Origin of the sequence: Aminivibrio sp. (assembly GCF_016756745.1) — a bacterium.
Taxonomy (GTDB): domain Bacteria; phylum Synergistota; class Synergistia; order Synergistales; family Aminobacteriaceae; genus Aminivibrio.
Genome location: NZ_JAESIH010000051.1, coordinates 1 through 57,059, shown reverse-complemented (window position 1 = coordinate 57,059; position 57,059 = coordinate 1). Strand labels below are relative to the sequence as shown.

The 57,059-nt window shown below is 57.4% G+C and carries 51 protein-coding genes, 1 tRNA gene and 2 pseudogenes (1 of these 54 running past the window's edge); 14 read left to right on the top strand and 40 right to left on the bottom strand.

Going from position 1 to position 57,059, the window contains the following annotated elements; all coding sequences use genetic code 11:
- From JMJ95_RS08105 to JMJ95_RS08040, 14 genes are all read right to left on the bottom strand, one after another.
- Positions 1-1,520 carry the 5' portion of an ATP-dependent Clp protease ATP-binding subunit gene (locus tag JMJ95_RS08105; protein WP_290684365.1) on the bottom strand. 973 nt of this gene lie to the left of the window's left edge, so the window shows 1,520 of its 2,493 coding nt (coding positions 1-1,520); it begins with the start codon at positions 1,518-1,520; its stop codon lies off the left edge, out of view.
- Between the two features lie 48 nt (positions 1,521-1,568).
- Complete coding sequence (locus JMJ95_RS08100; RefSeq protein WP_290684363.1) at positions 1,569-2,048, bottom strand: CtsR family transcriptional regulator; 480 nt, start codon at positions 2,046-2,048, stop codon at positions 1,569-1,571.
- Between the two features lie 590 nt (positions 2,049-2,638).
- A complete protein-coding gene (plsY, locus tag JMJ95_RS08095) occupies positions 2,639-3,238 on the bottom strand; it encodes a glycerol-3-phosphate 1-O-acyltransferase PlsY (RefSeq protein WP_290684361.1) in 600 nt (199 codons plus the stop codon).
- The gene (locus JMJ95_RS08090) at positions 3,235-5,007 is read right to left on the bottom strand and encodes an acetate--CoA ligase family protein (RefSeq protein WP_290684359.1); all 1,773 of its coding nucleotides are present in this window, start codon (positions 5,005-5,007) and stop codon (positions 3,235-3,237) included. The genes plsY and JMJ95_RS08090 overlap by 4 nt, the downstream gene beginning before the upstream one ends.
- A gap of 91 nt (positions 5,008-5,098) precedes the next feature.
- The gene (locus JMJ95_RS08085) at positions 5,099-6,178 is read right to left on the bottom strand and encodes a RelA/SpoT domain-containing protein (protein ID WP_290684358.1); all 1,080 of its coding nucleotides are present in this window, start codon (positions 6,176-6,178) and stop codon (positions 5,099-5,101) included.
- Between the two features lie 468 nt (positions 6,179-6,646).
- Positions 6,647-8,884, bottom strand: coding sequence for a tetratricopeptide repeat protein (locus tag JMJ95_RS08080; protein WP_290684357.1), 2,238 nt, complete (start codon positions 8,882-8,884; stop codon positions 6,647-6,649).
- A 575-nt stretch (positions 8,885-9,459) separates the two neighbouring features.
- Positions 9,460-9,546: transfer RNA gene (locus tag JMJ95_RS08075), tRNA-Leu, on the bottom strand.
- Positions 9,547-9,606: 60 nt separating this feature from the next.
- Positions 9,607-9,954, bottom strand: a complete 348-nt coding sequence (gene rplS, locus JMJ95_RS08070) for a 50S ribosomal protein L19 (RefSeq protein WP_290684356.1) — start codon at positions 9,952-9,954, stop codon at positions 9,607-9,609.
- Between the two features lie 48 nt (positions 9,955-10,002).
- The gene (gene trmD, locus JMJ95_RS08065) at positions 10,003-11,262 is read right to left on the bottom strand and encodes a tRNA (guanosine(37)-N1)-methyltransferase TrmD (protein WP_290684355.1); all 1,260 of its coding nucleotides are present in this window, start codon (positions 11,260-11,262) and stop codon (positions 10,003-10,005) included.
- 2 nt (positions 11,263-11,264) lie between these two features.
- On the bottom strand, positions 11,265-11,801 hold the full coding sequence (gene rimM / locus JMJ95_RS08060) for a ribosome maturation factor RimM (RefSeq protein WP_290684353.1): 537 nt from the start codon (positions 11,799-11,801) through the stop codon (positions 11,265-11,267).
- On the bottom strand, positions 11,776-12,024 hold the full coding sequence (locus JMJ95_RS08055) for a KH domain-containing protein (RefSeq protein WP_290684351.1): 249 nt from the start codon (positions 12,022-12,024) through the stop codon (positions 11,776-11,778). Before JMJ95_RS08055 ends, rimM begins: the two co-directional genes overlap by 26 nt.
- Positions 12,025-12,026: 2 nt before the next feature.
- Positions 12,027-12,302, bottom strand: a complete 276-nt coding sequence (gene rpsP / locus JMJ95_RS08050) for a 30S ribosomal protein S16 (protein ID WP_290684349.1) — start codon at positions 12,300-12,302, stop codon at positions 12,027-12,029.
- An 81-nt stretch (positions 12,303-12,383) separates the two neighbouring features.
- Positions 12,384-13,733: a signal recognition particle protein gene (gene ffh, locus JMJ95_RS08045; RefSeq protein WP_290684347.1), complete on the bottom strand. Its 1,350-nt coding sequence runs from the start codon at positions 13,731-13,733 to the stop codon at positions 12,384-12,386.
- The gene (locus tag JMJ95_RS08040; RefSeq protein WP_290684345.1) at positions 13,714-14,070 is read right to left on the bottom strand and encodes a sigma factor-like helix-turn-helix DNA-binding protein; all 357 of its coding nucleotides are present in this window, start codon (positions 14,068-14,070) and stop codon (positions 13,714-13,716) included. The genes ffh and JMJ95_RS08040 overlap by 20 nt, the downstream gene beginning before the upstream one ends.
- Before the next feature lie 232 nt (positions 14,071-14,302).
- On the opposite strand from JMJ95_RS08040, the gene JMJ95_RS08035 reads away from it, so the two are divergent.
- The 3 genes from JMJ95_RS08035 to JMJ95_RS08025 all read left to right on the top strand — a co-directional run bounded on the left by JMJ95_RS08035 (position 14,303) and on the right by JMJ95_RS08025 (position 16,779).
- Complete coding sequence (locus tag JMJ95_RS08035) at positions 14,303-14,959, top strand: lactate utilization protein (RefSeq protein WP_290684343.1); 657 nt, start codon at positions 14,303-14,305, stop codon at positions 14,957-14,959.
- 191 nt (positions 14,960-15,150) lie between these two features.
- Positions 15,151-16,146: an asparaginase gene (locus JMJ95_RS08030; protein ID WP_290684342.1), complete on the top strand. Its 996-nt coding sequence runs from the start codon at positions 15,151-15,153 to the stop codon at positions 16,144-16,146.
- A gap of 207 nt (positions 16,147-16,353) precedes the next feature.
- Positions 16,354-16,779 (top strand): PPC domain-containing DNA-binding protein, encoded by a 426-nt coding sequence (locus tag JMJ95_RS08025; protein WP_290684340.1) that lies wholly within the window; start codon positions 16,354-16,356, stop codon positions 16,777-16,779.
- Positions 16,780-16,809: 30 nt separating this feature from the next.
- On the opposite strand, the gene JMJ95_RS08020 is transcribed toward JMJ95_RS08025, so the two are convergent.
- Both JMJ95_RS08020 and JMJ95_RS08015 read right to left on the bottom strand, forming a co-directional pair.
- Entirely contained in the window at positions 16,810-17,322 is a 513-nt protein-coding gene (locus JMJ95_RS08020; RefSeq protein ID WP_290684339.1) for a YbaK/EbsC family protein, read from the bottom strand.
- Complete coding sequence (locus JMJ95_RS08015) at positions 17,312-18,199, bottom strand: LysR family transcriptional regulator (protein WP_290684338.1); 888 nt, start codon at positions 18,197-18,199, stop codon at positions 17,312-17,314. Before JMJ95_RS08015 ends, JMJ95_RS08020 begins: the two co-directional genes overlap by 11 nt.
- A gap of 22 nt (positions 18,200-18,221) precedes the next feature.
- Between JMJ95_RS08015 and JMJ95_RS08010 the strand changes: the two genes are divergently transcribed.
- The 4 genes from JMJ95_RS08010 (at position 18,222) to JMJ95_RS07995 (ending at position 21,401) form a co-directional block, all read left to right on the top strand.
- Positions 18,222-18,761 carry a helix-turn-helix domain-containing protein gene (locus JMJ95_RS08010; protein WP_367153780.1) on the top strand — a complete coding sequence of 180 codons (540 nt, stop codon included), beginning with the start codon at positions 18,222-18,224 and terminating at the stop codon, positions 18,759-18,761.
- 7 nt (positions 18,762-18,768) lie between these two features.
- The gene (locus JMJ95_RS08005) at positions 18,769-19,185 is read left to right on the top strand and encodes an ImmA/IrrE family metallo-endopeptidase (RefSeq protein WP_290684335.1); all 417 of its coding nucleotides are present in this window, start codon (positions 18,769-18,771) and stop codon (positions 19,183-19,185) included.
- A gap of 10 nt (positions 19,186-19,195) precedes the next feature.
- Positions 19,196-20,362, top strand: coding sequence for a radical SAM protein (locus JMJ95_RS08000; protein WP_290684333.1), 1,167 nt, complete (start codon positions 19,196-19,198; stop codon positions 20,360-20,362).
- Between the two features lie 172 nt (positions 20,363-20,534).
- Positions 20,535-21,401, top strand: coding sequence for a MurR/RpiR family transcriptional regulator (locus JMJ95_RS07995; protein WP_290684332.1), 867 nt, complete (start codon positions 20,535-20,537; stop codon positions 21,399-21,401).
- 52 nt (positions 21,402-21,453) lie between these two features.
- On the opposite strand, the gene JMJ95_RS07990 is transcribed toward JMJ95_RS07995, so the two are convergent.
- The 6 genes from JMJ95_RS07990 to JMJ95_RS07965 form a co-directional block, all read right to left on the bottom strand.
- Positions 21,454-22,140 carry a metal-dependent hydrolase gene (locus JMJ95_RS07990; protein WP_290684331.1) on the bottom strand — a complete coding sequence of 229 codons (687 nt, stop codon included), beginning with the start codon at positions 22,138-22,140 and terminating at the stop codon, positions 21,454-21,456.
- 64 nt (positions 22,141-22,204) lie between these two features.
- A complete protein-coding gene (gene aspS, locus JMJ95_RS07985) occupies positions 22,205-24,016 on the bottom strand; it encodes an aspartate--tRNA ligase (protein WP_290684330.1) in 1,812 nt (603 codons plus the stop codon).
- A 33-nt stretch (positions 24,017-24,049) separates the two neighbouring features.
- The gene (gene hisS, locus JMJ95_RS07980) at positions 24,050-25,327 is read right to left on the bottom strand and encodes a histidine--tRNA ligase (RefSeq protein ID WP_290684329.1); all 1,278 of its coding nucleotides are present in this window, start codon (positions 25,325-25,327) and stop codon (positions 24,050-24,052) included.
- Between the two features lie 194 nt (positions 25,328-25,521).
- A complete protein-coding gene (locus JMJ95_RS07975) occupies positions 25,522-25,782 on the bottom strand; it encodes a stage V sporulation protein S (protein ID WP_290684327.1) in 261 nt (86 codons plus the stop codon).
- A 159-nt stretch (positions 25,783-25,941) separates the two neighbouring features.
- Positions 25,942-26,955: a hypothetical protein gene (locus JMJ95_RS07970; protein WP_290684325.1), complete on the bottom strand. Its 1,014-nt coding sequence runs from the start codon at positions 26,953-26,955 to the stop codon at positions 25,942-25,944.
- An 18-nt stretch (positions 26,956-26,973) separates the two neighbouring features.
- Positions 26,974-27,594: a metallophosphoesterase gene (locus JMJ95_RS07965; RefSeq protein WP_290684323.1), complete on the bottom strand. Its 621-nt coding sequence runs from the start codon at positions 27,592-27,594 to the stop codon at positions 26,974-26,976.
- Positions 27,595-27,686: 92 nt separating this feature from the next.
- Here JMJ95_RS07965 and JMJ95_RS07960 point away from each other — a divergent pair, with 92 nt between their 5' ends.
- Genes JMJ95_RS07960 through JMJ95_RS07950 form a run of 3 tightly spaced genes read left to right on the top strand, consistent with a single transcriptional unit; the run spans position 27,687 to position 33,699 of the window.
- Complete coding sequence (locus tag JMJ95_RS07960) at positions 27,687-29,822, top strand: Tex family protein (protein ID WP_290684322.1); 2,136 nt, start codon at positions 27,687-27,689, stop codon at positions 29,820-29,822.
- Positions 29,822-31,078, top strand: a complete 1,257-nt coding sequence (locus tag JMJ95_RS07955) for an aminoacetone oxidase family FAD-binding enzyme (protein ID WP_290684321.1) — start codon at positions 29,822-29,824, stop codon at positions 31,076-31,078. Before JMJ95_RS07960 ends, JMJ95_RS07955 begins: the two co-directional genes overlap by 1 nt.
- An 11-nt stretch (positions 31,079-31,089) precedes the next feature.
- Positions 31,090-33,699, top strand: a complete 2,610-nt coding sequence (locus JMJ95_RS07950) for an ABC transporter substrate binding protein (protein WP_290684320.1) — start codon at positions 31,090-31,092, stop codon at positions 33,697-33,699.
- 273 nt (positions 33,700-33,972) lie between these two features.
- Here JMJ95_RS07950 and gap read toward each other — a convergent pair whose 3' ends face one another.
- The 11 genes from gap to JMJ95_RS07895 form a co-directional block, all read right to left on the bottom strand.
- Positions 33,973-34,980, bottom strand: a complete 1,008-nt coding sequence (gene gap / locus JMJ95_RS07945; protein ID WP_290684319.1) for a type I glyceraldehyde-3-phosphate dehydrogenase — start codon at positions 34,978-34,980, stop codon at positions 33,973-33,975.
- 527 nt (positions 34,981-35,507) lie between these two features.
- Complete coding sequence (locus tag JMJ95_RS07940) at positions 35,508-36,656, bottom strand: YibE/F family protein (protein WP_290684318.1); 1,149 nt, start codon at positions 36,654-36,656, stop codon at positions 35,508-35,510.
- 198 nt (positions 36,657-36,854) lie between these two features.
- Positions 36,855-38,681, bottom strand: coding sequence for an aldehyde ferredoxin oxidoreductase family protein (locus tag JMJ95_RS07935; RefSeq protein ID WP_290684316.1), 1,827 nt, complete (start codon positions 38,679-38,681; stop codon positions 36,855-36,857).
- A 38-nt stretch (positions 38,682-38,719) separates the two neighbouring features.
- On the bottom strand, positions 38,720-39,253 hold the full coding sequence (locus tag JMJ95_RS07930) for a chromate transporter (RefSeq protein WP_290684314.1): 534 nt from the start codon (positions 39,251-39,253) through the stop codon (positions 38,720-38,722).
- Positions 39,250-39,783, bottom strand: a complete 534-nt coding sequence (locus JMJ95_RS07925) for a chromate transporter (protein ID WP_290684312.1) — start codon at positions 39,781-39,783, stop codon at positions 39,250-39,252. Before JMJ95_RS07925 ends, JMJ95_RS07930 begins: the two co-directional genes overlap by 4 nt.
- Before the next feature lie 64 nt (positions 39,784-39,847).
- Positions 39,848-40,348 carry a thioredoxin family protein gene (locus tag JMJ95_RS07920; RefSeq protein WP_290684311.1) on the bottom strand — a complete coding sequence of 167 codons (501 nt, stop codon included), beginning with the start codon at positions 40,346-40,348 and terminating at the stop codon, positions 39,848-39,850.
- A gap of 320 nt (positions 40,349-40,668) precedes the next feature.
- Entirely contained in the window at positions 40,669-42,126 is a 1,458-nt protein-coding gene (locus tag JMJ95_RS07915) for an MFS transporter (RefSeq protein ID WP_290684310.1), read from the bottom strand.
- Positions 42,127-42,587: 461 nt separating this feature from the next.
- The gene (locus tag JMJ95_RS07910; protein WP_290684309.1) at positions 42,588-43,175 is read right to left on the bottom strand and encodes an indolepyruvate oxidoreductase subunit beta; all 588 of its coding nucleotides are present in this window, start codon (positions 43,173-43,175) and stop codon (positions 42,588-42,590) included.
- Positions 43,172-44,938 carry an indolepyruvate ferredoxin oxidoreductase subunit alpha gene (iorA, locus tag JMJ95_RS07905; protein ID WP_290684308.1) on the bottom strand — a complete coding sequence of 589 codons (1,767 nt, stop codon included), beginning with the start codon at positions 44,936-44,938 and terminating at the stop codon, positions 43,172-43,174. Before iorA ends, JMJ95_RS07910 begins: the two co-directional genes overlap by 4 nt.
- Before the next feature lie 146 nt (positions 44,939-45,084).
- On the bottom strand, positions 45,085-45,792 hold the full coding sequence (locus JMJ95_RS07900) for a PAS domain-containing protein (RefSeq protein ID WP_290684307.1): 708 nt from the start codon (positions 45,790-45,792) through the stop codon (positions 45,085-45,087).
- Between the two features lie 371 nt (positions 45,793-46,163).
- A complete protein-coding gene (locus JMJ95_RS07895) occupies positions 46,164-47,306 on the bottom strand; it encodes a hypothetical protein (protein ID WP_290684305.1) in 1,143 nt (380 codons plus the stop codon).
- Positions 47,307-47,449: 143 nt separating this feature from the next.
- Between JMJ95_RS07895 and JMJ95_RS07890 the strand changes: the two genes are divergently transcribed.
- From JMJ95_RS07890 to JMJ95_RS07880, 3 genes are all read left to right on the top strand, one after another.
- A complete protein-coding gene (locus tag JMJ95_RS07890; protein WP_290684304.1) occupies positions 47,450-48,997 on the top strand; it encodes an L-serine ammonia-lyase, iron-sulfur-dependent, subunit alpha in 1,548 nt (515 codons plus the stop codon).
- 21 nt (positions 48,998-49,018) lie between these two features.
- The gene (locus JMJ95_RS07885) at positions 49,019-49,789 is read left to right on the top strand and encodes an enoyl-CoA hydratase/isomerase family protein (protein WP_290684303.1); all 771 of its coding nucleotides are present in this window, start codon (positions 49,019-49,021) and stop codon (positions 49,787-49,789) included.
- A 64-nt stretch (positions 49,790-49,853) separates the two neighbouring features.
- Positions 49,854-50,129, top strand: coding sequence for a heavy metal-binding domain-containing protein (locus tag JMJ95_RS07880; protein ID WP_290684470.1), 276 nt, complete (start codon positions 49,854-49,856; stop codon positions 50,127-50,129).
- Between the two features lie 35 nt (positions 50,130-50,164).
- Here JMJ95_RS07880 and JMJ95_RS07875 read toward each other — a convergent pair whose 3' ends face one another.
- A complete protein-coding gene (locus JMJ95_RS07875) occupies positions 50,165-51,427 on the bottom strand; it encodes an arginine deiminase family protein (protein WP_290684301.1) in 1,263 nt (420 codons plus the stop codon).
- A 162-nt stretch (positions 51,428-51,589) separates the two neighbouring features.
- Here JMJ95_RS07875 and JMJ95_RS13940 point away from each other — a divergent pair.
- Positions 51,590-51,847: pseudogene (locus JMJ95_RS13940) on the top strand (NADP-binding protein); the annotation flags it as partial.
- A gap of 155 nt (positions 51,848-52,002) precedes the next feature.
- Here JMJ95_RS13940 and JMJ95_RS07870 read toward each other — a convergent pair.
- From JMJ95_RS07870 to JMJ95_RS07845, 6 genes and pseudogenes are all read right to left on the bottom strand, one after another.
- Positions 52,003-53,256 (bottom strand): Zn-dependent hydrolase, encoded by a 1,254-nt coding sequence (locus tag JMJ95_RS07870; protein ID WP_290684299.1) that lies wholly within the window; start codon positions 53,254-53,256, stop codon positions 52,003-52,005.
- Positions 53,257-53,414: 158 nt separating this feature from the next.
- On the bottom strand, positions 53,415-54,251 hold the full coding sequence (locus JMJ95_RS07865) for a DNA methyltransferase (protein WP_290684298.1): 837 nt from the start codon (positions 54,249-54,251) through the stop codon (positions 53,415-53,417).
- A complete protein-coding gene (locus JMJ95_RS07860) occupies positions 54,248-54,637 on the bottom strand; it encodes a four helix bundle protein (RefSeq protein ID WP_290684296.1) in 390 nt (129 codons plus the stop codon). The genes JMJ95_RS07865 and JMJ95_RS07860 overlap by 4 nt, the downstream gene beginning before the upstream one ends.
- A 52-nt stretch (positions 54,638-54,689) precedes the next feature.
- Entirely contained in the window at positions 54,690-56,180 is a 1,491-nt protein-coding gene (locus tag JMJ95_RS07855) for a Fic family protein (protein WP_290684294.1), read from the bottom strand.
- Positions 56,181-56,189: 9 nt separating this feature from the next.
- Positions 56,190-56,471 (bottom strand): DUF6079 family protein, encoded by a 282-nt coding sequence (locus JMJ95_RS07850; RefSeq protein WP_290684469.1) that lies wholly within the window; start codon positions 56,469-56,471, stop codon positions 56,190-56,192.
- 115 nt (positions 56,472-56,586) lie between these two features.
- Positions 56,587-57,009, bottom strand: a pseudogene (locus JMJ95_RS07845) (DUF6079 family protein); the annotation flags it as partial.
- Positions 57,010-57,059 lie beyond the last annotated feature (50 nt).

The window sequence follows — 57,059 nt, the reverse complement described above, 5'->3', positions numbered from 1 at the left end:
CGCTCCGATTCCTCTCCGGTGAGCTGAAAGACGGGAATTCCCGTCCACTCGGCCACAACATCCGCAATGTCCTCGCCCGTAACAATAGGCTGGTAGGAGTTTCTGCGGGAACGCCACTTCCGCCGTTCTTCCTCCAGATCCTCCGAAAGCCTCCGCTCATCGTCCCTGAGCCGGGCAGCTTTTTCGAACTCCTGGGAATCGACGGCACCCTCCTTTTCCCTCCTGATTTCCTCAAGCTTCTTCTCCATCTCTTTCAAGGAGTCAGGAGTCTCCATGGCGTTGATCCTCGCCCTGGCGGCCGCCTCGTCAATGAGGTCGATCCCCTTGTCCGGGAGATGGCGGTCGGTGATATACCTGGCTGAAAGACGCGCCGCAGCCTCAAGGGCATCATCCCGGATCTTCGCCCTGTGGTGGGATTCGTACCGGTCACGGAGTCCTTCCAGGATGAGAATGGAGTCGTCCACGCTCGGTTCGTGGACATGAACGGGCTGAAACCTCCTCTCCAGGGCAGCGTCCTTTTCTATGTGCTTTCGGTATTCGTCCAGGGTGGTAGCGCCGATAACCTGGAATTCTCCCCGGGAAAGGCTCGGCTTGAGAATGTTGGCGGCATCAACGGCCCCTTCGGCCCCGCCCGCTCCGACAATGGTGTGGATCTCGTCGATGAAGAGGATGACGTCCCTGGCCTCGGAAAGTTCCTTCACCAGTTTTCTCATGCGTTCCTCGAACTCTCCCCGGTATTTGGTTCCCGCCACAAGGTTCCCCATATTGAGCTGCATGACCTTTTTGTCCCTGAGAATTTCCGGAATGTCCCCCTCGGCAATCTTCTGGGCAAGCCCTTCCACGATGGCCGTCTTCCCCACGCCCGGGTCGCCTATGAGAACAGGGTTGTTTTTCGTCCTCCTCGAGAGAATCTGGATGATTCTCCTGATCTCCTTGGTTCTCCCTATGACGGGATCCAGCTCGCCGTTCCTGCTTTTTTCGCTCAGGTCAAGGGCAAGCTGGTCAAGAGTCGGGGTCTTCGTCCGGCCCTTTTTCCGGCCCGTCTCGACCGAGGGTTCCGCTCCCCGGTCACCTTCGCTGTCGGTCCCTCCGAGGAACCGCTGGATTTCCCTGACCAGCTGGGCGTGATCAACACCTACAGACTGGAGCGTCTGGGCGGCCATGCCCTCGCCTTCGGCCAGAATACCCAGAAGGATATGCTCCGTCCCGACATAGTTGACGCCCATATTCCGGGCTTCCCTGATGGAAAGATCGAGCACCCTCTTTGCCCTCGGGCTGAGAGGAAGATCCACCGGTTTGAGGATGGGGTGAGACTTGCCCACCGAATCCTCAAGCCGGCGCTTCATCTCGTGAAGATTGATCCCGAGAGACTCCATGGCCTGCACAGCCACTCCTTCCCCTTCGGCAAGGATGCCGAGAAGGATATGTTCCGTCCCAATGACGTCATGCCCGAGGCGAAGAGCCTCTCTGTGGGCAAGCTGAACCACTTTTTTGCCTCTCTCAGTGAAAAACTGCCACATGAATGATCATCCCTTTTTCTTTTCCCGTCAGGGAGTTTCTCCTTCGGCTCATGCCAGAGCCAAGCTCCGGAGCATTCTCTTCAGAAGCTCCGCCTGTATGGCGTTCCGTTTGTAGGGCGACACATCGAATTCCGTGCTGCCGAGCTCTTCGACATAACGAAGGGCCACCTCGATCAGGATGCGTTCCCGGGAACCGATCAATCCCCGTTCCTGAAGTGAAGTGAGAAGCCGTTTTGCTTCCTGTCCTGTAATGGCATCCCCGATGATTTCTTCGATGTGGTTGATTTTTTCCTCCGGAATGTCGTATCGGAGGCGGAATATACGAATATAACCATGGCCGCCTCTCTGGCTTTCCACTATATACCCCCGCTCAGGGGTGAAGCGGCTTCTGAGGACGTAATTTATCTGACTTGGTACGCACCCGAAGATCTCCGCCAACTCTTTTCTCCGGAGCGACACCGCCTGTTCGTCCATCTCGGTAAAAAGATTGTTGATGTAGTTTTCAATAACTCTCGTCAGACTCGCCACGGCACTTCCCTCCAGATGCAACAATTTCCGATGATTATTCTACGCCATTGGTCAGTATTAGTCAACTTGATAAATTTTCCTCATTCCACAGGTTGTTTTCGATGAATTCCCGCGAGGGGGGTCAGCCCTTTTTCTCCGGACATTACCTCCGACGTCGAAAAAAACCATCTTCTCGTACCCGTTCTTATCCACAGGAATGATCGTGGCGTCCCTATCGACTGTAACCTCCCCCTCCGTACTTTCCGCGTCGGTCAAAAAAGGAGCGGAAGACCGAAGGGGCGGGAAAGGCCTTTCCGGTGCGTTTCTTTTCCCCCTGATACTCGTTCAGAAGATTCACGGCGGAGACAAGCACACCGTCAAGCGAACCGAAGAATCCATGAACATAATTTCAAGCCTCGGAAATTCGCAACATCATCATCTTTTCTCAATGATACACTACGATAAACAGACTGTCACACTTTTCCGATTTCAACCCACCCCGCTCTAAATCCGCAGGCAGCGGGTATCGGCGACACTCCCCCTGCCTGAAAACCGTGGACTTAGGCGAGGACTCCCGCCACGACACGCCCGGCACGCCCGGCACGAAATTCCTATTTTTTGAAGCTGTTCTCCTTTCCTTCAAAAAGACGGCGGATATTCTCCCTGTGCCGGACGGTTGAAAGGACCGCCAGGAGCGTGAGCAGGAAGATATAAGGGAAGGGGAAGGAAAGAACAGCTGCGATGAGGGGAAGGCACCAGAGAGAGATAAGGGAGGCAAGAGAAACATATCCTTTCAGTTTCAGCAGGGCGAACCAGATGACTCCCCCGGCGGGAGCGAGGAAAAAGGAGAGGGGGGGGTGGAGAAAAAAAACAACGCCGTAGGTGGAAGCGACACCCTTCCCTCCCCGGAAACCGAGCCAGAGCGGGAAGTTGTGACCGCAAACCCCTGCAAACCCTGTAAAGGCAATGGTCCAGGGATCAGCCACGCCGGCGGCCCGGGCACACAGAATGCCTACGGAGGCCTTGATCATGTCGACAACAGTCACCGCCACCGCCCATTTTTTCCCCATGAGCCGCCCCACGTTTGTGGCGCCCACGTTTCCCGAACCGAAGGTCCGTATGTCCACTCCCTTGACCGCCCGGGCCGCAAGATAGCCCGTGGGAAAGGAGCCTGCGAGATAGCCGAAGAGAATCCAGAGCAGGGAGTTCATCTTTTCCTTCCTTTCTTTTCTATGAAGGCATCCACCACAAGGACGCCTTTTCTGTTTACAAACAGAGGGTTGACGTCAAGCCGCGCCACTTCCCTCTCACAGAAGGCAAGTCTCGAAAAGGCCGAGAGAGCGGAGGCAAAGGCCTCGATATCAAGACGCTCCCTTCGCCACCCTTCGAGCAGCAGCGGGTACCCCTTTGATTCCCGGATCATTTTCAGGGCCTCCTCCTCGTCGAAAGGAGCCATCCGGATTACTCCGTCAGGGAGAATCTCCGTATATACGCCGCTGATTCCCGTTTCCACTACGGGACCGAACCGAGGATCCCTCCGGAATTCCAACCTCCATTCGGTTCCTCCCCTGATCATTTCCTGCACCAGAACTCCCCGGATTCTTGCCCGGGGATCGGCCACCCTTGCCTTTTCCAGGGTTCTGCCGTAGGCATTCCGCAGCTCTTCCCGGTCCTGAATATTGAGGGCGACGACCCGTGCTTCCGTTTTGTGAAGGATATTCGGCGACATGACCTTGAGGGCCACGGGGTACCCGATTGCTTCGGCCGCCTCTGCGGCTTCCCTGAAGGAACGGCAGAGCCGTTCCCGCGCCACGGGGATGCCGAAGGCGCCGAGAAGGACTTTCGCATCGTATTCAGTCGGCCAGGGATGGATTGGGCACCCGGACGGGGCCGCCTTTTCAGCATGGGCCGGAGGGCGGGTCCCTCCAGCGGAGATGGTGAAGGCTACGGCATCCAGACATCTCCCTATGCCCGGGATAAAGGGATTTCCCGCTTTCGCCGCACCGGCCAGGAACTCCGCAGAGGGAAAGGACAGGGAAGACGCCAGAAGACAGGGGCGCTCTCCATCCTGCACACTATTCGCCGATGTCCGGCCAGCGGACGAATGCTCGTCGTTCCTGACCACTTTCAGCACGATAGATGTTCCGTCGTCCGCATCGAGGAGGGGTATGCCCCTCCTGACAGCTTCATTTCGGACAAGCCGTGCCATTTCACCCTGCCCCGCTTCGATGAATATGCCCCTGAGCCCCTCGGCATCTGCCGTCAGAAAGGCGGCCGCGCCATCCACGATGTGGGAGGGTTCCTGCAAGGAAACAACTCCGAACTGGCGGAGCGCGGAGTCCTTCACCCTGTCGTCGCCGGGGACAGGATCGAATTCGAGCAGTCCGACACATTTTCCCTGCCTGGCAGCCTCTGCGGCGAACTCGAGAAGTTCCCGCCCTTTACGGAGCCGTTCCAGGATAAAAGCAAAAAAACGGACCTTTTCATCGAGTTCAAGGATACTCCATGCGGCCTCCACGGGAGAAAGATCGCTCCGCTCCCCGAAGGAGAAACCGTAGCGCAGGGGAATGGACCGGATTTCCGATTCCCTTGCAGTCCTCAGGAAAAGCCCCTTTCCCTCGGCGAGAAGGGCAGTTTTTCCCCGATCGTTTCCTGAAAGGAACGGAGTGATCAGCCCCCCGCTCCCCGGGCCGATGATCTTCGAGCCTGTCTTTTTTGCAAGGCTTCGCAGGGAAGCGGGCACATCCCGGGACCACCCTCTTCCAAGCACGATAAAGGGGATTTTTCTTGAAATGCAGTCTCCAAGGACTTCTCTGCCCCGGGATCGGTCTTTTTCCCCGATAAGAACTGTCTGGGGGGAATCTTCTTCCAGTATTGAGGAAACCGGTTCGACACCGGGCAGAGTCGGGGAAAAAATCTCCATGTCATCTCCGATCAGGAGTGTTTTCCCCATTCCGGGCAGCCTGTCATTTTTCAGCATCCTCCACTCCCCCTTTTTCCGCAGGGTATCAAAAAAGGGGAGAGCATATTCGGCCCTCCCCCAGTAACGCAGACACCGCCGCAGTGAAAAATCAGGATACTCCCTTGATCCTGTCTGAGCCCTTCTTTATGTTCAGCTCAACAAGGTCCTTCTGCTGCAGAATATCCCATTTCAGGTTCAGAACGAGAAGGAAAAGGGCGGAATACCCGTCCACTTTCCAGGCGGACGCCTCCTTTTCGAAGGCCTTGTAGATCGTGGAAATCTGCTCTTCTCCCCGGCCTTCCTCCTCTAGGGATCGGAGGAATTCGTCCAGATCTTCCAAGCTGTCTATTTCGGCGGCTCTCAGAATGTCCCAGAGGTAGGAAAGGCTTGTCTCCAGATACTCCTGGGAAGGCGCAAAGGGAGGAAAACCGGTTTCCACCGCTGCATCCGTCCATCTTCGCAGTACATCGGCCCGTTCCTCGAAGTACTGCTTCAGCATTGTCCTATCGAAAACCTTCCGCCGGTCAGGATCCGGTTCAGGGGAAGAGGAAGCGGTGACAGGCACTGCAGCTTCCCTTGCCGCTTCCCAGAGAGAGAGGAATCCTTCGTCGGCTTCTTCAAGCAGCGCGCTCAGGCGTAGAAGCTTCCTCTGCATCTTTTTCTTCGTTGCCGTATCGGTTGGCAGGGATACTTTCGGAGCGTTCGCGGCCCAGACTTCCTGGAGTACGGTTCGAATCTCGAGGGTGAAGGGCAGGTCCCTGTACTTCGCCCATTCCCTCAAGGCTCCCCGCTCCCTGCTCAGGGAAAGAACGTAGGATACCGCGGGGTAGCCGTACCGGTCGGGTGAATCCAGGCCGGCAAGGGGAACGGAACGGGACATGTCCGCCAGGAATTCCTTCCGGACAATGCCCTCCACTTTTTCCACATCGTCGGGGAAATTGACGAGAATTTTCACGGTGCATAAGTCCGCGATGTCGGCAAGAACCGACTGTTCCGCCGTCGGAAGCGTCCCGGCGGTCCTGAGAAACTCCTCCGGGGTCTTCGCCCTTCCGAAGACGCCGTACACTTCGATGTTCTCTCCCTCGACGAGGTTCTGAAGAAGGTTGCTGATCCTCCCGGCGAACTCTTCATAGAGAGAGTACTTTTCCATGTACTTCCTTCCCCATTCGTCAGTTCTCGATCCGTTCATCACTTCATCACCGCCCATAATTATAAAGTGCTGCCGGCCCGCAAAACCCGGCATTCAGCCGGTTAAAGCCCCTTGAACGAACGACAGGCCGCCTGCGGGAGATTCCCCTGAATACACAATCCATCGGCAAGTATATAGTAAGACAACTCCATTGAAAAGCCCTGTCGGGAAACCTAAATCCGCACCTCAGCGGGAGCGTCACCGGTGCTCGCTTGGGCGGGGGGTGCAGATTGTCGTCCTTGACAACTGCACCTGAAACCGACATCCGTGTCGGTTTCTCGGCCCGGGCACTGTGCCCGGCGACACTCCCTCTGCCTGAAAAACCTGCGGATTTAGGGGAAACCTACATTCGCAGGCAGCGAAGAGCGTGATTTCTTCACCCCAGGCCGGGCGAATTCACATCATCCCCGGCGACACCCCCTCCGCCTGGAAAAGCTGCGGATTTAGGGGAATCGGATCCCGTCAATGTCAGGTCCCCAGTTTTTCTTTACCGAGAAAAAACCGTTCCAGGGAAAGAACATGGGAAAGAAGTTCACCCCTCGCCCGCCTCTTAGCGGCGTTCAGAAAAAGGGCCGCCTTGTCCCTCTCTCCGTTACGGAGCCAGGCATGAGCAAGAAGTGAAAAGTAGACGGCCTGCTCTTCTTCGTCCCGATCCCGGAAAACAACCGCCCGCCCCTCCTCCTTTCTTCTGAGAATGTAACTCATGGCAAGGTTGAGGTAAACGCCCCCCTCTTCGGGGTTAAGAGCCACGGCTTCCATGAGGGGAGCCTTTGCGGCAGCCCATCCGGGCGACATCCCCCCCGTTCCGGGAAGAGGGATGGAATTGGGGATGTTCCCCGCCAGGGGGCCTTCCTCCACGGGAGTGATATCCCTCCAGCGGCGTTCGCTGAACGGCACGCCGCCGAAAATCCGGGAACTCTCAGCGGAAGCCCCGGAAACCAGGGAGGACGGGAGGAGCATTCTCTTCCAGAAAAGAGAAAAAGCGGATGAATAATTGCCCCGTCTGAGCTGTTCCATCCCCTTCCCCCAAAGAGCATCAGGAGATTCTCCTGCAGCGGGGCTCACCGAAGCAGGAGCCCAAAGGGACTTCTCCCTGCCGGTAAATTCTTTCCCGTAACTGCGGGGGGTCAACGGGGGGTAATCTGCGGCAACCCGACCGGTACCAGCCCCGGACCCCCGCCCCTCCGGCCTGACCCGTTCTGCCTGGGGCTGTCCCTTCCGGCTGGGGCGTAGTGTGGGGGCAGGCTTTTTTTGCTGCACCGCTGAAGGATGGGAAGTTTTTGGCGCTGTCGTTCCGCTCTTCGGCTCCTTCTTTGCTCGAGGAGGCTCTTTTCCTGCGGCGTGGGCCGCAGGAACATTATGCTTCGTTTCGGTGGATCCTCCTTTTACGTTCCCTTCATTCGGCTTCCCATCCGGCACAGCAGCCGAGAGGGCCTTTTCCGCTTCGGCCAGGGCTTCCGCAGCAATGGCCGAAGCGGGATGAAATTTGAGAACCATCCTGTAATAAGAGGCCGCTCCTTCCATGTCGCCGGCTGCTTTTTTTGCATCACCGAGCCCCATCAGGGCGTCATGGTCGTCGGGGACGAGGTCAAGAGCCTGAAGGAACCTGTTCCGGCTCTCTTCAAGATCTCCGAGTCCGAGGGCGGCCCGCCCGAGAAGAACCCTTTCCCTGGCAGCAATTTCCCGTTCCAGTTTTTCCGCTTCTTCGTTCTGAACTGACAGGGCCCTCTCCGCCCGTTCAAGATCGGAACGATATTCTTCCGAAGAGCTCTCCAGATCCAGAGCCTTTTTGAAGGCTGAAACGGCCTGGACAAAATCGCCCTTCGCCTCGTATGCTCTGCCCATGCCTGCAAATACCCGCGCATCGGAAGGGTCGAAGTTCACGCTTTCCTGGAAGGAGCGGATTGCATTGTCATAGGAGGACATGGCAAAAAAAAGGAAACCGAGCCTTGCGTGCACCAAGGGGTCCTCAGGAGCTACCTGAAGACAGCGGTAGTAGGCGTCTACAGCCTCGCCCTTCCGGTCAAGCCGCTCGAGGGCTTCGGCTATGCCGAGGAGAGCGTCGAACTCCAGGGGATTTTTTTTCGCCGCCCGTTTGTAGTAAGCGAGAGCCTGTACGTAGTCCCCCCCTTTGGAATGCTCCCGGCCTTTCAGGATCAGATCTCTCGTGCTTTCCCCGCCGAAAAGAAAATAAGCTCCAACGACCACAGCCGCAGCCGTGGCCGCCATGCCGACGGCGGCCCTTCTTTTTTTCCTGCCCGTTGTTCCCGGTGATTCCCTTTCAAGGGATGAAACAAGGGGAGCAGAAAACTCTTCCTTCCCGGGAAGCACAGATTCTTCCGGCAGAAAAGGCAAATCCTCTCCCTGGCTCCGAGATTCATCCTGCCCGTTTTCCCCGTAAACCCCTTCGGCCCTTTCCGCTTCGTCCGGCTCGAGGGAACGAACACCGTCTTCAGCTTCTTCCCGGGAGGAAGGGACACTTCCTGCTTCCGGAGGAGCCGCGGATTCAGTTTCGGAATACGGGCGTTCCGTCGGAGCTGCGTCAGGGGAAGATTCGTCTTTTCCCGAAGGTCCGGCACCGTACACCGCAACGGGAAGCCCCAGAAGGGCCGCCACATCGCGCTGCATTTTCCTTGAAGACGGATTCCCCGCATCTTCCGGCTGATCCGGCTTTCCCCTCAACCAGTTTTCCAGGTTCCTGTCCATTGCCCCACCCCTTGGTAAACCGGAATTTTTATAAGTGTACTAAAAAAACGATTTCCGGGCCAGTCCCGGAGAAGACATCATTCCACGGGTTGTTTTCGATGTAGCTCCCGCAAAGGGGGGCAGCCCTTTTATCCGGACATTACCCCCATGTCGAAAACCCACCTTCTCGTACCCGTTCTTACCCCAAGGAAGGCTGATTTGTCGTAATGAAAGGGAGGTCCATCCGCGCCGCGCTCAGCATGCGGCGCTTAACTCCAATATCCCCCCTCCTCCCTGTGAATGTCAAATATTCATACGATGCAATCAAAGCGGCTTCCAATGCGCGGTTTCGCTCAGCCTTCCTGTTGTTTACCCGATTGAAGCTCTTATTGCAAGCTGATTTTCCCGTCCCGGATTCATAAACGTCTCCCCAAAGGCAGGAGGGAGGTAAGAATCCCGCCGATCAACTCGTTGCATTGGGTCAGAAGGAGATTTTCTAGGCAACCTGTGGAAGGAGGGAGGAAAAACAACAGTGAAAAGAAATATATAAAAGAAGCCTTTCTCTTTTAAGAGAAAGGCTTCTTTTATAATTAAAATGGTGCGGAGGGGGAGACTCGAACTCCCACAGCCTTGCGGCCACAAGGTCCTTAGCCTTGCGCGTCTACCTGTTCCGCCACCCCCGCGCAACGACGGATATTATAATCGCCCTTTTCAAGAGAGTCAATAGACTCAATAGAAGAAAACTAAAATTCTCTTCTCTCCTTGATCCTGGCGGATTTTCCGCTTCTCTTCCTGAGGTAGTAGAGTTTGGCCCGGCGGACTTTGCCCAGCCGCTTCACTTCGATCCGGCTGATGGAAGGGCAGTGCAGGGGGAAAACCCTCTCCACGCCCACGCCGCTTGAAACCTTCCTCACGGTAAAGGTCTCGCTGAGCCCCCCGTGTTTCCTTGCGATGACCACGCCCTCGAACACCTGGATACGTTCCCTCGTACCTTCCTTAACCTTCACGTGAACCCGAACGGTGTCTCCCGAACGGAAATCGGGGACGTCGCTCCTCAGATACTTCTTTTCCACAAGACTGATTACGTCCATTGTATAAGCCCTCCTTGCGTCCGTTTCACTCTTCATTTTCCAACTTTTTCAACGCCATCCGAAAAAACGGTCCAGAACAACTCCCACGGCAGTCCTGACCGAAAGATGGTTGTAATCGCCGAATCCTCCTGAAAGAGGCTGCAGCACCATGTGACACCGGCCGAGCACCTCTTCGTGGAGTCCCGACCCCGTTCCGAAGACAAAAACCACCGGTTTTCTTTCCCGAAGAATTCTTCTTTTGGCTTCGAGCCAGTGAAAACCGCCTTCCCTCGTCCGGGCGGTGGTTCCTATGAAAAGGGGCGGCTCTTTTTCCCGCCTGGTTACCCATTCCGTCGCCCTGTCGAGAGAAGGGAAAATTTTGATTGTGCTGAAGGCCTCTTTTCTGTCGGGATTGACCTCTCCTCCGGCACCGCCGATCCAGTGCGCGGCCATGGTCTTCACAAGCTCCCTCTGGCTCTGCAGCGGTGTCGTCACAAGAAACCCGTCAAGCCCGTAGGTTCTGCACGACCGTCCAATGTCCGAAAGATCAAGTCCGGTGACCGCCGCCGTCGTTTTTTCGCCTTTTCTGTCAAGAACCGGAAAATGCACCAGGGCGGCATACATTCCTTTGGGCAGGTAGGGTCGTATATTGGCCCTCCCTATGAGGTCAGGCCTCCTCGACAGGGTTCTTCGTACAGCTTCACTCCTGCGCCAGTTCTCAATCTCTGCGGCATGTCCGGAAAGAAGCACATCCGGGACGGGTATTCCCTCCCATTCGGAGGGGCGGGTGTAGTGAGGATGATCGAGCATCCCCCTGAAAAAAGAGTCCTCCACCACCGCCGACTCTTTCCCGATTACTCCGGGTACAAGCCGCGCCATGGCATCGATGACGGCCATGGCAGGAATCTCTCCTCCGGTAAGGACAAAGTCCCCCATGGAAATTTCCCGGTCCACCCGTTTTTCCATAAACCGCTCATCGAGCCCCTCGTAATGACCGCAGATGATCACCACGTGATCCCTTGCAGCGAGAGTCTCGACGATCTCCTGGGACAGGAGGTCGCCCTGGGGCCCCGGACAGACCACGTAAGCAGGGCCTTTCGCTGTCTCGATCGAATCAAGGGCCTTTTCGAGGACCTCCGGCAGAAGGACCATTCCACCACCGCCTCCGAAGGCGTAGTCGTCCACCTGCCTGTAGTTTCCAGCGCCGAAATCCCGCAGGTCCACCACGTCAACTCGGATAAGGCCGTTCCGGATCGCCCTCCCGATCATGCTTTCGGAAAGAAAGTCACGAAAAAAACCGGGAAAAGCGGTGACAATGGTTACGTTCACGATTACCAGAGCCCCTCGATGAGTGAAATCCTCATTTCTCTTTTTTCAAGGTCCACTCCCGCGATGAATTCTTTTACCGCAGGTATGAAATGATCGGTTCCCGTTTCGTCCCGCACTGTGTACAGGTCGTTTTCTCCCGCCGGAACCACGTCGGAAACTGTCCCCAGAACGTCGCCGGTGGAATGGTTCACCACCGTCATCCCTAGTAGATCGTCTACCCAGAAAGCTCCTTCCTCGAGAGGATAGCGTTCCTCGGGCAAGATCTCCACGGTTGTCCCGACAAGAGCCTCCGCTCCGTTCCTGTCTTTTACTTCTTTTGTCCCGGCAACAACGATTCCCTTGCTGTCAAGAAACCGGACAGAAAGAAGGGTCAGTTCCGACCGGAGCGTTCCGTCGCTCCCATACAGCCTGAGCGTGTCCATATCGGCAAATCGCGCGGGGTTGTCGGTCAGTGCATGGATTTTGAGCTCGCCACGCAGACCCTGCGCTCCCACGACGCGTCCGATCAGAATCCTATTCGTCCTCAACGATGTCCACATCCACCCGGTCGTTAACCTTCACCGCGGCCGCCTTCGCAAGAAGGCGGACGGCGTTGATCGTCGCACCGCGTTTCCCGATCACACGGCCCACGTCATCTGGGGCGACGTGAATCGTAACCGCCGTTACTCCCCGGTCGTCAGTCTCGTCTTCAACCCGGACACTGTCCGGATCCGTCACGAGACGCCTGACGATGAATTCGACGAGCTCCCTGTAGTCGGGCATGACTATTCGGCCTGCTTCTTGCCCGCCTCGAATTTCTCCCAGACGCCCGACTTCTTGAGCAGACCTCTGGCCGTATCGGAAGCGGTCGCTCCGACTGTCAGCCAGTAAACGGCCCTTTCTTCATTGACGGTGATTTTCGCTGGTTCCACCATGGGGTCATAGGTGCCGAGAAGCTCAATGAACCTTCCATCCCTGGGAGAGCGGGAATCCGCAACAACCAAACGGTAAAACGGGGCCTTCTTCCGTCCATGACGGGCAAGGCGAATTCGTACTGCCATATACCATACACCTCCTAAAAGATTACCGGATCACACCTGGGAGCCGCTTTTCTCTCCCGGCGGTCCGTGACCGGACGCTCCCTACCTGAATCCTCCGCCTCCGAAAAGCCCCTTCGGGAGACGAAATCCTTTGCCGCCCTGCTTTCCGAACTGTTTCCAGAGTTTCCGCATCTGCTCGTACTGAGCAAGAAGCTGGTTCACCATCTGGACCGAAGTACCGGAACCCTGGGCTATACGCCGCCGCCTGCTACCCTTGATCACGGCCGGGTTCCGCCGCTCCTCCCGTGTCATGGACTGGATGACGGCCTTCGACTGCTTCAGCCTTTTCGTGTCGAGGTCGTCGCTCCCCATCCCCTTCATCTTGCTGAAACCGGGGATCATCTCCATTACCTTGTCGAGGGGGCCCATTTTTTCTATCTGCTCGAACTGGAGGAGAAGATCCTCCAGGGTGAACTTCTTTTGCTTCAGGCTTTCGGCGATCTTTTCCGCCCCTCCGGAATCGGCCATTTCCCTTATCTTCTCGGCGAGCCCCATAACATCGCCCATACCCATGATCCTCTGGGCCATGCGCCTGGCATCGAACACCTCCAGGGCATCAGTTCCTTCCCCAACGCCGGCGAGCTTGATCGGAACACCGGTGACCTGCCTGATGGCAAGGGCGGCACCTCCGCGGGCATCACCGTCAAGCTTGGAAAGGACCACTCCGGTGAGGCTGAGCTTTTCATGGAACGCCGAAGCTACCTTCACCGCTTCCTGGCCTGTCATGGCATCCACCACGAGAAGAACTTCCGTGGGAGGCAGCTGCCGTTTCATCGCCGCCAGCTCCTCCATGAGCTCTTCGTCGGCGTGAAGCCGCCCGGCAGTGTCAAGGAGAATTACGTCATACAGCCTTTCCGAGGCGAACGAGACCGCTTCCCGGACGACGGAAAGAACATCCGACTCTCCCGCCGCCGGGCCGAAAAAGCCTATCTTCGACTGCTCGGCAAGAATCCTGAGCTGTTCCACGGCGGCCGGCCTTCTGAGGTCGCATGCAACCACGAGGGGCTTATGCCCGGAAGAAAGTTTCTTTGCTATTTTCACCGTGGTGGTAGTTTTTCCTCCGCCCTGAAGTCCGACCATGAGGTAAACCGACGGCGGCCTTGGAGAAATGGCCAAAGGAACCGGTTCGGCGCCCATGAGCGCCGAAAGCTCCTCGTAGACTATGGCCGTAACCTGCTGGCCTGGGGTTATGGAATCAAGAACATCCTTGCCCAGTGCCCTGATTTTTATGGCTTCCACAAGGTTTTTTACGACTTTGTAATCCACGTCGGCCTCGAGAAGACCCCTGCGGACCTCCCTGAGAGCGCTGTCAACGTCGGATTCGGAAAGTTTGCCCCGGCTCTTCAGTTTGGCGAAAACGCCTTCCAGGCGTTCACGAAGTGCGTCGAACATCGCGGTCTTCCTCCGGTCGTGAATTTGTTCCGGTGCTTCCCCCGTTTTCTTCGAGGGCCCTGCGGAGCGAGCGGATTTCTTCCTCCAGCCCCTCTTCTCTCCGGTGAAACCCCAGGAGCGTTTCAAGTTCCTCCAGTTTTTCCCGGCTCCTGGAAATGAGATCATGAACGGCCTGCCTGCTGGCTCCGAGTTTTTCGGCAGTTTCTGAAAGGGAAAGGTCGGAGAACTCGTGAAGCTCCCAGGCTTCTCTCTGCTTTTCCGTCAGCAGGGGGCTGTAAAGGTCGTACAACTGGTTGACGAAAAGCCTTCTCGACAGGATCAGATCTTCCTTTGCCAAAACGGCACCTCCCCGAAACAGAGGAATTATAGACGGCTCTCCGCAGACTGTCAAGAAAATATTCTTTACACCACCTTTCAGTCAACCCTAAATCCGCACCCCCGGCCCAAGCGGTCCCCGTGACGCTCCCCGCCGGGGTGCGGATTTAGGGTCAAACAGGGGGATGGACAAAGGAACCGTTTCTTGTCATCATACGTAGAATACGATAAACGGCACCCAAGGAGGAAGAACGATGAACGAAAGTCCTTTTGACGCGGCCCGGAAAAAACACTGGAGAGCGCTGGGTCTCACTGTAGCCGCAAATCTTGCGGCTAAGGGGTTTGAAGCGGTCTACGTGGATTCGGCTGAAGAGGCCTTGGCCGAAGTACTGAAGTTGATCCCTGCAGGCGCCTCCGTTGGAGTTCCGGGGAGCGTCACCATAAGGGAAATAGGGGCCATGGAAGCCCTCACCCAAAGGGGATGCACCGTCATCCACCACTGGGATCCTTCCCTTTCCGGAGAAGAAAGGCTCCAAAAACTCCAGGACGAACTTCTTGCGGATTTCTTCCTGACAAGCTCCAACGCCGTTACGAAAGACGGCATGCTCGTAAACATCGACGGAAACGGGAACAGGGTAAGCGGCATGGCCTGGGGGAAAAACACCCTCATCTTTGTCATAGGTATGAACAAGGTAACCGCTGATCTGGACGGGGCCATTTCCCGTACAAGGAACGCCGCGACTCCCCCCAACGCTCTCCGGCTCGGTCTGGAACCCCCATGCACAAAAACAGGTCACTGTGTGAACTGCTCTTCGGAAGAAAGGGTATGTAAAGCTCTTCTCATTCTCGAACGGGCTACGGGCGGCAGAAAGACACATGTCATCCTCGTGGGTGAAGATCTCGGCTTCTGATTTCCCGGAGCCCCCGGCCTTCCCCTAAATCCGCAGCTTTTCCTGACAGAGGGAGTGTGTCCCCGGACACAAGGTAAATTCGCCCCTCCGGCTGCCTGCGGATTTAGTTTTTAGGTTCGGGCATATGTGCTTTTTGCAGCCGTGTAGTGTAAACTTGCCCCGACAGTAAAGTGCGGGGAGGAGGAAACAAAATGTCCAATCGGGAAAAGACTGCGCTTGTTCTCGCAGGCGGGCAGATCGGCATGAAATACAACCCCCGGACGAACTCATACCAGCCGACGGTCACCGCCGAAGAAATGCTTTCCTGGCTCCCCCAGGAACTGGCGGACAAGATTTTCGTGGTTGACTGGAGCCGGCAGCCGAGCAGCCATTATACAATCCGCATGACATCGGACCTGGTCCAGATCCTTTCGAAAACAGTAGTCGAGGGAGCCGACGGCATCGTGGTCACATGCGGCAGCGACACCCTGGAAGAAATGGCCTACCTGACCGATCTCTACTGGGCTTATCCTCAGCCGGTCGTCTTCACCGCCGCGACCCTTCCATCCGACAGCAGGGGATCCGACGCCTCAATCAACCTGTACCAGTCCGTCCTTGCCTCGTTTTCGAAGGAATGCTGGGGCGTGGGAGTTCTCGTCTGTCTTCAGGACCAGCTTTTCGCCGCATCGGAAATGACGGAGATCGCCAGCCAGCGGAGAAATTCCTTTTCCGCTCCTGACAGGGGGCCGGTGGCCCAATTTATCGGCGACAGGGTTGACATACTGAGACAGAAACGCCGCGCCAAGATCCTGGAAGGAAATGGAAGCCCCGCACGGGACGTGGAACTCCTTTTCGCTTCCCTCGGCTCAAATGACAAAATGCTTGAATTTCTCGCCTCAGACGAGAAAAGAGAGCTTGACGGACTGGTCATCGCCGGATTCGGAAGCGGAAATGTCCCTCCCTCCTGGATCCCCCACATCAAGAAACTTGTGAAAGATGATATCCCGGTGGTGATTACTTCCCGGTGCCCCCAGGGCCATACAAGGGGAATGCCCTATACCTTCGAGGGAAACATGGCCAGGCTCCTCGAGATCGGAGTGTTCGACGGAGGAGGACTGAGACCCCTGCAGGCACGGCTGAGACTCGCCGTCGCCCTTGGTGCGGGTCTTTCCCGCCAGGAACTCCAGGCCTATCTCCTGGAAGTGTAGACCCTGTCGTTTTGTTCCACTGGTCTGCTGGAGGGGACTTTTTCCGGGGCGCGTCCGGAACGTTTCCTCACTGCATTTCTCATCTTTTTTCTCGCAAAACCGGCTGGAAGCGTGTCATTTAAGTGGTAAAATATATTTGTAATATTCCGTGTTTCAAGGGTGCGAAGCAGCTTTTCGCCGTCAAGGGAAAGAAAGGGGGAATGGGCTGTGAAATATGCCGCCACTGACGAAATAATAGCGCTGCGCCTTTCTGAAGGGGACGATATCGGAGACTCCATCGTCCACGCATGCGGGGCGTGCGACGTGGATTCCGCGGTAATCCTCAGCGCCGCCGGGATGGTTTCCTTCGTTACCTTCGGGTGGTACAACGGGAGGGACTACAATACGGAGACCGTGAAGGACATCATGGAACTGGCAGCTCTCAGCGGCAACATCAGTTACCGTGGAGGGGGGCTCTACCCCCACCTGCACGGAGTCTTCAACAAACCGGACCACGGGGCGATTTCAGGGCATATCCTGCAAGCCATCGTCTTTAACAATGCTGAGGTCTTTCTCAAACCCCTCTCCACGGTAATGCTCGGGAGAGCCTTTGACGGAGCATTTGAAGCCCTGGCCCCGGAAAAGAGGCTGTAAAGAGGAAGGCCCGTTTCCGGGCCTTCCTCTTTATTTCCGAAGGGGGCATTTCCTGCCCCCTGTCAATTTCAGCAGATCTTCGGGTGAAACGGGGAAGAATGCGTGATCGCTTCCTGCTGCGGCCCATACTACCGAATAGAGGAAAAGGTCCTCGTCCAGAAGGGCGGGTATTTCCTCCGGGTAACCCACCGGCGGAACGCCTCCCACCTGGAACCCGGACCACCGGTAGACGTATTCGGGGTCGGCCATCCGGACTTTTTTCGCGCTGCACGCGGAGCGGACTTTTCTGGCATCAACCTTGTTGATTCCCGACATGAGCGCAAGAAGGGGCGCTTCGTCCACGAGGAGAACGAGACTTTTCAGAATATGGGCGGGCGGCGCGCCGACTGCCCGGGAGGCGTCGTCTACGGTAAAAATAGTTTCGTGAGAAAAGGTGATGGAATCAGGGTATCCTCTTTCCCTGAGAAAGGCCCGCACTTTTTCCACGGGATCGCCGGAAGGGTGATGTCTTTCCGGCGATCCCCCGGTGGCTTTATTCGTCATCGCCGATCATTTTCCTCCGCAGAAGAAAGTCGAGAAGCATTTCCATGGCCTTGGTGGTCATGGTCCCGTAGGTGATGGAGAAGGTTCTCATGAGGGACGGCTTGAAGGGTATCATCACAAGCCCCTGCATCTCACCGGAGCCGGCGAGGCGGGAGATGACCGCTCCCTCGGCGCCTTTCTTCACAGCCTCCACCACGGCGCTCACATGGCCGAACTTGAGGTACACATGTTTTCCTTTCCCCATATGAGCCTTGAAGGCATCTTCCCAGATACGGGAGGTGGATGATCCGGTCACCCTTCCCACAAGATCCATGTTCTCGAGATCTCTCAGGGTGACGCTCTCCCTGCCTGCAAAGGGGTGATCCTCACTGACAAGGAGGACCAGTTCGTCCCTGGCGAAGGGAACGGTGTTGAAACCGGACGCATGACGCCCGTGACCGGTAACGGAAATATCCGATTCCCTGGTCACCATTTTTTCGATTGCTTCCCTCGAATCGGATATACGGACTTCCACTTCTATATTCGGGTAGAGCTTCCGGAATTCCACGAGAAGGCCGGGAAGGATGAAGTCGCCCGGAATGGAGCTTGCGCTGATCCTCACGATGCCGGAGACATCGTCGGCAATGTCGGAGAAGTCCCTTTTTATGTCCGCGAGCTGGGAAATGGTCTTCCGGGCGAATTTGTAGAGCACTTCGCCCTCCACGGTGAGATTGGAGCATTTCTGCCCCCGGGCGAAAATTTTGACACCCATTTCCCGCTCGAGTTTTGCGATGTGCTTGCTCACGGCAGGCTGGGAAATTCCGAGAGAAGCCGCAGCAGCAGAGATGCTTCCCTTCTCCATTACTTCCACGAGACTCTGAAGTTCACGAAAATCCAACGCTGATTCCTCCCCACAAAATATGTTCATTTTTACCTTTGTTTCTTTCCCCCCCTTAATATATTCTGAACGGGAAAGGAGTTCAAGGGGGGTATATGATTTTTTACGGAATGTTTTTCTTGAGCAAATTGTAATCATTGGTATAATAATATATATCCTGAGAAAACACTCCATCGGAGGTGAAATCGCCATGAGCCTCGGAATGAGGATCAGAACGCTGCGTAAGGCCCTTGGCCTCACTCAGCAGGCCCTTGCGGACAGAACGCAAGTCAGCAGAATATACATCCAGGCCCTCGAAAGCAACAGGAGGATGCCCTCCATGAAACTTCTGAACCGCCTGGCGGAAGCCCTCAGCGTCGAGGTTCAGGACCTGGTGAAAACGGTGTCGTCAGCTCCTTCCGGACGGCTCCAGCTTGAGGAAGTGCTCCAGGTGAGCCCCGAAGTGGAGGTCTGGTACAGGAGCAAGAAACTCAAGCCCAGAGAGCTCAAGTTCGTCCAAAGCCTCATTGACGCGGCCATCTCGCGCTGGGAAGAAGAGGACCGGGCGGACGGCGACGTCTGATCATTACATGAATACAACGCCGGCCTTCCGTTTTCCCGAACCTCCCGAACACATTCCGGAGTGGGCCTCAAAGGCCGCCGCAGAATGGACGGGCCTCGACGAGTTCTCCCTTCTCGTCAGGGCCGAGGAACGGACGGGAAAACAAATCGACCTGGAATATCCGCTTCTTCCCGGTGAAACATGGGGGTTTCACATCGTGAAGGGGCGAAGAGCGGGAATATTCATCAACCGGAGACTTCCGGAACGGTGGAAGAGATTCGCCCTTTTCCACGAACTTTTCCACCTTCTTGAACACAGGAAGGGAGAGGCTTTCTGGGAAAGAACGGCTACTCCCCTGTCGAGCTTCGAACGGCAGGCCGATCTTTTCGCTTGGGCGGCTACGCTGAAGGAGTGGGAAACATGCTGGAAAGAATCCACGGTCTAGGGTCCCGCAGATGAAGCGCCTTCCCTTTTTCCTTTCCATGCAGAGCTGCCCCCGGCGATGCGTCTACTGCCACCAGGGGGAGATTACAGGGACCTTCAACATTCCATCCCCGGAACACGTGGAAGCGGCTGCGGCATCAGCGACGGAACCGGTGGAAATCTGCTTCTTCGGCGGCAGCTTTACCTGTATTCCTCACGACCGGCAGAAGGCATACCTCGAGGGGGCGTTGAAAGCTCCCCGGGGAAGCACCGTCAGGCTCTCCACCCACCCTGAATGCCTTTCTTCCGCAGTTCTTGCGCTGCTGGCCCGCTACCCCGTGTCCATGATCGAACTGGGGATTTCTTCCCTGGATGACCATGTGCTTACATTGTGCAACCGGGGCTATTCCGGAACGGAGGTCCTGTCCGCCGTTGAAAGGGTGCTGGATGCAGGGTTCCATGCGGGAGCCCAGATGATGATCGGCCTTCCGGGGCAGTCGGAACGGAGCTCCTTCGAAGACCTTCTCAGGCTGGATGCAGCCCGGAAGGGCAGGCCTTTGACCCTCCGGATTTATCCGTGTCTCGTTCTCCGGGACACCCCGCTGGAAGAGCTCTACCGCCGGGGAGACTATGTCCCCCTGCACCTTGATGCAGCAGCACTCTGGTCCGGCAGGCTCCTGGTTCTCGCCCGGGATCTGGGCATTCCTGTCCAGCGGGTGGGACTTCAGGAATCGGCAACCCTCAGCCGGTCCGTTGTAACCGGCCCCCACCATCCCGCCTTCGGAGAACTCGCCCGGGCCGCCGAACTGGCCCTGACCCTTGCCGCCGGGTCTTTACCGAAGCAGTGGCGCGTTCCCGGAAGGGCCAGGTCGCTTCTGACCGGTCACGGACAGTACGGACTGCGCCTCCTTGCCGGCATGACGGGCCTCTCGCAGGAAGAAACGGCCCGCAGGGTCGTCTTCTGTGCGGAGAGCGGTGAAAAACCGGAACACCCGGATACGAGAAGAATAACAGAGGAATACCTAAATCCGCAGGCAGCGGGGAGTGTCACCGGGGAACGCTTGGGCGGGGGGTGCAGATTGTCGTCCTTGACAACTGCCCAGGCGATCATCTCGGCTCCCTGCGTTCGCCGGTTGCCTGCCTGTGAAACCGACATCCGTGTCGGTTTCTCTCCCCCGGGCGCCCTCCCCAGGGGATAATCTCTTCGCCCCTGGGGAGGGCGAATTCACCTTATGCCCGGCGACACTCCCTCTGCCTGAAAAATCTGCGGATTTAGGGAATAAGAGAGGAATTGACGGAACCCTTTCTTGGGAATAAACTTAAATCTCCATATATTTCTTGAAATATTATCCGGTTTCGGAGGTGTCTTTCATGGATAGTGCAGAGCTTCAAGCCATGCTGCGTGAAAAGATGGAGCAAATGCCGAACAAGGCCCGGCGCGTTGTGGAATATCTTCTCTCCAACACCAGGGAAGCGGCATTTCTTTCCATTGGCGAGGTGGCTGAAAAGCTGGATGTTTCAAAGGCCCAGCTCGTTCGCGTCTCCAGGATGGTCGGCTTTAGCGGGTACGCCGATTTGAAGGACGCTCTGCAGAATTCAGTCCTTGAACACGTCAACCCCACCGCTCTTCTCAGCAAGATTATGAAAAACCGCCAGGATCTCCCCGAAGAAATCCTCCGCATGGAACACGCGAATCTCGACGACACCTGGAACCAGCTCAAGCCCCAGAACATCGTGAAGTTTTGTGAAATGGTCCGGCAGGCCAACATGGTCTACTGCATGGGCTGGGGAATTTCCTCCCTGGTTGCCGAAGCCCTGTATACCCGTCTCATGGAGATGGGCATCCGGAGTTCGCTGATGAAAAGGGGGTCAGTGGCCCTGATCGAGCAGGCGAGGACGGTGACGAAGGGTGATATCGTGGTGGTATGCGAACTGCCGAGCTACGTCATCGAGGTGACGGAATCCATAGAGAGGATCTCCTCCAACGGCGCGAAGGTCATCACCATCACGGACAGCCCGGCAGCTCCGGTCTGCCAGCTTTCCGACCTCTCCTTTTTCGCCAGCGAGACAAGCCCCACCTTCGGCAGCAGCATCGTGGGCCCCGTTTTCCTTATCCACATTCTCACGTCGGTCCTCTGCGTGAATCTCGGCGAGAAGGTGCGCGCCGCACTGCATGACCAGGAAATGGGACTTCACGACGAAAGAATCTATTACCCGGCATACGGTCTGCGATACTGAGCGTACGGCGGAGAGGGGATGGACGTCCCTCTCCGCCGTTTACCGCTTTGCCTCACGCCAGTTCCAGGCACTCTCCCGCTTTCATGACAACCACCTTTGCCGCGCTCCCCACCAGGCGGGCGAATTCTCCGGGATCAGCCTGTATCACGGGGAACGTGTCATAGTGGATGGGAACGGCTATTTCGGGATGGATGAACCCAACGGCCCGGACCGCATCCTTCACGTCCATGACGAAGTTTCCCCCTATGGGCAGCAGGGCCGCCTTCACCCCTTCCATGGCGAGAAGCTGCATGTCCATGGTCAGTCCCGTATCTCCGGCGTGGTAGATCTTCACTCCCCCAATGTCGAAAAGAAACCCGCAGGGATTGCCTCCAGGTATGAGATGGTCCCCTTCCGTTATGTCCGAACCGTGAAGGGCCGGCGTCATCTTCACCCTGCCGAAAGGAAAGGTAAAAGCTCCTCCGATGTGCATGGGATGGCATTTCAGCCCCTTTCCGCCCAGGTAGTGGCAGATCTCGAAGTTGGCTGCAACGGTGGCTCCCGTGCGGGAGGCTATCTCAACGGTATCGCCCAGATGGTCGTCGTGACCGTGGGTAACGAAAATAAAATCCACCGACTCGAAATCACCGGGGGCTGCCGCTGCGGACGGGTTGCCGCTCAGAAAAGGATCCACCAGTATGGTCGCCCCCTCTCCCTTCAGTTCGAATGCCGCGTGCCCGAGGTATCGAATTCGAACCATTGGTCATCTCCTCCTTATGTATGATCGCGGTCTCCCCAGTACTGGTGAGACCGCGGATGATTCTTTATTTTCTCTCTTCCGGCACGGAACAGATCCGGAGTTCATCGAGCTGATCCTGCGAGACCGGCGAAGGGGCCCCGGACATGAGGCACTGGGCTTTCTGGGTCTTGGGGAAGGCCATGACGTCCCGTATGGAGGACGCACCGCAGAGAAGCATGGTCAGCCTGTCCAGGCCGAGGGCAATCCCCCCGTGGGGCGGCGTGCCGGAAGCGAGAGCGTCAAGAAAGAAGCCGAACCGGGCCCGGGCGTCTTCCCTGGTGAAGGAAAGGCAGGAAAAGACCTTTTCCTGGACCGCAGGGTCATGAATCCTGATGGAACCGCCGCCCACTTCGTTCCCGTTCAGCACGCAGTCGTAGGCCCTGGACCTGACCATGCCCGGGTCCGTATCCAAGAGAGCGATGTCCTCAGCCATGGGAGACGTGAAGGGGTGATGCACCGCCGCCCACCGTCCGGCCTCTTCGTCTTTCTCGAAGAGGGGAAATTCCACGACCCAGAGAAACTCCCACCGGTCAGAAAGAACAAGTCCGCGTTCCCTGGCCAGGTCCAGACGAAGAGAGCCGAGAATCTCGGAGACTTCCCTTCTGTCGCTGCCGGCAAGGACGAAGAGAGCGTCCCCCTCCTGAAGTCCCGATACTTTTACCAGGAGAGCCTGTTGCTCTTCGTCAAGGAACTTCACAAGGGGTCCCTTGAGAACACCTTCTTTCAGCTGGAACGCCGAAAGCCCTCCGGCTCCGAGTTTTTTCGCCTTCTCCTCCACATCGGAAAGGTTCTTTCTCGAAAGGGCGGCACCGCCTGGGAGAGGAAGCCCCCTGACGTATCCTCCGCCCGCAAGAGTCTCCCTGAAAGGCTCGAAACCCGCCCCGGCAAAGACAGAGGACAGGTCGGCAATTTCAAAGGGGATCCTGAGGTCGGGTTTGTCGCTTCCGAAGCGGTCTATGGCCTCCCAGTAGGGCATTCTGCGGAAGGGTACGGGGATGTCCACGCCGAGGATTTCCTTGAAGAGCCCCTTCATGTAGACTTCCATAAGGGAAAAGATGTTTTCCTCCGTGAGGTAGCTCATTTCTATGTCCACCTGGGTGAACTCGGGCTGCCTGTCGGCGCGCAGGTCTTCGTCCCGGAAGCATTTCACTATCTGGAAGTAGCGGTCGAACCCGCTGATCATAAGTATCTGCTTGAAGATTTGGGGCGATTGGGGCAACGCGTAGAAGGTCCCCGGATTCACCCGGCTCGGAACAAGATAGTCCCTGGCCCCTTCAGGGGTGGAGAGGGTCAGCATAGGCGTCTCGATTTCGAGGAAACCCTCTCCGGAGAGAAAGTTCCTCGTGAACATGGAGATCCTGTGCCGGATCCTGAGGTTGCGCTGCATCCTGTCCCTGCGGAGATCAAGGTACCTGTGGCGCAGTCTGAGATTCTCGTCGACCCGGTCGGTGGCCTCGGAAATTTCAAAGGGAAGAGGGGCGGCGGGCGACAGAAGAAGGAAGTCCTCCGCCACGATCTCCCAGTCCCCCGTCCTCATGGAGGGATTGGCCGTTCCTTCGGGCCGGAGACGGATTCTTCCCCGGACGGCAATCACAAATTCGCTGCGGAGGTCTCCCGCCCGCTCGTGGACTTCAGGGGTCAGCTCGGGATTGAAGACTACCTGGACGACCCCGGTGTGGTCCCATAACTCGATAAATATGAGGCCTCCGAGATCCCGCCTCCTGCGGACCCACCCGTTCACTGCCGCCGGAATCTCTTCTCCCGCCCTGCCGGAGACCATGCCGCAATAAAAGGTGCGCTGCCAGTTGCCGTCATAATGACGATGTGTGCCTTCCATGGGGACCCTTCCTCTCACAACAAGCCGGGTTCTTTACCCTTTCAGGGTAGAGAGCGTTTCCTGTACCGCTTCCGCCAAACATTCTCCGGCGATTTCCTTTTGTTCGCCCGTGGCAAGGTTCTTGATCGCCACCGTCCCCCGGGCAAGTTCATCCTCGCCGATGATGCAGACAAGCCGCGCGTTTCTTGCCGAAGCCGTCTTCATCTGAGCTTTCATGCTTCTGTCGTTGAAATCCATGTCCGCCGATATGCCCTTTTTCCTGAGCAAATTCACAACGGAAAGAATTCCGGCCCGCGAGCGGGAATCCAGGGCGATGCCGAACACGTCGAGGCGGGGTTCTTCCCCGAAGGAACAGCCCTCCTGCTCCATGACCATGAGGATACGGTCCACTCCGGCGGCAAATCCTACGCCGGGGACAGGGGGACCCCCGATGGCTTCTGCGAGATTGTCGTACCGCCCTCCGCCGCACACGGCGTTCTGGGATCCCAGGGCTCCGGAGAGCACTTCATAGGCTGTTTTTGTATAGTAGTCAAGCCCCCTGACAAGGCGCTTGTCCATGCTGTAGACCGCCCCCAGCCCGTCGAGGGAGGATCTGACGGCGTCGAAATGCTCCCTGCACTCGGAGCAGAGGCTTTCATATACAGAAGGAGCGCCCTCTGTGACTCCCCTGCAGGACTCCTTCTTGCAGTCAAGAATCCTCAGAGGGTTCCTGCCCATCCTGTCGCGGCAGGTTTCACACAGATCTCCTTCCCTGGACGCGAAATACTCCGTCAGGCGCTGCCTGTAATCAGGCCGGCAGGCAGGGCATCCCACGGAATTGATGACCACTTCGAGCCGGGACAGGCCCAGCCGTCTGAAAGCCTCCAGGGACAGGGCGATGATCTCTGCATCGGCATAGGGGGAGGCTGAGCCGAGGCTCTCGAAATCGACCTGCCAGAACTGCCTGTAACGGCCCTTCTGGGGGCGTTCGTATCTGAACATGGGACCCGCGCACCACAACTTAACCGGCTGGGGAAGGGTTCCCATCCTGTGTTCAAGATAGGAGCGGACCATGGATGCCGTCGCCTCGGGACGAAGGGTGATGCTCCGCCCTCCCTTGTCGGTGAAGGTGTACATCTCTTTTTCCACCACGTCCGTGGTGTCGCCGATACCCCTTGAAAAAAGCTCGGTATGTTCGAAAATGGGCAGGTGAACCTCGGAAAAACCGAAATCCGCCGCAGTCTTTCGGAGAACTCCGAAGACGTAATCCCATTTCCACGATTCATCGGGAAGAATATCCCGGACTCCCTTGGGAGCAGTGATTTCCGACATGCTGTCTCCTCCTGCCGGCAGATCCTTTCCTCCCTCATGTTAAAGAAAGAAAGCGCCGGATATACATTATGCAGGATAGTATACCTCAACGATGGGCTTATTTTCCATACCGGTTCTGTATTTTCCCCGGGAAGCTGCGGGGAAACAGGAAAGCCCCGGCTTCTTCGGCCGGGGCTTGATCGATTCCTGCGGTTCTACCGCGATTCGAGCTGGAACCTGATGGCCGTCCTCTCTTCATCGTCAATGGATATCTTGGAAAAGGCAGGGATGCATATGAGATCGATGCCGTTCGGCGCCACATATCCGCGGGCTATGGCAATGGACTTCACCGATTGGTTGACCGCACCTGCGCCTACTGCCTGTACCTCCACGGCCCCTTTTTCCCGGAGCACCGCAGCTATGGCCCCCGCAACGGACTTGGGCTGTGACTTGGCAGAGACCTTGAGAACTTCCATAGGAAAGACCTCCTTCATTGGTTGACGACCCGAATTGTGATCAGATGCAATCATAAAACCTGAAGGCCCACAGAAACCAACGCGAAGTTTCTGAATAAGTATAATCGCAGAGTTTAGTTCTTTGCAAGAAGAAAATACAATTTCTTCCTTTCTGATGGATCAGTTCTCCCGGTTCCCTTCCCCCGTCCGCTGCCTGAGAACCCGGCGTTCCCACTCTTCGAGGTGCTCCCTGTCCTCCGGAAAAAGCTGAGAAAAAAGCTGAGCCCTGAGATCCGCGCCCATGGAGTTCCTCTCGCCCCGTGACTTCGCTTTTCCTCCTATGCCGCCCCAGGAAATCTTTTCCTTTCCGCTGTACAGGTCGAAGTCGACGAGCCGGGAACCGTCCGCTCCGTATTCCAGGCCCATAAGAATTTCCTTTATCACCGGGGCCGGCAGAAAGGTAAAAAGCCTCACACGATAAATTTTCACTGCCATGAGGATGTGGGCGTAATCCTTCCCCCACCCTTCCCCCAGGATCATGCCCGCTTCGAGACTTTCCAGGACGATACGGAGCCGTTCATAATGGTCGAGATACCTGCCCCACGAATCATAGATCCGTATCTCCAGTTCGTTCCACTGCCGGTTCTCGAGTCCCTCGCTGAAATACCACAGGGCCCTGCTCCGAAGGGAGTTCAACAGTTTTTCAAAGGAGACTCCCTCCACGTGGAGCACTTCGTCCATCATGTCAGCCAGCGAGAGGGGCCTGTTCAGCGGTTTCGCCGTAAAACAGACCGCGATGGCCCCCTTTTTCGGAACACGGAGGACTGACCGGAGTCTTCCCCGTTCCGCCGAGTAGTCCCGGGCTATCTGTCCGATGACCCGTTCCTTTTCTCCAAAGACCCGAAAAAATAGAAGACGGGGCATGATCCTTACCGACGCCGGCAGAGCTTCGCCCCCGCTGTTCAGGAAAAGGGCAAGTATCTCGTCTGCGGCTGCGTCCGCCATGAAAAACCGTCGCCCCCCCAAGGGACGTTCCCGGAAGAGAATAACGGACTGCCCCTCTCCGGCGCTGTCAAAAGCGCCTTCGAGAGTGTGTTCAGTGCACCTGAATTTCGAAGAAACCAGAGACTTCATTGCGGCCACGTTTCCGCTCAGAAGCAGAATTCGCGGTCCCCCGCGGACGATGGAAAGCACGATGGTCCCCCCTTTTCATCACAAACCCCTTTTTCTCCGTCCCAACCGTCCGTCATCCACGTACCCTGGATAGGGTAGGCAGTACACCTTTCCCAGGGAAGGAGAAATGATATGCACGCCCAGAAGCCCGTTTAAATAAAAGCGCCCCTGTTCGGAAAGATCCGCTTTGGACGGCTCATGGCCGAAAAGATTGTACCTGAGGGGCGGCTCCCCCAGGCAGGCCCTGTCATGGCTGAGGTTGAACCCCTCTCCGCAGAGTTCAATCCGCCCCCGTTCCCTGAAGACCACGCTGTCAGGGAACATTTCCCTGACCGTAGATTCGTCGTCGTGATTTCCGGTGACAAAAACAAGGCCGGGAGAATCATCTCCTTCAAGGGATCGCCTGAGATGCTCCAGCTTGGTCCTGTATCTCGGCAGTTCCGCCGGGGAAAGTTCAAGCTTCACATCATCGACGAGGTCGCCCGTATGAACTATCCAGCGCGGCGAAATGGCCTTCACAAGCCTTCGCAGCGCCCCGTAGACGGTCGACGGGGTATCGGCGAGGTGCATGACCACATCACCTTTCAGCTCCCGGATCTCCTCCGGGACATATATTCCGAACAAGACGCTGTACAACGGCATCCACCAGTTTTTATCCATGAGCGTTCCCTCTCTTCCAGACAGATTCTATCATGATGTGGTCCGTCTTTTAGCGCCGTGCTAGAATGAGAAAAAAGAACCGGAGGCTTTGAATGAACGCCTACATCGCCAAGCGCGTTTCCCAGGAACTCAAAATCGCCCCTTCGTCCACGGAAGCGGCTCTGTCCCTTCTTGAACAGGGCGCCACCGTACCCTTTATTGCTCGGTATAGAAAGGAAGCCACAGGCTCCCTCGATGAAGAGGCCATTTTTGCCATAAAAGAGCGATATGCCAGGCTCGAGGAGCTTGAAGACAGAAAAAAGGCGGTGCTTTCATCCCTCGAGGAACGAAGCCTTCTTTCGGCCGAGCTCGGGGAAAAGGTCCGGAACGCCCCTTCCCTGGCCGTCCTCGAGGACATATATCTTCCCTTCCGGCCCAAGCGAAGAACCAGGGCATCCATCGCCGAGGAAAAGGGACTGGCTTCCCTCGCCGAGCAGCTGCTGCTCCAGAGGGGGGATGATCCGGCTGTTCTCGCCATCCCCTTCGTTTCCGAAGAAAAAGGTGTGCCATCCGGAGAGGACGCCCTTCAGGGGGCGCTCGACATCATCGCCGAACGGATAAGCGAACACGGCGAGGCCCGGAGGAAGATGCGGCTTCTTTTCGGGAAACGGGGGAAAATACGGAGTTCCGTAGCCAAAGGGAAGGAAGAGGAAGGAGCCAACTTCAGGGATTACTTCGCCTGGGAAGAACTGGCGGCGCCGGCTCCCTCCCACAGGGTCCTGGCCATGTTCCGGGGAGAAAAAGAAAAAATTCTCAGCCTCTCGGTCCTCCCCCCCGAGGACGAGGCGTTGAGGGTTCTCAGGGAAATATTCCTTCTCGGCAGCGGTCCCGATTCCCTCCTTGTTGATCGGGCGATCGTAGACGGATACCGTCGACTTCTCGCTCCGTCCATGGAAACGGAACTGAGAAATGCCCTGAAGAAAAAGGCTGACCGGGAGGCCATTTCTGTTTTTGCGGGAAACGTAAAGGAAGTGCTCCTGGCCCCCCCTCTCGGGCCGAAGAACATCCTCGCCGTAGACCCCGGATTCAGGACAGGGTGCAAGTTCGTCTGCCTGAACCGGCAGGGTGACCTGCTCCACCACGGGGTGATCTATCCCCATCCTCCCCGGGGAGACGAAAAGGGAAGCGCCGACACCATCCGCCGTGCCGCGGAAAAATACGGCATCGAAGCGATCGCCGTGGGCAACGGCACCGCAGGAAGGGAAACGGAGCGGTTCCTCCGGGGACTCGGCCTTCCTTCTTCCATCATCATAACCATGGTGAACGAAAGCGGGGCTTCGGTCTACTCCGCATCCGAAACCGCCCGGAGGGAATTCCCCGATCACGACCTCACCGTCCGGGGAGCCGTTTCCATCGGACGGAGGCTTCTCGACCCCCTCGCGGAACTGGTGAAGATTGATCCCAAGTCAATCGGCGTGGGGCAATACCAGCACGACGTGGACCAGAAGGAGCTGAAGAAGGCTCTCGACACGGTGGTCGAGTATTGCGTTCACGCCGTGGGGGTCGACCTGAACACCGCAAGCCTTGAACTCCTTTCCTCTGTGTCCGGACTCGGGCAGTCCACTGCCGGGCAGATAATCAGGTACAGGGAGGCCAACGGCCCCTTCTCCACAAGGAAAGAACTTTTGAACGTCCCCCGGCTCGGGCCGAAGACCTTCGAACAGGCCGCCGGGTTCCTCCGGGTTTCCGGGGGGCCGGACCCTCTCGACCGCAGTGCCGTCCATCCCGAACGGTATCCGATCGTGGAACGGATGGCGGACGACCTCGGCTGCACCGTGTCGGAACTCATGAAGGACCCCGAAAAGAGAAGCCTGATCGATCCGCAACGCTATATCTCGGGCGACGCGGGACTCCCGACCCTCACGGACATCCTTGCGGAACTTGAACGTCCGGGGCGGGACCCCCGACAGACCTTCGAGATCTATTCCTTCACCGAGGGAATCGAAAAAATCGACGATCTCGCTCCGGGCATGACTCTGCCTGGAGTGGTGACTAACATCACCTCCTTCGGCGCCTTTGTGGACATCGGCGTCCACCAGGACGGTCTTGTGCACAGGAAGCACCTTCCCGGAGGAACTGAATCAGGACTCCGGCCCGGGCAAAGGGTGGAGGTCTCGGTGCTTGACGTGGACCGTGCCAGGAACCGCATTGCCCTGTCCATGAAAGGACAAGGGAGGAGGAAGAAATAATGAGCGGACCGAGAATAGTCGTCATCGGAGGCGGCGCCGCAGGACTCATGGCAGCCGGACGGGCTGCGGAAAGGGGGGCCCGGGTTATTCTTGTGGAGAAAAACCAGACCCTCGGCGCGAAACTTTTGCTCAGCGGCAAGGGCAGGTGCAACCTGACCAGCGCCGAAGAAGACCTGGAAACCTTTCTTTCGGCCTACGGCTCCAAAGGGAAATTCCTTTACTCGGCCTTCTCCCGGTTCGGCCCTGCCAGGACCCTGGAGTTTTTTGCTTCCCGGGGTCTCAGGACGAAGGTGGAAAGGGGAAAAAGAGTCTTTCCCGAAAAGGGAGGCTCAGAAAGAGTGATCAACTGCCTGATCGGCTACATCCGCCAGGGAGGGGTCACCGTCTACCGGAACAGGGAAGCCCTCAACCTGGAAATCAGGGACGGAAGGGCGGTCCGTTTCATCCTGCGGGGTCAGGAAGTAGAGGGAGATGCCTTCATAGTCTGCACCGGAGGGAAATCCTTCCCCAAAACCGGATCGACAGGGGACGGTTACAGGTTCGCAAAAAGGGCCGGCCATGAGGTCATCCAGCCGGTCCCGGCGCTCTGCCCTGTACGGCTGAAGGAGAAGTGGCCCCAGTCAGCCCGGGGCCTGAACCTGAAGAATGTCTCTCTAACCCTCCTGAAGGATGGCATTGTCGTTTCGAGACGCTTCGGTGAACTGCTTCTGACCCATTTCGGCATCAGCGGCCCCATCGCCATGGACATGAGCAGGGATATCGGTGAAGCCTGCACTTCTGGAAACGCAACTCTCATACTGGACCTGAAGCCCGCCCTTACCATGGACGTGCTCACTGCGCGCATCGAGAGGGACCTGAAAAAATACGCCGGGAAAATGTTCAGGGACTGCCTGAAGGATCTGCTTCCCCGGGATCTCATCCCTGCAGTGGTGGAGAAAGCGACAATTCCTCCCGACAAAAGGGGCGAATACATTTCCCCCGAGGAAAAAAGAGAGCTGGCCTGTCTTCTCAAGGAATTTCCCCTGACTCCCGAAGGCCTGCTGGGCTTCGACTGGTCCATCGTCACAAGCGGAGGCGTGGACCTCAGGGAGATCGATCCCGGGACCATGCGGTCCAAAATCGTTGAAAACCTCTATTTTGCCGGCGAAATTCTTGATATCGACGGCCCCACGGGCGGGTACAATCTCCAGATGTGCTGGAGCACAGGCTACGCCGCCGGTGACAGCGCGGCATCGTCCGCTTGCCTGGAGAGCTGAAGGAGGACAGTATGACGGCTCCGTTCCGCCGCGGGAAACAACTTCTTGTCATTTTCGTTCTCCTTCTGCAAACCCTTGTTTTCCCGGCGTGGGCTTCGGAAAACAGGAAGGTGCTTCTGCTTCACACCCTTTCTCCTGCCGACGAATGGACCCGCCGTGCAACGGACGGGATACTGTCTTTCTTCTCCGAATCCGATGTCATGGCCGAGTTTTTTATAGAATACATGGACATGACAAGCACCTTCTGGTCAGCCCACCTGGACCGGCTGAAGGATCTCCTGGAGGCGAAGTACTCCTCCTCCCCTCCTTCGGTGGTAATCGCGACAGGGAACGAGGCCGTCACATTCGCCCTCGTGAATTCACAGGCGCTGTTCGGGGGAGCCCCCATTGTCTACTGCGGCCTTTCCAATAAACATTTTTTTTCGGTGTTCCCGGACAACAAGGGGACAGGAGTCTATTCAGTCCCCGCCCACGCCCTCCTCATCTCTGAAATCGCGAGGCTCCACCCCGGCGCTTCCATCGCCTTTGTTTCGGACCTTACTCCCGCGGGGCTCAGGGATCTTTCACAGCTTAACTCAAGCTTGGTGCATACAGAAATCCGCCCCAACCTGATCCCCCTCTCCGGCTTGTCGGCAAAGCAGCTTGCGGATTCCCTCCGGGAACTGCCGGCCAATACGGTCATCATGCTGGGGTCACATTCCTCCTTGCCCGACGGCAGTCCCATAACCATGCAGGACACCCTCGCACTCATATTGGAGAACGCATCACTGCCAGTGTATACCCTCAACGAGGATGGCGTTCGTTTCGGCGCCCTGGCAAGCGTGGCAGGGAAGGGCTACGAAAAGGGAAGGAAAGCGGGGGAGATGGCGGTGAGGATTCTATCTGGAGAACCAGTCCAAACCATACCGGCCGAAAAATCCATGGCAGAGCACCTGGTTTTTGACTACCGGAAGATGAAACTCCATTCAATTCCAAGAAGCGCCCTTTCAGACCAAAGCGTCATCCTGAACGATCCCGCCGAACTGGCGGCAAGGTACTTTCCGCTTGCCCTCCTCTACATCGGGCTGCCCACCCTTCTCGGAGGCTTGGTGTTTCTTTTGAAGGGAAAGATCGCAAAAAGGAAAAGAACCGAGAAAAACCTGCGGGACAGAACCAAATACTGGGAACAGCTCTTCCGGAGATCCCCGGAGGGCGTTGTGGTCTATAACGAAGCCGGAGAGGTGCTGGAGACAAATTCCGTTTTCCGGGCCACCTTCGCTCTTTCTGAAGGCGACCTTGCGGGGGCGAATATCGCCACCCTACTTCCGTGGGAAAAAGGAACCCTGTCTCCCGGAGACTTTTTCAGCGACGGCAGGAGGGAAAGCAGGGAAGTACAAATTCCGGACAGGGACGGCATCCTTATTTCTGCGACCCATCATTCCTTTCCCCTGGTTTCCGGCAGGGAAAAAATTTACTGCTCCCTCGTCCAGAACATCAGCCAACGAAAGGAATTGGAAAAGCAACTTGAAGAAAGGGGGCTGTTCCAGGAAACCCTTTCCGCCATATTATCCCGTTTTATTCTTTCTCCGAGTTACCATGATGCCATGCGGTCTTCCCTCGAAGACATCCTCGCCCTTTCAAACGCAAAAACGGCTACCCTTTACAGGCTCTCGGGACGAAAGGGCACGCTGGCCGCAGAGACGGAAGTACGGGCTTCTGAAGAGAGCCCGTCCCTGGCGGGGCTGTTTCCATCGGAGCAGGAAGAAGATTTCCTCTGGAAATCCCTTTTGTTCCGGGAAGGATCTTTCAGGCCCGCTACCCTCTGCCTGGCTGACCTTCCCCAGAATGAGAAAAAAAACTGGCTCCCCCTCGCGGACCGCGGAATTTCATCGGTCTCCGTTCTTCCGCTGTTTCTCCGGGATTCCTTCCAGGGATTTCTGGCTCTTGCCGACCCCTCCCCGGGCTGGAGAGAAAGTATGGCCGAACCGGTGTTCGACATTCTTCGAAACGCCCTTGCCGCAGCCATGGAACGCTACCAGGACGAAGTTTCACTGGAAAGAAACCATCGGGAGATCAACGAACGCTTCACCGGCGTCATTCTCGCTCTCTGCCAGGTCAGCGAACTTCGGGACGTATCTACGGCGGGACACCAGAAAAATGTCTCGGCTCTTGCTGAAGAGCTGGCCCGCAGACTCGGACTTCCTGAAGAGACGGTTCTCGGCGTCAGGTATGCCGGACTGGTGCACGATATCGGCAAGCTTTACATTCCGGCGGAGATACTGTCCAAACCATCAAAGCTCACACCGCCTGAATACGAACTCGTAAAAAAACATCCCGAATTCGGGAAGGATATTCTTTCTCCCCTGGATTTTCCCTGGCCCCTTGCGGAAATTATCCTCCAGCATCATGAACGGATCGACGGCGGCGGCTACCCCTTGGGAAAGAAAAAAGATGAAATCCGCATCGAAGCCAGAATTCTTTCGGTGGCGGACACCTTCGATGCCATGACCTCCGAGCGCCCCTACAGAAAGATGCATTCACCCTCCCAGGCCGCGGAAGAAATCAGGAGCCTGTCGGGAAAAGCCTATGACCCGGAAATTGTGGAAGCTCTCGAAGCCATCCTCAAGGAAAACCCTTCGTGACCCGTCAGAATGGGAGGGTGTCCGACGTCCGACCAGGTCAGCGTCATCCTTCCTTTCAAACCCGGCATGTGCGGCAGACCACCGGCTCTTCCTCCCCCGATAAACTGCGCAAGTTCAGGCATCCGTTTCGAATAACCATATTCGTTGCCATACCGATCATCACCCGTGATTTTTCCGGGTTTGCCCGCTTTTTCCCGAAAAAACCGGTGTTTCCCCATCTGGGGAAACACCGGTACGAACGGAAATTTCGTTGTGACGCTGCGCCGGGGAAATCTATTCCCGGCCCGCCATGTACATGGCAAGCTCAAGCATCCGGTTCGAATAACCGTATTCGTTGTCGTACCAGATCATCACCTTCGCGATATGCCCCATGATAACTTTTGTGGAGAGGGCGTCGACGATTCCCGAATGGGAGTTGCCGATGATGTCGGCGGAGACGATTTCCTCATTGCAGAATTCAACGATCCCCTTCAGGCTGCCTTCGGCCGCCGCTTTCAGAGCGGCGTTGACCGACTCGACGGTGACTTCCTTCTTCAAGTGAACCACGACATCGGTAAGGGAACCGTCAGCCACGGGGACACGGACGGAAATCATGTCCATCTTGCCCTTCAGTTCCGGGAACAGGGGAACCATGGCCTTGGCCGCACCGGTCGTGGCCGGAACGAGAGAAACTGCGGCCGCACGGCCTTTCCGGCCGCCTCCCCTTGGAACGTCGACGAGGACCTGGGTGGATGTGTAGGCGTGAATGGTGGTTCCCATGAGGGATTCGATCCCGAAAGCTTCATGAAGCACCTTCGTCACCGGAGCCAGGGAGTTCGTGGTGCAGGAGGCATTGGAGACCACCGCATGCTTCGAGGGATCATAGAGTTTTTCGTTGACGCCGAGAACGACGGTCAGATCCGCATCGTCCGCCGGAGCACTGATTATGACCCGTTTTGCTCCCGCAGCGAGGTGGGCGGCTGCCTTTTCCCGTTTTGTAAAGAAGCCGGTGCACTCAAGGACGATATCCACATTCAGTTCTTTCCAGGGAAGCTTTGAAGGATCCTTTTCGCTGAAAAGGGGAACGGATTTTCCGTCCAGGATCAATGCTCCCTCGGCAGCTTCCACGGAAAATCCGGCCTTGCGGTGAATGGAATCATACTTGATGAGATACGCCATCTCCGAAGGGGGGGTGAGATCGTTCAGCGCGACAATTTCAAAATCCTTGGGTTTGGCCTTCATATAGCACCGAAGAACGAGACGCCCGATTCTCCCCAGACCGTTTATTGCTATTCTTTTCATTGCAGCACCTCCATGATAAAATATACCGTTCCGGACGCTCCTGTAAGCAAAAGACCACATATCGTCACCAATCGCGGACACCGGGGGAGAAGAAAAAACCCGGCACTGGATGTCCTCCATTTCCTCAGGGTCACCCAATCCCCCTTGCCTCGCCCTTATCGGCAAAGCGTCATCTTTTGTCTCAACAGGATGTTCTGAGCTTAGGATACGATTCTATCACAAAGAGAAGGTTCAGTCAGCAAGTCGGTCACCACCCTAAATCCGCACCCCAGCGGGGAGCGTCACCGGGGACCCCTTGGGCGGGGGGCAGTTTGTCGTCCGTGACAACCGCCCAGGCGAGTCCCGCAGCTCCCTGCGTTCGCCGGCTGCCTGCCTGTAAAACCGACATCCGTGCCGCTGTCTCTCCCCTCAGGCGCCCTCCCCCGGGGGATTCATCCGCAAAGAGCGCGGAGCGGGATCTCTTCACCCTTGGGGGCAAATTCGCCGTATGCCCGGCGACACTCCCTCTGCCTGAAAAATTAGCGGATTTAGGCACCCCCCGAATCCTCAGGCTCTTTCCAGCGGCCGGAAATCCACCACACCCCGGCCGCAGCTGTTGCCGGTATGGTCAGAAGCAGCCCCACCGTCCCCGCCACACTCCTCAGAACTTCCTGAGCTATGTGGGGGTCGTTGAGGAGCCCGATGAAATCGGCTCCCTCGGTGGCGATGAGCACCACGAACGGCAAAGAGCTTCCAAGGTAGGCCAGGATGAGCGTATTGATCATGCTGCCCAGCACATCGCTTCCGACGCTTATCCCTGCTTTCCACAGCCTTTTTCTTGGAATGGACGGATCATACTCGTACAGTTCGCCCATGGAAGATGTAACGGAAACAGCGACGTCCAGCACGGCCCCTATGGAACCCACCATGACGGCCGCAAGGAGCAGCCCTCTCAGGGAAAGGTCCGGGGCCGTGGATGCGAGAAGGGCGGCGCTGTCGCTTTCCAGCCCCGTAAGCTGCCAAAGGGATACCATAAACCATCCCGTGACCGAAGCTCCGGCGGCTCCGCCCACCGCACCGAAAATCGGAATAGGACGCAGCTCCCGTTTCCTGACGACGAAAAAGGAAGTCACCACCGAAACGGCAGCAACCGCCAGAACGGCGAAGGGAACTGGAGGATAGCCCGAAGCTAACCGGGGGACAAACCAGCCGATGAGAAAGAGGAGCGAGAGAAAGAGTCCCACGAGGGCCTTGAACCCCGGTCTCCCCGCGACAATGACGAGAATGCCGCAAGCGAAGGTGATAAAGCCTACCACGGCAGGAACCCGGTAGCGGTCGCTGATGGAATACTGAACCGTTCCATCGTCGAAAGCGTCTGCCAGAAGAAGATACTCCTTTCCGGGCAGGAGGGAGAGCCTGCTGTCGGAAAGCTGCATGATCTCTACCTCTTCCCGCGTGCCAGCCTCTGGACCGCTCCTGTACATGATCCGGAGTTTTACAAACTCGCTTTCCCACTCGCCACCTTCACCGGATTCAGGATCAATCCTTCTTCCGAGCAGGTCTTCGATGACCACCACCGAAGAATCCTTTGCATTCCAGCGCGAGAGGACAAACAAATCCGTCCCTGCAGCGACTCCCCATGCAAGAAGAAAGAGGAGGGCTGCTGAAGCTGCAAGATTTGAAGCGATCTTTTTCATTCTTTATGCCCTTTCCTCAGGCGCATTTCCCGCAGGAACGGGAAACCGGGACCGCCATTATTATACCTAGGGGGAATGTAACAGCGGAAAGGCCTGCCCGCCGCCCTCGTTTTTTCGCGAAAGCTCCTTTTCCCCCGACGGGCGGAGAACCTTTCGGCATCTCCGCCCTGAGTTTATTCCCGTGGGGCTGCCCGATTCCTAGTCCTTCCGGGGAAAAAACTCTTCCAGACCGAGGGAGTTGATTTTTTCCGGTAGAGGAATTCCTTCTTCGGTCCACCCCCGCTCTGCGTAATACTCCCGGAGCTGTTTCTCGAGGTCGGGAAGGGTGTCGGCGGAACCTCCCGATCCCCGGGGTTCCCGAAGAATTCTTTCGGGGAGAGTATCGTCCCCGGCGGTAAGGCCGCAGGCCAGGTTAAACAGTTTCTTGAGGTTGAAGATCCTCTCGCCTGCGGTCATAAGCTCCCCGGCGTCCATGTTCCAGCCTGTGACGCCGCTGATCCACTCGAGAAGGTCGTCGATTCTCGTGGCAGCAAAGGGGAACTTGCACATCTTCAGGGAATCCATCACTCCCATGAGATTCTGGAAACCCACGTTGATCCTTCCCTTTCCCTCGTCCACCGTCCGGTCGAGGATGGTGTCCACCCCCAGCTCGGGGTAGGTCATGCTCCTTTCGAAAGAATAGGAGAAGCCTGAAAGATGGCACGCTCCCCGGTTCGACGTGGCGTAGCCCGCCGCGAGACTTTTGTAGCACCTGGGGTCATGGGCCGGGAAATCCATGCCCTTGGAGTGGATGGCATACTTTTCCGCTCCTTTGCCTATCTTTTTCGCCGCCTTCCGGGTGCCTTCGGCAAGCACAGCACCGAATCCCCTTTTCTCGGAAATATCGCCGAGGAGCTTTAGCATGGCCTCTCCATCGCCCCAATGCAACGGATACCCCACCGTCTTTTCGTCGATGATGCCCCGTTCATAGAGCTCCATGGAAAAAGCCACCGCCGAACCTCCGGAAATGGTGTCGATTCCCATGCGGTTGCAGAGATCATTGCCGCGGCCGATCGCCTTCAGGTCATTGATGAGGCAGTTGCTACCAAGCATGCCTATGGTTTCATACTCGGGACCGGCTCCGTGTATGTCGTCAAAGGCCACTTCCCTGCCGCACCGGATGGGACATGCCACGCATCCCCAGTTTCCCGTGAGGATAGTTTCGGCCATGGCCTCTCCCGTTATGCTCTTCACTTCCTCGGGCCAGCTTCCCAGGCTCCAGTTCTTCAGGGGGAGATCGCCGTTCTGTTCAGCCAGAGCAACCCCTCCGGCCGTCCCGAAGCGGGTCATTGCCAGGTGTTTTTCCATATAGAACTTTGCTTTCTCCGCCGATTTTTCCCGGACCCTTTTCTCGTCCGCCATGACTGTCCTGCCGTTACCCCTGGCCACGACTGCCTTGAGGTTCTTGGACCCCATGACGGCTCCCATTCCTCCCCGCCCGGCAGCCCGGGCATTCCGCCCATCGTGCATGATATTCGCCAGCAGAACCATCCGCTCCCCTGCCGGCCCGATGCAGGCAACGCCGGCGGGCTTTCCTTCGGCGGCTAAAAGAGCTTCTTCCGTCTCAAAGGTATCCTTTCCCCAGAGGGAGGTCCCGTTCCGGATCTCCACCCTGCCGTCGATAACCGCCACGTAGACGGGAGAAGAAGCCTTTCCGAGAAACACGATGCCGTCATACCCTGCCTTTTTCAGGTGAAAGCCGAAGGCTCCGCCGCAGTCGGACTCTCCGAAGGCATCCGTCAGGGGTGACTTGCTTATCACCTGATGCCGTCCCGAGGTGGGTATTCCCGTTCCCTGGAAGGGACCGTTCATGAAGATGAGAGGATTGTCGGGAGAGAGGGGGTCCGCCGCCGGAGATCCGTACCGAAAAAGAAGCCAGGTTCCGAGGCCTGAGCCGCCGATGAATTTGCGGACAACCGTTCCCGGAACGATCAGGTCTTCCATAGTCCGGGACGTCAGATGCACGAGTGCCACTTTCATTTCCATTGTCGAATCATCCTTTCCAGAGCAAAAAAATTTATTTTCTAGAGAAGAACCATGCCCGTCATCCCTGCTGCAAGGAGAAGAAGCTGGGGGTATTTCCTGAAAGGGGAAAATCGTGACATCCCCAAAAGAACAAGGGTGAATGGCCACAGCCTCCAGTCTCCCGCCAGAGGACGGACCACCATCCAGAACGCTCCGAACAGCATGGCGGCCACTGCCGGCCGAAGAGCTCTCTGCACCCGCTCCACCCCTCTTTTCGTCCGGCCGGACGCCCTGGAAAGAAGCCATGCCGCCGCCGCTACGAGGGCCAGTGGTGCGGCCACCACGGCAAACGTCGCAGCCAGCGAACCGGCAAAACCCGCAAGGCGGTAGCCCACGTACGTCGCCGCATTGACCGCCACAGGTCCGGGAGTCATCTGGGCAAGTGAGACCACCTCTGCAAATTCCCTCTCTGTCAGCCATGGGTGGGAGGCGACAAGTTCATGATGGATAAAGGGGATGGTCGCCAGTCCTCCGCCGAAAGCGCCGAGGCCGATGCGGACGAAGGTAAAAAAAAGGACGGAAAGGGCACTCATTCCGACTTCCCCTCCCCGAGGGCAAGACGGAGAGCCGTTCCCGCACCGAGGGCTATGAGCGGATGAAGCCCGAAACCGAGGAGAACCGCCGAAACAAGAGCAAAAACGGCCATGTCTTTCCATCCGCCCGAAAAAGAAATTTTCGTCATGTCATAGACCACTCCCCCGATAATCACCGCCACGGCACAGGCCGCCCCGAGAAAAAACGCCCGGACGAGAGGGGTGCTCAGAAAGAGAAGAAGGACTTTGGTCAGGAAGAGAATGGTGAGGAAAGGCGGAAGGACCGTTCCGGTCACCGCAACAATCGCCCCGGCCTTTCCGGCCAGTTTCCCGCCTGCCAGAAGTGCGAGGTTAACTGCGATGGGACCGGGGAAAGCAGTGGCAAAAATCATCATGTCCATAATCTCGCCCGGGGCAAAGCTGCCCGTCTCCCTGAGCTCTCTCTCAAGGATGCCCATCATTACGATTCCTCCTCCGAAGGTAAAGGCTCCCAGGCGGAGAAAAAGCAAAAAAACTCCTGCGAGAGACATCAGAGCGTTCCGGTCTCCCCGGGACACCCCCCGCGAATTCTCATGACCGGGTCAGCTTCCGTCATCATGAAGAAAAGGAAGCCAGAATGGCGATGAATTGCTCCTGGATCAGACCATTGTATTTTCCCCGGCGGTATTCCAGGGTCATGACGCTTCGTTCTCCCGGATCGGCATCCCGCATCGCGTCTTTCAGGCCGTCAGGAAGCTCGACGTATTTCCCCCGGAGATTCATGTCCCCGTCGAAGAAAAGCAGGGTGGGAATCCTGGCGGCTCCCGTGTAAGCCTCAAGTTCCTTCGCCCAAGGCTCCCGCTCGAATACCGCCAGGCGGATGAGCGGGTTGAGGTCCGCCGCCCTTTTTACGAAGGGCATGGTGACCACCGTATCCGGACAGTAGATTTCAGCGAAGGCCGCGAGATTGACGGGCTGTTTCACACCCTTCACGGCTTCCTCGAACTCCGGGGAAAAAACGGTCCTTTCGCAGGCCCTTTTCTGCCGGTCCCGCTCTTCCTCGTACCCCTTCCGGAAGTACTCCTCCAGAGAATATCCTTTTGAAAAATCGATCATAGTTATTCTCACCCCCGAAGACTGGCTGAACGTTTTATTTATTATCTCACAGAACAAAAAATGCATGCCGTGATTTCTGCTGCAATTGGGAAAAAACGAAGGTAGGAGCCCCTGTCCCCCTGCAAAAATGCAGCTCTGAAAGACCCTTTCTTTCCCTTTCAAAAAGGAGCCTGTGCCAGTTATGCAGGGAACAAGCCCTTTCGGACATACTGTCGGCCATCAACCCCCTGAACGGCCGGTTCGCCGCATCGATCGGGACAGGGCAATGTCCCTTGTTGAGAAAAGACACCCGCCCCCGGGAGATCAGTCTCAGCTGACGCTTATCTGACGTCCCGGGAGCTGAGCAGCGTTTCATCTCCTTCTTCCTGGCCGGCCTTTCCCGCCTGTCCTTCATGGAGATTTCCCCGGAACCATGAGAAAAAGACTCCCAGAAAACACAACAGTGAAGAAATAGAAAAACTGATCCTCACCACGACAAGAAAGTTGCCGTACCGTTCGGGAGTGATCTGGTCGCTCCCGAGCAGCGCGGCAAAGACCACTGTGATCACGGCCATGCTGGTCATCTGCCCCATTACCCTCATGGTGCCCACCGAACCTGAGGCCGCACCGTAAAACCTCGACGGAACGGACCCCATGATGGCATTGGTGTTCGGCGATGAGAAGAAGGCAAAACCAAGGCCAAGCAGGACGAGGGCCGTGAAAATGAAGGCCATGGGCGTTTCCCTGCCGAGAAAGGCAAAAATGGTCAGACCGAGGGCGGTGGACAGCATACCCCCCGATGCGAGCAGTCCCGGTTCTATCCTGTCCGATAATTTTCCGGTATAGGGGGAGAGAAACGCCTGCAGGAGAGGCTGGGTCACCATGACTACCCCAGCTTCGGACGGAGACATGCCCTTGATGTACTGGAGGTACAGGCTCAGGAGGAAAGACACGGAATAGGTGGCGGCATAGTTGATCAGCGCAGCCACGTTGGAAAAGGCAAAGACCCGGTTCCCGGAAAAAAGGCGGATCTCGAACAGGGGATCTTCAGACCGGAGCATCCTCCGGATAAAGACTGCGAACAGTCCGCCTCCCACGGCAATCAGAAAGAGCCCTCCAGCCGACGGAAGAATGGAGGCCCCGTACATGACGGCGACGAGAGAGGTCCCGTAAACGAAACAACCTGTAAGGTCGAGCCGTTTGCTGCTCCCCTCCCGCCATTCAAAGGGAACCCGTGTTTTCAGCAGTATAATCGAGACTGCCCCGAGAAGGGCGTTCACGAAAAACACTGAAGTCCACCCGAAGGCCCCGATGAGAAGCCCGCCGAAAAAGGGCCCCGCAGAAGCCCCGAGGTAAATTGACGCTACGTTGACGCCGAGGGCTTTCCCCCGCTCCGCCGCCGGGAAAACGGAAGTCAGAATGGCCATTCCCATGGTCAGCATCAAGGAACCCCCTGCTCCCTGCACCGCCCTGAGAAGGATGAAAAAGGGCATGGTTGGGGCCAGGGGACAGAGGATCGTTGAGACAATGAAGATTCCCGTGCCGATGACGAGTATGCGCTTTCGTCCCCAGATATCCCCCATTTTCCCCGCCGGGATGAGGAAAACCGCCGAGGAAAGCAGATAGGATGTGGCCACCCAGCTCAGCCACACGGCGCTCGCACCGTAGTCCTGCTGAATGGAGGGCAGGGCGATGTTCACCGACGAGAGCATGAAGGGCGGCAGAAAGGCCGTCAACGCCGCAACCGCCAGGACGGCGTTCTTCGAAATATCGGGAGATTGGGTTCCGGTACGGGTCATGAGTCACCACTCGCTTTTCAAGAACTTTAAAATAGTAGGATACCATATAGAATGCATTTGCCAAGTTTTTCCTCTCCCCCTATAAACCTAAATCAGCAAATTTTTCAGGCAGAGGGAATGTCGCCGGGCATAGGACCAATTCGCCCTCCCCGGGGGCGAAGAGATTTCGCTCCGCGCTCTTTGCTGAGAGATCTCCTGGGGGGAAGGCGCCTGAGGGGAGAGAAACCGGTACGGATATCGGTTTCTCAGGCAGGGAGCCGCGGGACTCGTCCGGGCAGTTGTCACTGACGACAATCCGCCCCCCGCCCCAATTGGTCCCGGTGACGCTCCCCGCCGGGGTGCGGATTTAGGGCTTCTGTCGGACTGAAAAGAAAACACGCGGCGCCGGGAGAAGAAAAAAAGGAGAAGAAACGGTCCGGACCCGGCCCCTCCTTTTTTGTTTTCAATGCTGTCGTTGTCGTTTACCCTGGAAGGAGATTCATTCCCGCGGCGAAGGCCCTTTCATTGACCTCAACGGTACGGGGAGGAACACAGGCCCGGAACGTCCCGCTCCAGTCCATGCCGTCCAGCCCCAGGGACTTCACCACCGCACCGAGGAGGACCATGTTCATCACTTTCGTATTTCCCAAGTCCTCCGCCGTTTTGGTCGCTTCCACCACGAAAGTTCCGGGAGCGACGGCCGAAAGGGTCTTTTCGATCTCCCGGGGATATTCCGCCTCCCCCAGGATCACCGGCATGGGGAAGATCTCGTGGTTGTTCACGATCAGCCTTCCGCCGGGAGAAAGGTACGGAAGCCGGCGGAGAGCCTCCATTTTCTCGAAGGCCGCCACCACGTCCGCCTCCCCCCTGCATATGACAGGGGAATACACTTTTGTTCCGTAGCGAACGTGGGTTGACACGCTTCCGCCCCTCTGGGCCATGCCGTGAATCTCCGACATCTTAACGTCATAGCCGAAGGAAAGGAGCCCCTCCGCCAGCACCCTGCCCGCGAGGATGGTGCCCTGACCTCCGACACCCACAAGCAGCACATTCCTGGTCTTTGCGTTCATCGAGCCTCGCCCTCCCTTCCAATGGCTTTCTTCGGGCAGACCTGGACGCACAGGCCGCATCCGTTGCAGGCCGCCTGGTCAATGACAATCCTGCCCCGTTTCGTAATGGCGGGGCAGCCAAGGTTCAGGCATGCACCGCAGAGAACGCACCGTTCTTCGTCGACGGAACATTTCAATCCTTCCCGCTCCTTCTGCACATCCTTCAACAGCGCACATGGGCGGGTGGTTACGATGACGGATAGTTCCTCCGCCGCCCACGCCCTGTCCACAGCCTCCCCTGAGGCCTTCAGGTCGTAGGGGTCCACCACGTGGATATTCTCCCTCCTGACCCCGCAGGCCTCGCAGATCTTCGGGATGTCCAGCGCAACGGTATCCTCCCCCGAAAGAGTCCTGCCCGACCCGGGATTTTCCTGCTGTCCCGTCATGGCGGTGATCCTGTTGTCCATGATGACGAACACTCCCCGGGACTTGTTCACCACCGCGTCGATGAGCCCGGTAATCCCCGAGTGAAAGAACGTGGAATCTCCAAGGATTCCGAAAACCTTCTGATTCCTGCCCGCCTTCTCGCCGGCTTTCTGGAAGCCGATGGCGGCGGAAAAGCCCGCCCCCATGCAGATGGTGGTCTCTCCTACGTTAAGGGGGGGCATGGATCCGAGACCATAACAGCCGATATCCCCCGTCACGATCACATCCTTCTTTTTGCCCAGGGGGAAGAACAGTCCCCTGTGGGGGCATCCCGGGCAAAGAAGAGGGGGCCTGTTCGGAGGCGGAAGCTCCGCTTCCAGTGCCTGCGCTAATTTTTTCCCCAGGACTGCCCGGGCGACGATGGCCGGTGTGAGTTCGTCCACCACGGGCAGGACATCCTTACCGAAGCAAGGGATCCCCATGGCCCTAATTTCCGTTTCCAGAAACGGATCGTTCTCCTCCACCACCCAGAGAATCTTCACCTTTGAGGCAAATTCCCGGATAAGCCTGCGGGGGAGAGGCCATGAAAAGCCTATCTTCAGAAAGCTCGCCCCGTCTCCAAGGGCCTCCCGGGCATACTGATATCCCACGCCCGAGGCGATCACCCCGATCTCCGCTCCGTCGACCATCTCCGCAGAATTGAGGGGGGAAGATTCTCCGTATTCCCTCAGGTCATCAAGTCTCTTTTCAACCATATAGTGCTTCTGTTTCGCGAAGGCGGGCAGCATGGCGTTTTTGGCCAGATTTCTCCTGTACTCCCTGACGGCAGTCTCGACTCTCTCTCCCGTCTCGACCACGCTCTTGCCGTGGCATATCCTGGTGGTGAGCCTCAGGAGGACGGGCGTATCGAACCGCTCGGAAATGTCGAAGGCGGCCCTGGTGAAATCCAGGCATTCCCGGCTGTCTGACGGTTCGAGCATGGGCACCTTGGCGTGGATGGCGTACCAGCGGTTGTCCTGTTCGTTCTGGGAACTGGAAAGCCCCGGGTCATCCGCGGAGACGATGACCAGCCCGCCGTTTACCCCGATGTAGGACATGGTGAAAAAGGGATCCGCCGCCACGTTCAACCCCACGTGCTTCATGGCGCTCAAGGCACGGGCTCCCGCTATGGACGCTCCCGAAGCGACTTCGAGGGCAACCTTCTCATTGGGAGACCACTCGCAATACACTTCGGGAAATCGTCCCAGGTTCTCAAGTATCTCAGTACCGGGCGTTCCGGGATAGGCGGCCGCCACATGGCATCCCGCCTCCCAGGCGCCCTGGGCTACGGCTTCGTTGCCGGACAGTATCGCTTTCATCGAGAGGTCGCTCCTTTATTGAATTCTCTTGGCCGGTTCAAAGTGATAATAATTTCTTATCACACATGCCCGCGTTTCGCAACAAAAAAGATATTCCCCGCGGAATCTCTTTTCACCTTCCCGGAAGTGGCCCTGCCCCGGGGAGATCACTCCTTCTTCAGGTACCTGTACACGGTGGCCTCCGAGACTCCCAGGCGCCGGGCCACTTTCGGCACCGCCCCCTTCATGGAAAAGAGATGCCTTCCTTTCAGAACCCCCACGAACCTGGTCCTCTCTTCCGGGGTCATCGCCCCAAGGGGGGTGGGAAACTCTGAGACGGCCTTCTCTATCAGCACGTCCATGAGGCCGTCAAGGTTAGATTCGTTCTCCGCAGTGAAAATATTTTCCAGGGGAGCGGGAGTTTCTTCTTTTTCCGGAAGCGCCGATCTCCCCGAAAGTCCGTTCAGCATCAAGATCTTCTCGTGCAGGGTGTCATGAAGGCGAATGAGGTCGGTGACGTCGTGGTTCGCGCATATCATGCCCCGAAGCTCACCCTGTTCATCCTTGATGAAAAAGGTGTGGGATTCCAGGATTCGGTTGTCCCTGGTCTTGTCCACGTGGGCGACCATGTCCTCGCTGCATCCCCCGTTCCGGATCAGCTTGATGAAAGTCGGGGCATAGTCGGACATGGTACTTCCCGCAGTACGGCCGCTGATCTGTCCGTTCCGTATGGCGATAATGGAAGCTTCCGGTCTGGACACGTCGTGGAGCACCAGTTCGTATTCGGGGCCGCAAACCTCGGCGAAAAAATCGAGAAGCGGAATGTATTTTTCCAGAAACTCCCGGTTTCCGGATGCCTGGCCTTCAGGTTTCATGCAGCGCCATCCCTTTCGTGCAAAATCTTTTGTTGTCTGATAAAAAATTCATATCATTTTTCCGTCCCGCTGTAAAGACAAGGACATGCCCCTAAATCCGCACCCCGGCGGGGAGTGTCACCGGGACCAATTGGGCGGGAGGCGCGGATTGTCGTCCGTGACAACTGCCCTGGCGAGTCCCGCGGCTCCCTGCGTTCGCCGGCTGTCTGCCTGTGGAACCGACATCCGTGCCTGAAAAGCCTGCGGATTGAGGATGCCCCTGCGTCTTCTATTCCGGGAGATGGCGCCGGAAAATAAAAACGGCGGTCCCACGGGATTCCGCCGTCTGTGCCTTTTCCCGCCCTTTCCGGGTGAAGGCTGCCCCTCCGGTTTCAGTTCCCTGTTCTGATCCGCTCGGTGATCCTCTCGAATTCCTTCATGAGCTCCTGGTCGTACACAAGGGCGAGGTCGGGCACCGCAAAACTGAAGACTCCCTCCATGGTGCTCATGGAGACCTGGATGAGGGAGATGAGGTCACTGCCCGTTTTTACTGTGTCGTAGGTGTTCCGGGCAACAAAATAGTCTCTCTCGAGTTTTTCCGAGGCGCCCCGGAGGGCGTTTTCCTGTCCCCTCAGATACTGTCGATAGAGCTCCGCCGTCCGGACTGTGCGCTCGTTCGCCTTGACGTTCGCTTCCAGGACCTGCCTGTTTTTTTCGTCCCGTCCTGCCTTCGCCAGCATCTGCCTGGCATCGTCGCCAATGCGCCGGGCTGTTTTCATGACTTCTTCAAGGCGGGGGATGTATTCCCTGCCGATTTTGCCCAGGACGTTGAGGTTTGCCTGAAGGTAGAGATCCACCAGCACCATGTGGACCCCCGTGTACTTCCTGGCAGACTGGACGCTGCCATGGCCTCCCTGGAGAAGGCTCAAAATCTGCCCGTTTATTTTCTTGATGCTGTCGGCAGCCAGCAGAAGGTGCAGGACGTCGTCGCCGCTGACGCTGGAAAGAAGCACGTCGAGCTGCTGCTCCTCCACGTTCACGCCCATTTTCGCCAAGGCCTCCCGCATTGCCCTCTTCAGCTCCGTTTTTCTTGCAGTCAGGCCTTCAATGTCTTCCCTGAGATCGGCAATTTTTTCATCGATCTTCGCCCGGGTTTTCTTCATGGGGTTCCATGTTTTTTCAGGCGCCCCTATTCTTTCCTTCAGGAGCACCGTAATCTCGTCCCCCGCCTGCTCGATCTTCATCTCGATAAATTTGTATTCCTGGCGGGCGTTCTGAAGCTCCGAGCCGATAAGAACGGCAAAGACCTCGTCAAGAAGGGCTTCATACTTTTTTGTGTTCGACTGTTTGTCCTCTCCGAAAAAACTCGATTCGGGGAGATCCTTCCGGCGATCAAACACCTCAAGGGACTTTTCCAGCTTAGGAAGAGCCTTTTCCCATATTTTCGCAAAGTACGGATCGCTTTCCCCAGCTGCGGGAAGGGCCGGAGAAAGCAAAAAGCCGAGCAGAAGAATCACTGAGACCATCGGTTTCATTTCCATCACCCCATGACGGTAATCTAACACAAATGCCGTCCAAAAGGAAAAAGAAAATTACTGATACCGGCCATTCAGCCGGGGAAAAGACCGGTGGTATACTTTGGGAGAAGCGTATTTTCCTTCCCGAGGTGACGGCGGCAATGAAAAAGGTGAGCATACTGAATCACGTTATCGGCCCGGTGATGAGAGGCCCCTCGAGCTCCCACACCGCCGGCCCGTGGCGAATAGGGCGCATGGCGGCAAACCTGCTCGGCGCACCTCCGGAACGGGCCCTTTTCATCTTTCCCCCCTCCAGTTCCCTGGCAGTCTGTTTCCGAGACCAGGGCAGCGACCTGGCCTTTGCCGCGGGACTCCTGGGCCGTCCTCTCACTGACCCTGATTTTTCCCGGATTCTCTCTCTGGCTCCCGGTCTCGGACTCGACATCGGCTTCGAAAAGGCCCCTTTCCCCGAAGCCGACCATCCGAACAGCTCCCTCCTCCGTCTCTCGGGGGGAGGAAGGGAACTGGCCATCCACAGCAGGTCCACAGGGGGAGGCTCCTTTGAAATCGCTTCCGTCAACGGGTGTCCTGCCGCCATTACGGGGGAATCCTACGTCCTTCTCCTGGAAGGCCGGCGGGAGGAAGAGTTAAAACATGCCGCCGCCTTCGCTGAAGAACGCGGGTGGGAAACCTCCCTTTGCCGCGGCTCCGGGGGACCGGCGCTCTTCGGCAAATCCTCCGCTCCCCTTCCGGAAACCGCCAGGGAGACGATTGCCAGGGGAGGCGTTTCCTTCTTCTACGCCGAACCCGTCATGTTGCCCATGCCCGGGGCACAGCTTTTTTCCGGTGTTTCCGAACTGCTCTCCCTTGCGGCAGAAAAAGGATGGTCTCTTGGCCGCGTTGCCCTTGCATCGGAGGCATCTCTGCTGGGAGTGCCTGAAAAGGACCTTATGGAGGAGATGGGACTCCGTCTCGACATCATGCTCACGGCGGTCCGCAGAGGGCTGGCCGGGGATTTTCCCTCCATGAAGCTGCTCCCCCCCATGGCTGAAAAGCTATGGAATTCGGAAAAAGGGGGCACACTGTTCACCGGAGGGCCTCACGCCAGGGCAGCCATACGGTCCATGGCTGCCCTCCACGTCAGCTCTTCCGGCGGCGTGGTCTGCGCGGCTCCCACAGGCGGCGCGGCGGGGGTCCTTCCCGGAGTGGCGGCCACCCTGGCGGAAGATTTCGGCATCGCCGGAGAGCGGCTCCTGCTGTCCCTCTGGGCCGCCGGGGCCGTGGGGTACCTCCACGACCTCAAAAGCACCTTCGCCGCGGAAGTTGCGGGATGCCAGGTGGAGATCGGGGCGGCGGGCGCCATGGCTGCGGCAGCCGTGACCGAAGCGGCGGGAGGAACGGCGCGGCAGGGGTGCGACGCGGCTGCCACCGTGTTCCAGAATGTCATGGGATCGGTGTGCGACCTCGTCCAAGGAGTTGTGGAAATACCCTGCCACAGCAGAAACGCGTCCCTTGCGTCCCAGGCGTTTCTTTGCGCGGACCTGGTTCTCGGCGGATATGAAAACCCTGTCCCATTGGATGAAACCATCGACGCCGTGGACAGCGTGGGACGAATGCTTCCGGAGGAACTGCGCTGCACTTCCCGGGGAGGGCTCGCCCTCTGTCCCTCGGCCCGGTCCCTCCCCCGGCTCGATCCGGGGACAAACTAAATTCACAAGGAGGAACAAAACATGCCGGCAGTCTTACGGGAAAGAAGCGACGGAATCGGCTCCATCACCCTCAACCGCCCCGAAGCCATGAACACCTTCAACACGGAGCTGGCTACAGAGCTTAACGACGCTCTCCGCGCCATGGAGTCCGACGATACCGTGCGGGTCGTCATCGTCTCCGGTGCGGGAAAACATTTCTCCACGGGAATCGATCTCAGGGAATACCTCACAAAGGAACGGCACGAAATCAGGGGTTTCCTCTCCCTGATGAACCTCCACAACCACACCCTTGCCGCCATGACGAAACCCGTCATCGCCTCGGTTCAGGGATATGCCTTGGCCAACGGGACAGGACTTGCCCTTGCCTGCGATTTCGTTGTTGCGTCGGAAGACGCCGTCTTCGGCACCACGGCGGTGAACGTCGGCCTCATCTGCCTTGAGCCGGGGTACCAACTCTCGCGGTGGATCGGGGAAAAACGGGCCCTCCAGTACGTTCTCACCGGGGACCTCATACCGGCTTCCAAAGGAAAGGATCTCGGTTTTGTCTATGCAGTGACGGGAAAAGAAAAACTCGAGGAAAACTCCCTGGCCCTGGCGGCACGGCTGGCCTCGAAGAGCAGGCTCTCGGTCCGCACGGGGAAAAGGGGCTTCGCCGCCATGTCCGGTCTCCCCGTCGACCGGGCCGTGGAGGCAGGCGGGGAGCTGTTCGCCGCCCTGGCTTCCTCCGAGGACGGAAGGGAAGGCGTGGAGGCATTCCTCGCCAAGCGCCCAGCGGCATTCAAGGGAAGGTAGCAGAAAGGGAATTCAATAGGTGAGATCATAACCACGACGCACGCCGTCGAAAGCACATCACGCCATATCGGGGGACCGTCTTCGGAGAAGTCATCGCCGGGGGCAACTTCATAAAGGATTTCATGGCGAGCCTCATCGATTTTTCGACTGTCGGTCGGGATCCTATGAAAAAGAACTCACCGAGGCCCGGGAATCGGCGCTGAAGGAAATGAAACAGCGGGCTGCCGAGCTGGGAGCGAACGCCATCGCAGGCATGCCGGTCCACTACGAGGTGCTCGGCAGCAACGGAAGCAACGTGTTCATGGTCTCCACCCGCGGGACGGCGGCCCGGACGGATTGACCGGGAGGAGATTCTCCGCCGCGGACGGGAACTTTCTAGAGGTCGTCCCTCCAGAGCGGCATGGTGGAGCAGCGGGGACCTCCACCGCCCTTCACCAGCTCGTCCGCCTCCACGGGCACCACGTCGATGCCTGCCTTTTCAAGGGCCCGGATGGTACCCGTGTTCCTGTCCCAGATGCATACCCTGCCGGGCTCCAGTGTGAAGGTATTTCCGCCGGAGCCCGCTCTCTGTTCTGCAAAGGCCACAGCTTCGCTCTCGCTGCCCCCCACTTTGACGATCCGGAGGGACGATAGCTTCAGCACTTTCCGGATGGCCCCGAAAAGAGAGTTTTCACTGGTGATCCTGAGCCGCTCTCCCCGTCCACGCGTAATATGCAGGACTGTGATTTTCTTTTCTATATAGGGAAAAAAGAGAAAGGCATCGTGGTCGATCATGTTCAGAAACATGTCAACGTGGACCGTGAGCCCGATGGAATCCTGGGGGCCGAGCCTGGGATTTTCGAAAAGAAGGGCAAGAACGTCGGTAATATGCCCCGATTCCATGGTCCTGCGGGCGATCCTCTCGATAGACTCAGGGTGGGTCCTTTCGTTCACCCCGACGACAAAGACGTTCGGACTGTAGCAGTGAATGTTGCCCCCTTCAGCGGGCCTGTCGTCCCCTTCGGCGCTACCGTACCATGTTCTGAAACCCGTGTCCTTCAGCAGGGGATGATGTTTGAAAAGGGCCTTCACGCAGGCAGGCTCCTTCATCCTGTCCCTGTTCAGCATCCTTCCGAAAACCACCCCTTCCCCGAGAACGGCTGCGGAATCCCGGGAATAAAGCACGTTCGTCATGGGGAAAAGACACCATTCGTCCCTCCTGTCGGCCAGGTCCCCCAGGGAGACCTCCCCGGTCTTCCTGTTGAGTTCATCCTTCGTCATGCCGAAAAAAAGCTGGTCCACCATGTCCCGGGGGGAAAGCGACAGAAGATATTCCCGGAGAACCTCCAGTGTCTGGGCCGTCACGTAAGGCCGCTCTGCCCCGAGGAGAGAGGGCAGAACGTCCTCCCTTATTCCCGGCAGGGCGAATATGTCCCGGAGAAGATCCTCGAAGATCAGAACCTCGGCCCCGAACGAGCGCACCGCATCCACCCACTTCCGGTGTTCTTCCGTCGCCTTTCCGGGGCTGGGAACCGCATCCCAGGCAAAGGAGCCGATATTGAGGGGCGTACACCGTTCGATACCCTTTCCGGGAGGCTGCATTATCACCGCCCTGAGCTTTCCTATCTCAGAATTCACCCTGATCTTCAGCCCGGACACAGGGTTCCCTCCTTTCCTTGAACCTCTTCAGCGGTAGAGGTCCGTACTCAGGTACTTCAGCCCTGAATCGCACACGAGAAAAACAACGTTCTTTCCAAGTTCTTTCTCTCTAAGGAGACCGGCCGCCGCCTGCGCGGACGTGAAAAAAAATTACCGCCATGCATGCGGGTAAACGACCTTTTCCCCTTCAGCCCAACGGTGATGGCAAGCCGGGGAATCGGTCTCTCCCCGGAGGAATTCGGGAAAGGGCTCGAAAGGGGCGTCATGGCCGGTTACACCGGATTCGAGCAGTCAATACACATGATGGCGTCTTCCCTGGGAATCCGGATCGAAAAAAATACCCGGCCCGCGGACCCCATCATATCCAGGACATCCGGAAAGACCGCCTGCGTCGATATCTCCCCCGGACAGGTCGCCGGCCGCAACCACCGCCGCCAACATGCTCCCCATATCCTGAACGCCCCGGCGGGGAACGGCCTGCATGGCCGTCCTTCCGGTTCCGTCAGCGAAGCTAGCCGATTTCCGGCAGTTTCTGGAGAAGGAAGGGCCGGGAAACCCCCGCCTTTCCTTCTCACTCAGAACCCCAGCACCCTCAGGACCACGTCAAGAAGGACATCGACCCCGGCAAGCAGGTCCCCGGCGGATGTTTTTTCATCCGGGCTGTGGCTGACACCGCCAATGCTCGGGACGAAAATCATGGCCGCCCTGCAGACTCCGGCCATCATCTGGGCATCGTGACCTGCTCCCGAGACCAGCCTCATGGAGGAATAGCCTTTGGAAACGGCGGCGTCTTCGACGGTCTGGACGAGTTCCCTGTCGAAGACCACGGGTTCGCAACGTACCAGGTGCTCCGATAAAATCCGGACGCCCTCCTCGAGAGCCGTTTTTTCCAGGAACGCCGCAAGCCCCTCCTCCGCCTCCGTCAGCTTCGCACCGTCCGGATCACGGAGGTCCACCGTAAAGACGGCCTTCGAGGGAATGACGTTCACCGCGCAGGGCTCGAAGGCAATGGTCCCGACGGTGGCAAGAGTGGTTCCGGAAGAGAGGGAACGCTCCCTCAGGAACACCGACACCAGGGCGGCGGCATATCCCGCATCATGGCGCATCTTCATCGGCGTCGTTCCGGCATGATTGGCCGTTCCTTCAACGGTGACCCGCCACCATGATATTCCCTGTACTCCCTCCACCACACCGATCCGCTTCTTTTCGGCGTCGAGCCTCGGCCCCTGTTCCACATGAAGCTCAAGGTATTCGGAAGGAAGCAGAAACCCGGGCTCTTCCCCTCCGGAACAGCCTATGGCGGCGAGGGCTTCGCCCACGGTGCATCCCTGCCCGTCGGCGATGTTCAGAGCCTCCCCGAGGGGCATGCCCCCCGCGGCTACCAGGGAACCCAGCATATCCGGCTGAAATCGTACTCCCTCTTCGTTCGTGAATGCGGCAACCGCAAGCGGACGGGGAGGAACCACGCCTGCCTCCCGAAAGGCCCTGAGCACTGCCAGGCCGGACAGGACACCGTAACAGCCGTCAAAGGGTCCCGCATGGATCACAGTATCAATGTGGGAACCTATCATCAGGCCGTTCCCGAGCCCTCCGTCCGCCCCCCGAAGAATGCCGAAAATGTTGCCGATCCTGTCCACCCTGACCTCGAGCCCGGCCTCCTCCATCCAGCGAACCACCAAATCCCTGCCCGCCTTTTCACTTTCCGAAAGGGCGAGCCTCGTCCTGCCGCCCTCCGAATCCAGCCCCACCGACGCGAGGCTTTCAATCTGCCCAAGAAGCACATCGCCCCGCACAACCGGACGGGAAGGGGAATTTCCTCCTGAAGTCATTGCCGAGCCTCCTCGAAGTTCTTTTTTCTCACACCATTGTACCCGGCTTTCGCAGCATCATCCCTCTTCTGAAGAGATTGGCCGGACGCCGGGGGAAAATATCCGCGCCGGGGGCTCCGCCATCAACCGTCTCTTATCGTCAAGCGAGAGGGTTAGCCCTAAATCCGCACCCCAGCAGGGGGCGTCACCGGGGACCGCTTGGGCGCAGTTAGGGCAGGTGAAGACTTCGGACCAGACCACATAGTTGATACGGCCCTTACGCTCGCCGTCTGTGTGCAGGGTCTCGTACAACCAGCCGAGTTTCGACTCGATCTTCTTGAAGAAATGATCAGCAGCTTTCTTGAACTCGCGGGCTGAAACATCCAGATTGAGGTTATAGGCAATGAAATTGGCAACAGGTGAAAGGTCGATGAGGATAGGCCGCCGTGATCCCCACTTGGGTGGTGCATAACCCGTTTTTTCCATTCCGCCTCAAGAGTTGCCTTGAACTCTGCTTCCGGTTGGCCGCAAAGCTGCGCCGCCACGCCCGTCATGCCCGAACCGGAGAACCCGTCGAATACAATATCGCCCGGCTCGGTGTAGTGCAGGATACATGGCATGGTGGCCAGATGGGGGATCTTGGAATGGTACGAATGCGCCGTGTAGATGGGATGGGTCTTTCCCGCACCCGTGTCACTTGCGAATGGCTCGCGGCGATAATTATCGGTTGCCGGGTCGTAGGGTTTGCCGTAATGCTTGATGAAATCGGCAATGAACGGGTTCGGGCAGGCCGTGTAGTACGGCGGGGCGGAGAGCGCCAGGATGTCCTTGTCGCTGCCGTGCGGGAACCCCTCGATCTTGCGGAACTCGGGGTCCTTCAGCTTCTCGCGCAGGATACCGAGAAAATGCTTCCGCCTCTCCTCGTCGTTCGGGAACGTCATGCCGAGACATTCGACGGGTTTCTGGTGCCTGGTTTCTGGTTCCTGGTTGAAGCCGGGTAATTCTTTCCGGCTCATGAGAACTTCACTCCTTTATGGTCCGACTTCTGCAAATAGCGGATGAAACCACCTGTCAGTTTTCCCGATGACTGCGCCAGATCATATAGCTGTCGAAATTGTTCTTTCGTTATGTGCCCCGCGTCCAAGGCTACATAAAGCTGAGCCTGAACCTCTGACGCTGAACCCTTGGCGGTTGAAAGGAATTGAATAAACTCCTTGTTTCCGCCTCTGCCAAAGCCTTCGGCGATATTGGACATTACCGAAACAGCGGCCCGCCGTATCTGATCGCGAACACCGAAGTCCCTTGCAAAAGAGCCTTGATTTGTGATCCGGTAAATCTCCTGCGTCAGTTCGCGAGCCTTTTGCCAGGCTTCGATGTCCTCAAATCTCTCTATGCTTGCCATCGTTCTTCCTCAACCAGGAACTCTGAACCAGAAACCAGGAACCCGAACTTGCTCACTCGCTGCCTCCTCCGATTCCCTTCAGCACATTCCGGCCCTTCTCTGTCAGCCTGTATTTTTGCTTGCTGCTGCGAGGTTTATCCGGGATTGTCATCTCGATTAGTCCGGCGTCGATGGCTGGAGCCAAATACAACTGCCTAAAGTTCTTGCGGGCTTTCAGACCAACCGCCTGCTGAAGAGCATCTCGGTCTACTTCACCCTTGACGACCCGAAGCAGACGTTCGACTTGGGGTGTGACTTGGGGTGAAACATGGGGTGTAACTTGGGGCTTGACTTCGGAGGTGCCTGATTCTTCACCTGTTGAGCTGAACTCCGGTACCTTCACGACGATTTGAAATACATCGCCTTCGATCAATTCGGGATTGGCACCGCCATACGCCTTGCCGTACCGCATCAACTTGCGCATGCCGGAACCCAGCTCATCGGCGCGGCCGATCCGGCGGAAGAAGGCTGCAATGACTGGATTTTTGGGGAAAGGTGTGAATGTTTCCGGGTTCAAAACGCCGAAGCCATGCGGTTTATTGCTGTTTTCGGTACGTACCTGACCCCGCTCGATAATCAACTTAGCGGGAAAAGCGTTGGTGTATTCCCGATGGATCAGGATGTTCGAGGCGACTTCGCGGAAGATTGCGTCACGGATGCTGATGCTGGTCGTACCTTCAAGATAGAAAGGGTCCGGCAGATGTTTGGCGACAAAAGCCATGATGCGGTCGTAGCTCTCGACCAGATTGACGTCCACGAAATCCCGGTCGTCATAGCGGTCCAGGTTCACCTTGCGCAGGATGAGGTCGGTGCGGTGGTGCGGCACTGCTGACAGTAACGGCGACCGTTTGCCTAGGAGCAATAAACCGGCAAGGGTAACACCGCTCTTGCCTGTTTCCGGATCTGTCTGATAGAGCTGCGCGCTTTTGAGGAGTTCCATATCGTCCATGTTCCGCCAAGGATGGTCCTCTCGACGCAACACCGCGATCTTGCGGCACTTTGCAAGCAGCTCATGCTCCAGTTCGTCCAGCCCGGCATATGGGTATATTTTATTCTCTGAATAAGTTGCCTGCTTACGCTGGTAAAGGTCACCTACCAGGCGGGTATTGTCTGTAATGTCGAGATCACCGTCTTCATTGCGGTCATAAATGCGGCCCTTACAACGGTGAACCTGGGAACTTTCCGGAACATAAATGCGAAGGATTGGTTTCCCTTCCAGCATCATTTCATCCACTGAAAGATAGGCGGGCGGCTGGAGTTTCTGCGGGTTGTTGATAGCAGTCACGAAGTCCTTTTTCATCTGTTCGACGGTGCCGGGGGCAATGCCCAGCACCTCTCCCGAATCCTGAACACCGAGCAGAATCGTCCCTCCATGCCGATTCAGAAAGGCGCAAACTGTCTCGTAGACATCCCGGCTGAGGCTGTTCCGACAGGTTTTGAACTCGGTCGAAATGCCTTCACCCCTGCGGATCAGTTCCTTCAATTTGCGTTCATTCGCGTCCATTCGTGGTTTCTACTCCAGCACTATTCTTACTTTGCCGGGTTCCTTGCCCTTGGTGAGCCGGGTCCGCTTCTTGATGAAGCCGTCAACCAGCTTGCGCGGCTCGGGTTTGAGGAGACTCAGGTTGCCCTTGGTGGTCGGGTCTTCGAGGTTGGCGAGCAGCGTCTGGGTCCAGTTTTCGACCAGTTTGTCGAGCTCGCCGTCCAGGCCTTCCAGCATGGTCGCCGCGGGAGCCGTGGGCGGTTCCCCGCCCGGCTTGAAGTTGCAGTGCGGGCAGACCGGCGATGCTTCCAGTTCCTGCTCGGTGAGCGCGAAGCAGCTCTTCAGGCCCGGCCAGGCGGTTCTGAAAATTCGACAGGTGCCGGCGCGGCATCAGGTCGATGGTAGAGAGCTTCTGCAGGTCCTTGAGCCGTTCGTCGCCCATGAGCTGGGCCTTGCGCTTGTCCTCGTTCACGCCGAGACGCGCTTTGGCGTGCATGGAGAGGTAAGCCGGCAGGTACGCCTTCTTGAGGTCGCCGAGCTTGCGCTGGGTCTGCCGGCGGAAGGTGGGCAAGCTCCGCTTGGCCGGATCGCCGATCTGGGCTAAGACCTCGTCCCGCGCCGCCTTCATCTTGTCGATCCACTCGTGGAGGGACAGTATCTTGAGCACCTCGCGCTTTTCCACCGCAGTGACCCGCTCGAAGGTGTCGATGTAGTCGGGATGCACGGGGAAGAGGCGCACGAATTCGTCCATGCGCTCGTTCATGCGACCATAGAACTTGGCGAAGGGAGTCAGGTACTCCCGGATTTTCACCTGCTGGTCGGCGGTCTTCTTGAGCAGACGCTCGGCCACCACGAACTTGACGTCCTTGCGGGCGATGAGGATTTGCTCGAAGCGGTCCT

Excerpts from the sequence above, each read along its gene's own strand:
- aspS (WP_290684330.1), bottom strand. The coding sequence starts at position 24,016 with ATGGAAGGCACACATCGTCATTATGACGGCAACTGGCAGCGCACCTTT.
- JMJ95_RS07930 (WP_290684314.1), bottom strand. The coding sequence starts at position 39,253 with ATGAGTGCCCTTTCCGTCCTTTTTTTTACCTTCGTCCGCATCGGCCTC.
- hisS (WP_290684329.1), bottom strand. The coding sequence starts at position 25,327 with ATGTCGGAAATCACTGCTCCCAAGGGAGTCCGGGATATTCTTCCCGAT.
- JMJ95_RS07950 (WP_290684320.1), top strand. The coding sequence starts at position 31,090 with ATGACGGCTCCGTTCCGCCGCGGGAAACAACTTCTTGTCATTTTCGTT.
- JMJ95_RS07965 (WP_290684323.1), bottom strand. The coding sequence starts at position 27,594 with ATGGATAAAAACTGGTGGATGCCGTTGTACAGCGTCTTGTTCGGAATA.
- JMJ95_RS07975 (WP_290684327.1), bottom strand. The coding sequence starts at position 25,782 with ATGGAAGTTCTCAAGGTCTCTGCCAAGTCACAGCCCAAGTCCGTTGCG.
- JMJ95_RS07885 (WP_290684303.1), top strand. The coding sequence starts at position 49,019 with ATGCCGGCAGTCTTACGGGAAAGAAGCGACGGAATCGGCTCCATCACC.
- JMJ95_RS07920 (WP_290684311.1), bottom strand. The coding sequence starts at position 40,348 with ATGATCGATTTTTCAAAAGGATATTCTCTGGAGGAGTACTTCCGGAAG.
- JMJ95_RS08055 (WP_290684351.1), bottom strand. The coding sequence starts at position 12,024 with ATGCCCGACTACAGGGAGCTCGTCGAATTCATCGTCAGGCGTCTCGTG.
- rpsP (WP_290684349.1), bottom strand. The coding sequence starts at position 12,302 with ATGGCAGTACGAATTCGCCTTGCCCGTCATGGACGGAAGAAGGCCCCG.
- JMJ95_RS08010 (WP_367153780.1), top strand. The coding sequence starts at position 18,222 with ATGTTCATTTTTACCTTTGTTTCTTTCCCCCCCTTAATATATTCTGAA.
- ffh (WP_290684347.1), bottom strand. The coding sequence starts at position 13,733 with ATGTTCGACGCACTTCGTGAACGCCTGGAAGGCGTTTTCGCCAAACTG.
- JMJ95_RS08020 (WP_290684339.1), bottom strand. The coding sequence starts at position 17,322 with ATGACGAATAAAGCCACCGGGGGATCGCCGGAAAGACATCACCCTTCC.
- JMJ95_RS08000 (WP_290684333.1), top strand. The coding sequence starts at position 19,196 with ATGAAGCGCCTTCCCTTTTTCCTTTCCATGCAGAGCTGCCCCCGGCGA.
- JMJ95_RS07925 (WP_290684312.1), bottom strand. The coding sequence starts at position 39,783 with ATGTCTCTCGCAGGAGTTTTTTTGCTTTTTCTCCGCCTGGGAGCCTTT.
- JMJ95_RS07870 (WP_290684299.1), bottom strand. The coding sequence starts at position 53,256 with ATGACTTCAGGAGGAAATTCCCCTTCCCGTCCGGTTGTGCGGGGCGAT.
- rimM (WP_290684353.1), bottom strand. The coding sequence starts at position 11,801 with ATGTGGACATCGTTGAGGACGAATAGGATTCTGATCGGACGCGTCGTG.
- JMJ95_RS08030 (WP_290684342.1), top strand. The coding sequence starts at position 15,151 with ATGTCCAATCGGGAAAAGACTGCGCTTGTTCTCGCAGGCGGGCAGATC.
- JMJ95_RS08085 (WP_290684358.1), bottom strand. The coding sequence starts at position 6,178 with ATGAACGGATCGAGAACTGACGAATGGGGAAGGAAGTACATGGAAAAG.
- JMJ95_RS07895 (WP_290684305.1), bottom strand. The coding sequence starts at position 47,306 with ATGAAACCGATGGTCTCAGTGATTCTTCTGCTCGGCTTTTTGCTTTCT.
- JMJ95_RS07900 (WP_290684307.1), bottom strand. The coding sequence starts at position 45,792 with ATGAAACCTGAAGGCCAGGCATCCGGAAACCGGGAGTTTCTGGAAAAA.
- iorA (WP_290684308.1), bottom strand. The coding sequence starts at position 44,938 with ATGAAAGCGATACTGTCCGGCAACGAAGCCGTAGCCCAGGGCGCCTGG.
- JMJ95_RS07935 (WP_290684316.1), bottom strand. The coding sequence starts at position 38,681 with ATGGAAATGAAAGTGGCACTCGTGCATCTGACGTCCCGGACTATGGAA.
- JMJ95_RS08080 (WP_290684357.1), bottom strand. The coding sequence starts at position 8,884 with ATGGACAGGAACCTGGAAAACTGGTTGAGGGGAAAGCCGGATCAGCCG.
- JMJ95_RS07865 (WP_290684298.1), bottom strand. The coding sequence starts at position 54,251 with ATGAGCCGGAAAGAATTACCCGGCTTCAACCAGGAACCAGAAACCAGG.
- JMJ95_RS07955 (WP_290684321.1), top strand. The coding sequence starts at position 29,822 with ATGAGCGGACCGAGAATAGTCGTCATCGGAGGCGGCGCCGCAGGACTC.
- plsY (WP_290684361.1), bottom strand. The coding sequence starts at position 3,238 with ATGAACTCCCTGCTCTGGATTCTCTTCGGCTATCTCGCAGGCTCCTTT.
- JMJ95_RS07960 (WP_290684322.1), top strand. The coding sequence starts at position 27,687 with ATGAACGCCTACATCGCCAAGCGCGTTTCCCAGGAACTCAAAATCGCC.
- JMJ95_RS07915 (WP_290684310.1), bottom strand. The coding sequence starts at position 42,126 with ATGACCCGTACCGGAACCCAATCTCCCGATATTTCGAAGAACGCCGTC.
- JMJ95_RS07855 (WP_290684294.1), bottom strand. The coding sequence starts at position 56,180 with ATGGACGCGAATGAACGCAAATTGAAGGAACTGATCCGCAGGGGTGAA.
- JMJ95_RS07940 (WP_290684318.1), bottom strand. The coding sequence starts at position 36,656 with ATGAAAAAGATCGCTTCAAATCTTGCAGCTTCAGCAGCCCTCCTCTTT.
- rplS (WP_290684356.1), bottom strand. The coding sequence starts at position 9,954 with ATGGACGTAATCAGTCTTGTGGAAAAGAAGTATCTGAGGAGCGACGTC.
- JMJ95_RS07890 (WP_290684304.1), top strand. The coding sequence starts at position 47,450 with ATGAAAAAGGTGAGCATACTGAATCACGTTATCGGCCCGGTGATGAGA.
- JMJ95_RS07860 (WP_290684296.1), bottom strand. The coding sequence starts at position 54,637 with ATGGCAAGCATAGAGAGATTTGAGGACATCGAAGCCTGGCAAAAGGCT.
- JMJ95_RS07910 (WP_290684309.1), bottom strand. The coding sequence starts at position 43,175 with ATGAACGCAAAGACCAGGAATGTGCTGCTTGTGGGTGTCGGAGGTCAG.
- gap (WP_290684319.1), bottom strand. The coding sequence starts at position 34,980 with ATGAAAAGAATAGCAATAAACGGTCTGGGGAGAATCGGGCGTCTCGTT.
- JMJ95_RS07990 (WP_290684331.1), bottom strand. The coding sequence starts at position 22,140 with ATGGTTCGAATTCGATACCTCGGGCACGCGGCATTCGAACTGAAGGGA.
- JMJ95_RS08090 (WP_290684359.1), bottom strand. The coding sequence starts at position 5,007 with ATGCTGAAAAATGACAGGCTGCCCGGAATGGGGAAAACACTCCTGATC.
- JMJ95_RS08005 (WP_290684335.1), top strand. The coding sequence starts at position 18,769 with ATGAATACAACGCCGGCCTTCCGTTTTCCCGAACCTCCCGAACACATT.
- JMJ95_RS07995 (WP_290684332.1), top strand. The coding sequence starts at position 20,535 with ATGGATAGTGCAGAGCTTCAAGCCATGCTGCGTGAAAAGATGGAGCAA.
- JMJ95_RS08035 (WP_290684343.1), top strand. The coding sequence starts at position 14,303 with ATGAACGAAAGTCCTTTTGACGCGGCCCGGAAAAAACACTGGAGAGCG.